The organism is Pseudomonas sp. PDM01 (assembly GCF_014852325.1).
Lineage (GTDB): Bacteria > Pseudomonadota > Gammaproteobacteria > Pseudomonadales > Pseudomonadaceae > Aquipseudomonas > Aquipseudomonas migulae.
Map to the genome: position 1 here is coordinate 115153 of NZ_JACVBK010000010.1, position 56608 is coordinate 171760.

Genomic DNA, 56608 nt, shown 5'->3' on the forward strand with positions numbered 1-56608 from the left:
CGACGTAGTTGTCGTAGTCGGGCATGCCGACCATCAGGCGCGCGGCCTGACCGAGGTATTTACCGAGGCGACTCAGGTCATTGAACATGCTGCAATCCTCGATTACGCGTCCGGCAAGGCCTGGAATGGCGATTCTTTATCCGTACGCTCTTTTTTACCCCAGGCGGCAATGCCGACCTTGAGTGCATAGAACAGGATACTGAACACCACGAACAGGAACAGCGCGGTCAGCGTTGCGTTGGTGTAGGCGTTGAAAATCACGTGTTGCATCTGGGTGATGTCCTTGGCCGGGGCGAGGATCTGACCGTTGGCCAGCGCATCGCTGTATTTTTTGGCCAGCGACAGGAAGCCGATCGCCGGGTTGGCGTCGAACAGCTTGATGAAGCCGGCAGTGGTGGTGCAGATCAGCAGCCAGACCGCTGGCACCATGGTCACCCAGACGTAGCGTTGGCGTTTCATTTTGATCAGCACGACGGTGCCGAGCATCAGCGCGATACCGGCCAGCATCTGGTTGGAGATACCGAACAGCGGCCACAAGGTGTTGATGCCACCCAGCGGATCGATCACGCCCTGATACAGCAACCAGCCCCACATCGCCACACAACCGGCGGTGGCGATCAGGTTGGCGGTCCAGGATTCGGTGCGTTTCAGCGCCGGCACGAAGGAGCCGAGCAAGTCCTGCAACATGAAGCGACCGGCACGGGTACCGGCATCGACTGCGGTCAGGATGAACAGCGCTTCGAACAGGATCGCGAAGTGGTACCAGAACGCCATGGTGTTTTCACCCGGCAGGACACTGTGCAGGATCTGCGCGATACCGACCGCCAGGGTCGGCGCACCGCCGGCGCGGGCCAGGATGGTGGTTTCACCGATGTCCTTGGCCACCGTTTGCAGCGCTTCCGGAGTAATTGCAAAACCCCAGCTGCTGACAGTTTGTGCAACCGCGACCACGTCACCACCGACGACGGCCGCCGGGCTGTTCATGGCGAAATACACGCCTGGCTCAATCACCGAAGCGGCAACCATCGCCATGATGGCCACGAACGATTCCATCAACATGCCGCCGTAACCGATGTAACGGGCGTTGACCTCGTTATCCAGCAGTTTTGGCGTGGTGCCGGAGGAGATCAGCGCGTGGAAACCCGAGACCGCGCCACAGGCGATGGTGATGAACAGGAACGGGAACAGGCCGCCCTTCCATACCGGACCGGTGCCATCGATGAACTGGGTCAGCGCCGGCATTTTCAGCTCGGGCATGGTCACCAGGATGCCGATCGCCAGTGCGATGATGGTGCCGATTTTGAGGAACGTCGACAGGTAGTCACGCGGGGCCAGAATCAGCCACACCGGCAAAGAGGCAGCGACGAAACCGTAACCGACCAGCATCCAGGTGATCTGCACGCCAGTGAAGGTGAAGGCTTTGGCCCAGACCGGGTCCGCGGCAATCTGCCCGCCCAGCCAGATCGAACCCAGCAGCAACAGCACGCCGACGATGGAGATCTCACCGATGCGGCCCGGGCGGATGTAGCGCATGTAGATGCCCATGAACATCGCGATCGGGATAGTCGCCATCACCGTGAAAATGCCCCACGGGCTCTCGGCCAGGGCTTTTACGACGATCAGCGCCAGCACCGCGAGGATGATGATCATGATCAGGAAGCAGCCGAACAGCGCGATGGTGCCGGGGATGCGGCCCATTTCTTCGCGGACCATGTCGCCCAGGGAGCGGCCGTTGCGGCGGGTGGACATGAACAGGACCATGAAGTCCTGAACCGCACCGGCCAGCACCACGCCGGCAATCAGCCACAGCGTGCCGGGCAAGTAGCCCATCTGCGCCGCCAACACCGGACCGACCAATGGCCCTGCGCCAGCGATGGCCGCGAAGTGGTGACCGAAGAGGATGTGTTTGTTGGTAGGGACGTAGTCCAGACCATCATTGTTGAGCACAGCGGGGGTGGCCCGTCGTGAATCGAGTTGCATCACGTTGTTAGCGATGAACAGACTGTAGTAACGGTACGCAACCAGATAAATGGCCACGGCAGCGACCACAATCCACAAGGCGTTGATTGCCTCGCCTCGGCGCAATGCCACTACGCCAAGGGCGCACGCTCCTACGATTGCCAGCAGCAGCCAGGGTAGGTGGCGTAGCGGGCTATTATTATTTTTCATTTTTTTATTCCAGCCAGGGTGGACAAGAAAGACAGCCACCCCGAGTTTAGCTCTCCTGACGGCAAAGGCCATACCCGACATTGGTCTAGACGCCCGTGTCAGCTGGCAGGCTTTGACAATGCGGGTCTATAGTCAGCGGACATTAAGAGGAAAAAGCCATGAGCGAACACCCTGCCAATCGCCGCCGCTTCAAACGTATTGCGTTCGATGCCCGAACCGAGCTTTGCCAAGGGGAATTCATCTGGCCAGTGAAGCTGATTGACTTGTCGCTCAAGGGAATACTGATCGAGCGACCCGAGCCGTGGCTGGGCGACCCGAAAAAGATGTTTTCTGTCGACATTCATCTCAGCAAGGACTTTGACATCAAGATGGATGTGCAACTGACGCACGACGATCCTCGCCATTTGGGATTCGTTTGCCGATATATCAGCCTGGAATCCATCGAGCGGCTGCGGCGATTGATCGAGCTCAATCTGGGGGATCCGCAGGAGCTGGAGCGCGAGTTGGGTGCCCTGATCGAAGTCTGAAAACCCGACACCAATCCAATGTGGGAGTGAGCCTGCTCGCGATAGCTGTTTAACATTCAACGATGATGTTGACTGACAGTCCGCTATCGCGAGCAGGCTCGCTCCCACAGGATCGGTGTCTATCTGGCAGGTTATTCGAACAGGGCGTCGAGGGCCTGTTCGAGGCGGGTCACGGCAATAATCTGCAATCCCGGCGGCGCCTCTTTAGGCGCATTGCCCTTGGGCACGATGGCCCGTTTGAAGCCGTGCTTGGCCGCTTCTTTCAAGCGTTCCTGCCCACTCGGCACCGGACGCACTTCGCCAGACAAACCGACTTCGCCGAACACCAGCAGGTCATGGGGCAATGGCCGGTTACGCAAACTGGACATTACGGCCGCCATCAGCGCCAGGTCGGAAGCGGTTTCCAACACCTTCACGCCGCCCACCACGTTGAGGAACACGTCCTGGTCGTGGGTCGGAATGCCGCCGTGTCGATGCAGAACCGCCAGCAACATCGCCAGTCGGTTCTGATCCAGCCCCAACGTGACCCGACGCGGGTTGGCCAGATGGCTGTCATCCACCAACGCCTGAACTTCCACCAGCATCGGTCGGGTGCCTTCCCACGTTGCCATGACCACACTGCCCGGGACTTCTTCCTGTGCACGAGTGAGAAAAATCGCCGAAGGGTTGGAGACTTCTTTCAAACCCTTGTCGGTCATGCCGAACACGCCCAGTTCGTTGACCGCGCCAAAACGGTTCTTCACCGCCCGCAGCAAGCGCAAGCGACCGTCGGATTCGCCCTCGAAATACAGCACGGTATCGACCATGTGCTCCAGCACACGCGGACCGGCCAGCGCACCTTCTTTCGTCACGTGGCCAACCAGGAAAATCGCTGTGCCACTCTGTTTGGCATAACGCACCAGCAAGGCTGCGCTCTCCCGCACCTGGGACACGCCGCCCGGTGCCGATTGCAGCTGTTCAGTGAAAATCGTCTGAATCGAGTCGATCACCATGACCTTGGGCTTTTCGACCCGGGCGGTGGCTATGATGGTTTCGATGCAGGTTTCGGTCATGACCCGCAGTTGATCCTGCGGTAATCCCAGGCGTCGGGCGCGCATGGCCACTTGCTGCTGGGACTCTTCGCCCGTGACGTACAACGCCGGCATGCTCTTGGCGAGGTTGCACAAGGTTTGCAGGAGGATGGTTGATTTGCCGATGCCCGGATCACCGCCGATCAAAACCACCGAACCGTCCACCAGCCCGCCACCCAGGACGCGATCGAGCTCACTGGAGGCAGTGGAAAAGCGCGGTATTTCTTCGACGCTGACTTCGGCCAGGGTCTTGATTTGTGCCTGCTGGCCGGTCCAGCCGGTGCGGCCGCTGGGGGCTGCGGCACCGCCGCTCTCGACCATGGTTTCGGTCAAGGTGTTCCAGGCCCCGCACTCGCCGCACTGGCCGGCCCACTTGGGGAAGGTTGAGCCGCACTCGGTGCAGCCGTACATGCGCTTGGCCTTGGCCATCTGAACTCCCGGCAAAAACCGCGATGATAGCTCAGCTGGGCTGGATCAGTGCGACGGAGTTGCCCAATGGAATTGTGCGGCAACTTGTTCGATTCTCGAGACAACGACAGCGCTGCAACTTTCATAACTTGTACAACGCGCTGCCAAAATAACTCGACCAACGTTAAATCCAAAACCCACAAAGCTGTACAACTCTTAACACTCTGCAAACTTAACGTACAACATCACCTAACAAACCAAGAGTTTAATACTGAAAATCAAATCGATGGCTTTACGGCATCACGCATTCTGTGTTTTTCCAGCCACTATTTTCCGAACCAGGAACTTATACTTGAAGTTAACCGCTGTAAAACTTATAGCACGCACTCTCCCATTACACTCAACAAGTCGCTCCTGTGACGCACGCACTTTTGATAAGGACCACCACCTCCATCGCTGATCAGCGCAAGCGACTGAATGACGAACAACACCCTTCAGATGGATAGCGGGCACACACCTGAAAAACGCAGATCAATGCACCAATGATGGCATTTTGAAAACTTTTTACCGTTGCCCCGGTCGATAGCAGGCAAGCGCTGTAAGCAGTTGTTTCGGGCAAGAACCATTTGGCTGATTTACACTGCGTTACCAACCTCATCTGTAACAAGGAAATAACCTATGGGCGTGCTAAATGAGTTCAAGGCCTTCGCGGTAAAAGGCAACGTGGTCGACATGGCCGTCGGTATCATCATCGGTGCCGCCTTCGGCAAGATCGTTTCGTCGTTTGTCGGCGACGTGGTCATGCCGCCAATCGGCCTGCTGATCGGTGGGGTGGATTTCAGTGATCTCGCCATTACGCTCAAGGCCGCCAGCGGCGACGCCCCCGCAGTGGTGCTGGCGTACGGTAAATTCATCCAGAGCATGATCGACTTCATCATCGTCGCGTTCGCGATTTTCATGGGCGTCAAAGCCATCAATCGCTTGAAGCGCGAAGAAGCCGTTGCGCCCACCCTGCCGCCGGTTCCGACGAAGGAAGAAGAGCTGTTGGGTGAGATTCGCGATCTGCTGAAGGCCCAGAATAATCGGCCTGAATGATCTGATGCAGATAAAAAACGGCGCCTTCGTGGCGCCGTTTTTTTTACCAGTAGTTTTCCACCGCCACGTGCCCGGGGCGTCGGCTGAGACTCAAGTGCATGTCACGCTGTTTCAGCAGTTTTCGCGTGTCATCGATCATCTGCGGGTTGCCACACAGCATGCCCCTTGAATGCTCGGCCGTCAGTGCCACGCCTGCCGCCCGCTCCAGTTCGCCACTCTCTATCAAGGTGGTGATCCGGCCATTCAAGGCACCTGGATGCTGTTCGCGGGTGACGGTGGCAATGTACTGAAACTTGTGCGCGTACTCGGCCAGATAGTCACGCTGCATCAATTCCGCGATCAGTTCCTGATACGCCAGCTCCCGGGCTTCGCGCACGCTGTAGACCAGGATGATTCGCTCGAACTTCTCCCAGACCTCGAAGTCCTGCAGGATCGACAGAAACGGCGCCACGCCCGTGCCTGTGGATAACAACCAGAGATCACGCCCATCGATGAAGCGGTCAAGCGTCAGGTATCCAAAGGCCTGGCGGTCGACCAGCAGCGTATCGCCGACGCCCAGCCGACTCAGCTCACTGGTGAACTCGCCCCCCGGCACCACGATGGAAAAGAATTCGAGGAACTCGTCATAAGGCGAAGAAACCATGGAATAGGCACGCCACACAACGCTGCCGTCTGCCTTGGTCACGCCCAGACGGGCGAATTGCCCCGCACGAAAACGAAAGCCCGGGTCCCGTGTCGTGCGCAGGGTGAACAGGCTCGGGGTCAACGGCTTGACGTCGAGCAGGGTCTGGCGCGTGAATTTTTCTGCACTGGCAGTCATGGGGCGCTCCATTCAACAGATAGCATCCAGTGTCCCGCAAAGCGGGGAAAACAAACACCGACGATTTGTAGTGCCTTTTATTATCAACCTGAACATTACAAAGAGTATTTGATCTTTTTTGACGTACCATTCAGTTAATAAAACGGTTAATGAAATTAAACTCAACATTCAAAACCCGCCGTATTTTTAAAAACTCCATTAGAACTTGATATTTATTTTTTAAAGCGCAGTAAAGCCAAAAAATCTCACTTTTATGTAGGATTCGTCCTACACTCGGCTCGTGCAGGATTTCGGATCCAATCAGCACCCCGGCAGATTGTAAAATGGAGATACATGATGGAGCGGTGGAAGGAATCACAACTCAACCAACTATCGAGCACGAAGCATATTGATGCCGCGTACCCGATCGCACTTGAATTCGCGAAAAACATCGGGTTTAAATTTTTCGCTTTTTCAACCACTTATCAAACAAAAAACAACCAGCTCAACACTATCCGACACAACAATTACCCAACCATCTGGAACAAGTATTATGAACAGAAAAACTTAAGCTCGGTGGACCCGGTAGTAGCTCATTGCAATCACTCAATGCTGCCCATTATGTGGAGCGAAACTCTTTTCTCCAAGGTTCCTTCCCTGTGGGAGGCCTTGGAAACGCATGGTTTGCAGCACGGCTGGTCACAATCGCTGCATGACGAAGACAGCGGCCTGTGCAGCATTCTGAGCCTGGCAAGGAGCCATTGCCCGATCACGGCCCTGGAGCTGTATGAAAACCTCGGTTTCTCGGTATTCATGTGCCGTCATCTTCATGCGCTGATCGCGCAATCGCTGCCCAAGAAAATGCTGAAACCACCCGCTGCGCATTTATCTCCACGGGAAATCGACGTATTGGAACTGGCGGCAGCCGGCAAGACGGCTGAAGAAAGCGCGCGAATTCTCAACCTGAGCGCACGGACCATCCATTTCCACATTCAAAGCGTGATTTTGAAACTCGGAGTCAGCAACAAGATTGCCGCGATCATCGCCGCGATCAAGGCCGGTCACCTCAAAAGCACCTCGACACGTTGATCGATTAAAACCTGCGAGTAACGTACCATTTGCGATTCCTCCTGAGTGTTGACGTGTGAACCTTCACGACGCAGTGCACTCGGACGGCCTCGCCCGCTACAACGCCCCTGGGCCGCGGGATACCCGTTGATTTACCCAGAGCCCCGCCCCATGCCTTTGCTCGAAACACCCTTCGCCCGCCTCGACCTGATCCGCCAGCCAGAACAGCAGAACGAACCGCTGCAAGCGTTCGATGCCGCCGACGAATACCTGCTCAATCACCTGGCCGAACAACAACCGACTCCGGATACGCGTGTTTTGGTGCTCAACGACAGCTTTGGCGCATTGGCTGCCAGCCTCGCTGGCAAGGTTCAGGTGACCAGCAGCGGCGACTCGTTCCTGGCCTTTCAGGGCCTGGAAAAAAATCTGATCCGTAACGCTCAGGCATTTGATGCCGTGCCTCGCGTGCCTGCCAGCGAAGCGTTTAGTGGCCCGTTTGATCGGGTCCTGATCCGCGTGCCGAAAACCCTGGCCTTGCTGGAGGAACAACTGATCCGTCTGCAAAGCCAACTGGCGCCCGGCGCCCAAGTGATTGCCGGCGCGATGATCAAGCATCTGCCACGCGCCGCCGGGGATTTGCTGGAGCGCTACATCGGCCCGGTTCAAGCCTCGCTGGCGGTGAAAAAGGCTCGGCTGTTGATGACCACCGCTGAAGCCAAAGCCCCCGCGACGTCGCCCTACCCGACTCGCTATCAGCTCGATGCGCCGGCGATTGAACTGCTCAACCACGCCAATGTGTTCTGCCGCGAAGGGCTGGATATCGGTACCCGAGCCTTTTTGCCGCACTTGCCGACAAACCTCGGCGCGGCACGGGTCGCGGATCTGGGCTGCGGTAACGGCGTTTTGGCCATTGCCAGCGCTCTGCAAAACCCGCAGGCGCACTACACGCTGGTGGACGAATCCTTCATGGCCGTGCAATCGGCCGCCGAAAACTGGCGCGCGGCGCTGGGTGACCGGGACGTGATCGTGCGTGCCGGGGATGGTCTGGCCGGGCAGGAGCCGCAGTCACTGGACGTGGTGCTGTGCAACCCCCCGTTTCACCAACAACAAGTCGTGGGCGATTTCCTCGCCTGGCGGATGTTCCAGCAAGCGCGCGAAGCGCTGGTGGTGGGCGGCGCGCTGTACATCGTCGGCAACCGTCATCTGGGTTATCACAGCAAACTGGCGCGGTTGTTCCGTGGCGTCGAACAAGTGGCGGCCACACCGAAGTTCGTGATCCTCAAAGCCCGAAAATAATCCCGGACAAAAAAAAACCCTCCAGCGCAGGAGGGTTGTAAATCCGTGCCGCAAGGCATCGGGATGGGATTTTGCGAATTCAGTGGGTCGACAGGCCTGCGGCATTCATGAACATGCGCATCAGGCTCGCAACGATGAACAGCGCCAGCACGCTGCCGGCCCAGATCATTGCCAGCCAGCCAAGTCGCTGCCAGAGCGGCTTTTTCTCTGCCGCCTGGATTTCTTCCAAAGTGTGTTTACCAGTCATGGCGTTCCAACCCTCCTCTTCAAGGTTGATGGCGTCAGTGATGACGCCATCGCGAGCAAGCTTGCTCCTACAGGATTAGTGGTAACCATCTTCATGGGTGACCTTGCCGCGGAACACGTAGTAGCTCCAGAAGGTGTAACCCAGGATGAACGGGATGATGAACAAGGTGCCGACCAGCATGAAGCCCTGGCTTTGCGGCGGTGCGGCGGCGTCCCAGATCGAGATCGACGGCGGCACGATGTTCGGCCACAGGCTGATGCCCAGACCGCTGTAGCCGAGGAAGATCAGCACCAGCGTCAGCAGGAACGGCGTGTAGTGCGCATTGCGAGCCACAGCGCGGATCAGGCCGTACATGGTCACCAACACCAGAATCGGCACCGGCAGGAACCAGAACAGATTCGGCAACGTGAACCAGCGTGCGGCGATTTCCGCGTGAGCCAGCGGCGTCCAGATGCTGACGATACCAATCACCGCCAGCACCACGAACGCCAGCGGCCGCGCCAGGTTGTGCATCTGCTCCTGCAACTTGCCTTCGGTTTTCATGATCAGCCAAGTGCAACCGAGCAGCGCATAAGCCACCACCAACGCCACGCCGCAGAACATCGTGAACGGTGTCAGCCAATCCAGTGACCCGCCGGCGAACTGACGGTTGACCACCGGCAGCCCATCGATGAACGCACCCAACGCGACACCCTGGAAAAAGGTCGCGGCGATGGAGCCGCCAATGAATGCCTTGTCCCAGAGGTGGCGCTTGTCGTCCTTGGCCTTGAAGCGGAACTCGAACGCCACGCCGCGAAAGATCAGCCCGATCAGCATGAAAATCAGCGGCAGGTACAGCGCCGAGAGCACCACCGAATACGCCAGCGGGAAGGCGCCGAACAACGCCGCACCGCCCAGCACCAGCCAGGTCTCATTGCCGTCCCAGACCGGTGCGACGGTGTTCATCATCACGTCACGGTCGGTCTTGCCCGGGATGAACGGGAAGAGAATCCCGATCCCCAGGTCGAAGCCGTCCATGACCACGTACATCATGATGCCGAAGATGATGATCACGGCCCAGATCAGCGGAAGATCAATACCCATGACTCAAATCTCCTTGGTCAGGCTGGGGCTGTGGTCGTTTTCGGCGCCATCATCGTCAGCCGCAGACAGGGGACGCGCCGGTGTGCGTTTCTGGCCGGGACCACCGTCGTTGGTTTCCTTGCCTTCGTCGATCTTCGGCCCTTTGCGCACCAGGCGCATCATGTAGCCCAGACCGGCACCGAACAGCGCGAAATAGACCACGACGAACAGGATCAGCGTGATGCTCATCTGCATGAAGCTGTGATTGGAGGACGCATCCGCCGTGCGCATCAGGCCGTAGACGACCCAAGGCTGACGACCGATTTCAGTGGTAAACCAACCGGCGAGGATCGCGATCAGGCCGGACGGCCCCATCCACAATGCCAGGTACAGGAACGGTCGCGAGGTGTACAGCTTGTCGCTTTTGCGCAGCCACAGGCTCCACAGACCGGTAAAGATCATCAGCATGCCCAAGCCGACCATGATCCGGAACGACCAGAACACGATGGTCGAATTCGGCCGGTCTTCCGGCGGGAACTCCTTGAGCGCCGGCACCTGTTTGTCCAGCGAGTGCGTGAGGATCAGGCTGCCCAGGTACGGAATCTCGACGGCGAACTTGGTCCTCTCTTCTTTCATGTCCGGCCAGCCGAACAGGATCAGCGGGGTCGGTTCATCACCGTGGTTTTCCCAGTGGCCTTCGATCGCGGCGATTTTCGCCGGTTGATGCTTCAACGTATTGAGACCGTGGAAGTCACCGATGACCGCCTGAATCGGCGCGACGATCAAGGCCATCCACATGGCCATCGAGAGCATGGTACGGATCGCCGGGTTGTCCTTGCCGCGCAGTAAATGCCAGGCCGCCGAGGAACCGACGAAGAATGCGGTCGCGACAAACGCGGCCGTCGCCATGTGCATCAGGCGGTACGGGAACGACGGGTTGAAGATCACCGCCAGCCAGTCGGTTGGAATGACCTGGCCGTTGACGATTTCGAAGCCCTGCGGGGTCTGCATCCAGCTGTTGGAAGCGAGAATCCAGAAAGTCGAGATCAGCGTGCCGATGGCGACCATGACCGTGGCGAAGAAGTGCAGATTGCGCCCGACCTTGTTCCAGCCGAACAGCATGACCCCAAGGAAACCGGCTTCAAGGAAGAACGCGGTCAGTACTTCGTACGTCAGCAACGGCCCGGTGACGGAACCGGCGAAGTCCGAAAAACGGCTCCAGTTGGTGCCGAACTGATAGGCCATGACCAGCCCGGAGACCACGCCCATGCCAAAGTTGACGGCAAAGATCTTCGACCAGAAGTGGTACAGATCGCGGTAGGTGTCGTTATTGGTTTTCAGCCACAGGCCTTCGAGTACCGCCAGGTAACTCGCCAGACCAATGGTGATGGCCGGGAACAGGATGTGGAACGAGATGGTGAACGCGAACTGAATTCGGGCGAGATCAAGCGCCTCCAAACCGAACATAAGTCTTCCTCTGTCAGGTAATACCGGCTGAAGGCTTGCGGCCTACACCCACGGCCCCCACGAATAGGAGTGTGGCGAATTTGAATTCGTTCTTCTTTTTACAAACATCACACGTAGGGAATTCGGCCATCTGGCCACCAGATCAATTCCGCAAAGGCCTTGATCTGGATCAAGCATGGGTAAAAGAGTAGTCCGGTTTTTGGCGATGGACGGTGTGGTCTTTTGCCGCGTGACAGGTTGCCTCATAGCCACAGTCATAGCTGGCAACACATTCCTGTGGGAGCGAGCCTGCTCGCGAAAGCGGTCTGTCTGTCCCTTATAGGTTGTATGTACCGACGCCTTCGCGAGCAGGCTCGCTCCCACAGGGGATTTCAGGGATTTCGGGATCGGTGTCTAGCTAACTAAATTTCCCGCCTCTGCAACTTTTGGTTACAGGTTGGTGATAATCTCGGGCCTCCCCTCGCTCAAGATCTGCCTCCGATGCCCAGCCAAGCGCCTTTGCTGTTACGTCATCACCGCCCTTTCATCGCGTTCTGGCTGGCCCGGGTGTTTACCGCCAGCGGCTTTCAGATGCTCACCGTGGCCATCGGCTGGAACCTCTATCAACTGACCGGCAACGTGCTGGATCTGGGCCTGGTCGGTCTGGTGGAGTTCGCCCCGCGCGTGCTGTTCATGTTGCACACCGGGCATGTCGCCGACCGCTACGACCGGCGTAAAGTCGCGGCGATCTGTCAGTCGCTGCAAGCCTTGATTGCCTTGACGCTGGCGATTGGCGGCGCCACCGGCCATGTCACCCGGGAAATGATCTTCATCCTCGCGTTTCTGCTCGGCGCCGCGCGCTCCTTCGAGATGCCGACCACCCAGGCGCTGCTGCCAAGTATCGTTCCCTCCGCGCTGTTCCCCCGCGCCGTCGCCGCTGCACAGTCCGCCCAACAATCGGCGACCATCGTCGCGCCGGCCCTCGGCGGCTTGCTGTATGCCTTTGGCAGCGTCTGGGTCTACGGCCCGACCGTGATTCTCTATGTGATCGCCTGCCTGCTGATGCTCAACCTGCCTGCGCGGCAAACGCCATTGAACAAAGGCAAGGCCACCCTGGACTCGCTGCTGGCGGGTATCCGCTTCATTCGCAGCCGACCGGATATTCTCGGGGCGATTTCTCTGGATCTGTTTGCCGTGCTGCTCGGCGGCGCGACGGCCTTGCTGCCGGTGTTTGCCAAGGACATTCTGCTGACCGGGCCATGGGGCCTGGGCTTGTTGCGTTCGGCTCCGGCAGTGGGCGCGTTGCTGATGTCGCTATGGCTGGCGCGGTTCTCCGTGGATCGCAAGGTCGGTCGGGTGATGTTTACCGCCGTCGGTGTATTCGGCGTCGCGACCATTGCGTTCGGCCTGTCCACTTCATTCTGGTTCTCGCTGGCGGTGCTGGTCGTGTTGGGCGCAGCAGACATGATCAGCATGGTGATCCGCGCGTCCTTCGTGCAACTGGAAACCCCGGATGAAATGCGTGGCCGGGTCAGCGCCGTCAACGGCCTGTTTATCGGCGCTTCGAACCAGTTGGGCGAATTCGAATCCGGTCTCACCGCCCATTGGTTCGGCACCGTGCCGGCGGTGGTCATGGGGGGTATCGGCACGCTGGTGGTGACCGGGGTCTGGATCAAACTGTTTCCGACCCTGGCCAACCGGGATCGCATGCATGTGCCAGTGGAAGAAACGACGGCCTGACACTCGTTAAACCACCAATTCCCCCGCCACCGTCGCACGCATGGCCTTGCCGCAAAGTTGTTCCACCAGTGTCAGGGCAAACTCCAAAGCGCCGCCTGAACCTTGAGCGGTCACGCAGTTGCCGTCGACCACCACCGGTTGGTCGACGAAGTTGCAACCCGACAGTTGATGACTGGCGGTCGGCAGGCACGTCATCCGCCGTTGACGCAGGACGCCAAAGGCCTGAAGTGCCAGGGCCGGGGCTTCGGCGATGCCGGCGAACAGACGGCCGGCTGCCGCCTGATCCTTGATCAATTGCTGCAAGGGTTGATGGCCTGCCAGATGTTGCGCGCCGACGGCACCGCCAGGCAGCGCGACCAGGTCGAACGGCTGGGCCAGCAAATCCACCAGCATTGCATCGGCCGTCACGCGGGTGCCGCGGGCACAGGTGAGCATGCGCCGGCCCTCGATGCTGGCCACCACCACTTCAACCTTGGCGCGGCGCAGCACATCGATCAGCGTCACGGTTTGCAGGTCATCGATGCCCTCGGCGAGGGTAATCAGGGCTCTAAAGGTCATGGGCGCAATCCACAGAATGATCTTTAAAGCGTAGTCAGCTTTCCTGACCCTTGTTCGAGCCGGCCGTTACTTGATGTAAAGCTGCGTCGACAGCGTGTTGCCCGGCGCATTGATGGACGTGTTGCTGAAGGTGAACGTGCCTTCTTGCTTGCCGGCCAGATCGAAGACATACAGATAGCCCACGGTTTTTCTGCCGACGGTGCAATCGGTAAGGTTGCCGTTATCAAAGGCGCAGATCGGGGTCCGGGTGCCGTCCACATCAAAACCGTCCAGCCCGACTTGCGCCTTGCGGCCATAGCCGACTTCCAGCACGTAGATCTTGATGTTCGGCCCGCTGTGATCGCAGCGTGTGGTCTCCTGCCCCTCGCCAATGTCCTCAAACCCACAAGCCGGCGACTCGACCTTGAGCACCTTGACCTGGCTCAACGGTGCCGCCGAGGCAGCCGAAGCGGTTTGCGCCCCCAGCATCAAGGCAATCAATACTCCAAATACGTTAACCAGACGCTTTTTCATGCAATCCCCATGTCCCCCAAAACCAGCGCGCAGTATGGCGCACTTGGCTTTAACGCAAAACATCGACGACGATCACCACCATAAGCAGCCACAACCCCACGCGGCTGGTATGATGCGCGGCTTTTTCCGACCCACAGAAAATTACCAGGCGCCTGCAGCGGTCTGTGCTTTGCTGTTGAGGTCGATACATTCACGGCGCCGGGCGCGCCACGGGGAGCAGACATGCTGGAAAGGCTGTTTCAACTCAAGGCACACAACACCAACGTGCGGACCGAGATTCTTGCGGGCGTCACGACCTTCCTGGCCATGGCCTACATTCTGTTCGTCAACCCGAGCATCCTCGGCGAGACCGGCATGGACAAAGGTGCGGTGTTTGTCGCCACCTGTCTGGCAGCCGCCATCGGCTCCACGACCATGGGCCTGATCGCCAACTACCCGATCGCCCTCGCACCGGGCATGGGCCTGAACGCCTTCTTTACCTACACCGTGGTCCTGCACATGGGCCACACCTGGCAAGTGGCGCTGGGCGCGGTATTCATCTCGGCAGTGTGCTTCTTCCTGCTGTCGATCTTCCGCATCCGGGAATGGATCATCAACAGCATCCCGCTGCCGCTGCGTTCGGCGATTGCTGCCGGTATCGGCCTGTTCCTGGCGCTGATCGCCCTGCACAACGCCGGCATCGTGGTCAGCAATCCGGCGACCATGGTCGGCCTCGGTGACCTGAAACAACCGGCACCGATCCTCGCCACCCTGGGTTTTGCCCTGATCGTTGCCCTTGAAGCCCTCGCCGTGCGCGGTGCGGTGCTGATCGGGATTCTGGTCGTGACCATTGCGTCGATTGCCCTCGGTTTCACCCCGTTCGGAGGCGTGATGTCGATGCCGCCATCGCTGGCGCCGACCTTCCTGCAACTGGACATCAAGGGTGCACTGGACATCGGTCTGGTCAGCGTGATCTTCGCCTTCCTGTTCGTCGACCTGTTCGACAACTCCGGCACTCTGATCGGCGTCGCCAAGCGCGCCGGCCTGATGGGCAAGGACGGCCACATGCCGAAAATGGGCCGCGCGCTGATCGCGGACAGCACCGCGGCCATGGCCGGTTCGTTGCTGGGTACGTCGACCACCACCAGCTACATCGAATCCGCAGCGGGCGTGAGCGCCGGTGGCCGCACCGGTCTGACGGCCATTGTGGTGGCGATCCTGTTCCTGCTGGCGCTGTTCTTCTCGCCACTGGCCGCCAGTGTTCCGGCATTTGCCACGGCGCCGGCACTGCTGTTCGTCGCAGTCCTGATGACTTCCGGCCTGGCCGAAATAGACTGGGACGACATCACCGTTGCCGCACCGGTCGTGGTCACTGCGCTGGCCATGCCATTCACTTACTCCATCGCCAACGGCATCGCCTTCGGTTTCATTTCCTGGACCGCCATCAAGCTGCTGTCCGGTCGCGGCCGTGAGCTGAACCCGGCGCTGGTGATTCTGTCGATTCTGTTTGTGATCAAGTTGGGTTGGTTCAACGCATGACTTTTGATTCCCAGGCTTACACCGTTCAGCTCGAAGAAAAGGTCACGCGCCTGCGCGACCTGCTGGCCCCGTTCGATGCGCCTGAGCCAGCCGTATTTGACTCGCCGCTGAAGAACTTCCGCCTGCGTGCCGAATTCCGCCTGTGGCGTGAAGCCGGCGAGCGTCACTACGCGATGTTTTCCCAGGAAGACAAACGCACGCCGATCCTGATCGAAGAGTTCCCGATTGCCAGCCTGCGCATCAATCAACTGATGCCGCAGCTCAAGGCCGCGTGGAAAGCCAGTGCGGCCCTGAGCCACAAGCTGTTTCAGGTGGAGTTCCTGACCACCCTGGCCGGCGATGCAATGATCACGTTGTGCTACCACCGTCCACTGGACGAACACTGGCACGCGGCGGCATCGAAGCTGGCAGCCGACTTGAACGTCAGCGTGATTGGTCGCTCGAAAGGCAAACGCGAAGTCATCGGCCACGATTACGTCGTCGAAAAACTTGAAGTCGGTGGCCGCACGTTCAGCTACCGCCAGCCGGAAGGCGCGTTCACTCAGCCCAACGGCACCGTGAACCAGAAGATGTTGAACTGGGCTTTTGACGCACTCGGCGATCGTCCCGACGATCTGTTGGAGCTGTATTGCGGCAACGGCAACTTCACGCTGCCGCTCGCGACCCGCGTACGCAAAGTGCTGGCCACCGAGATCAGCAAGACCTCAGTCAACGCAGCGCTGAGCAACCTCAGCGAAAACGCGGTGGATAACGTCACGCTGGTGCGCCTGTCCGCTGAAGAGCTGACCGAAGCCCTGAACGAAGTTCGCCCGTTCCGTCGCCTGCACGGCATCGACCTCAAGAGCTACGAGTTCGGCAGCGTCTTCGTCGACCCGCCTCGCGCCGGCATGGACCCGGACACCTGCGAGTTGACCCGACGCTTCGACAATATCCTGTACATCTCCTGCAACCCGGAAACCCTCGCGGCCAACATTGCCCAGTTGCACGACACCCACCGCATTACCCAATGCGCAATGTTCGACCAGTTCCCGTGGACTCACCACATGGAATCCGGGGTGTTGTTGACCCGTCGTTGATTGCTGCTGAGCGATACAAAACAGCCGTCATTTCGACGGCTTTTTTGTGCGTGCTCATTCGGTGATTTCTGGTTTGCGCGGACGTCCGCCCTTGCGACCATTGGCTCGCGCCGCCTCCGCTTTGGCGGCGCTGCTTTGGCGACCATTGCGCGAAGCGATGACCGAGGCGGCCATGTTCATCAGCGGCTTGCTCGCCGAGATCATGCCAGCGATGGATACATGCAAATCCTTGCCCTCATGGCAGAGGGCGGTTCCGGAAAAACCGACTTTCAGGTCGGCGAAATCCTCGACCTCGAATCCATCGAACTCCGGATAGTGCTGCACCGGCAGCAGCACGCCACTGCCATCAACGAAACTGACCGCCAGACACGGCTCCACAAAGGTCACGGCCGTCACCTGAAAACCACCTTTGTGACGCGCTTGCCCACGACGGATGGCCGTATCCAGCGCGGCTTCTGTCACAGGCCGATCCGCCAGTGTTTTCGCCTCTATAGATTTCATAACTTGATCTCCACACCCTCCGATACGCCAAACAGCGCCAGCAAGGTCTTGTTCGCCTCGGGCTCATAGCAAGCCGAATAAATCATGTTGGTCGCACTGGAGGAACAATTTCATGCTAACCCATCCGTTAGGTTAATGAGCCCAATGACCCGTCATTCCCTTGAAAATCCGATAGCCGGTGCAAGCCTTCACGTTATCGCCCGAACTTGAGGCTAGCGTTCCAACTCGCATCGGGCGTGGCGATACGCTGCAAAAATGGTAAGCAATCCTTTCCGCAATTTGATAAACACTGCATCAAGTCCTTCATTTGATCCCCGGTGTAATCAATCATGCAGCGAACATTCGACGATCTTCAGCTCGGCAGCATCGAACTGTTTTGCCTCGCCGCCGAAGCGGGCAGCTTCACCGCCGCTGCGCTGGTCGCTGGCGTGACGCCGGCAGCGGTGAGTCGGTCCGTGTCGCGCATGGAGGAACGCCTGGGCGTGCGGCTGTTCGCGCGCACCACTCGCAGCGTCAAACTGACGGATAGCGGGCGCCGGTATTACGAAGAATGTCGTCAGGCGCTGGCGCAATTGGTCGAGGCCCAACGCGAGGTGATGGGCCAGCAGCAAGAGCCTTCCGGCACCTTGCGCATCAGTATTCCCACGACGTATGCACATCACCGGATCCTGCCGTTGCTGCCGGCGTTTCGGGAGCGTTTTCCGCAGGTGAAAGTCGAGTCGCACATCAGCAATCGCAACATCGATTTCGTCGGTGAAGGCTATGACCTGGCCATCCGCGTGCGGGCGATTCCGGATTCCGGGCTGATCGCCCGGCAACTGGAGGACGCGCAATTGGTGATGATCGCCAGCCCCGATTACCTGAAGCGCGCGGGCACGCCGCAAACCCTGGACGACCTGAAAAATCATGAATGCATCCAGTACGATTTGCCCAGCAACGGTCGGCGGATTGCCTGGCTGTTCAACGACGATGGCGTGCAGCGCGAAATCCTCGCCGAGGGCGATCTCAGTTGTTCCGACGACGTGCTGGGCGGCGTGACCCTGGCCAAACATGGGGCGGGTCTCTTCCAGACTTATCGTTTTATCGTCGAAAAGGAGTTGGCCGATGGCTCGCTGGTGGAAATCCTCAAACCTTACGGCGGACGGTCACGACCATTCACCCTGCTTTACCCGCAAAGCCGCCATGTGCCTCTGCGATTACGGGCGTTTATTGATTTTCTGATCGAGCATTTGCCGCGTTGAGATGCCGAAACCGTCCGATCACCGCACACAAACCTCCGTCTCGGCGCCTGTTCAATTGACCAAATTAACCATCTAGTACAATTTATCTCCACAGGCTGGAACAACAGCCCATGCCAAAAATAATATGTGGAGAGACCCTGATGAACCCTATCGTTCTGGTGCTCAACGGCCCGAACCTGAACCTGCTCGGCACCCGTGAACCGGCAACTTACGGCCACGAAACCCTGGCGGATATCGCAGCGTTGTGCGGCCGGGCCGCCGAAGAGTTCGGCCTGGCGGTGGAGTTTCGCCAGACCAACCATGAAGGCGAACTGCTCGACTGGATTCACGCCGCCCGCGGTCGTTGCGCCGGGATCGTCATAAACCCCGCCGCCTGGACCCACACCTCGGTCGCCATTCGTGACGCCCTGGTCGCCAGCGAATTGCCGGTGATCGAAGTCCACCTGTCCAACGTCCATGCTCGTGAACCTTTCCGCCACCACTCCTTTGTTTCAGCCATTGCCACCGCAGTAATGGCCGGTTTCGGCAGCCACGGCTATCGCCTGGCGCTGGAGCATTTCAGCCTGCGCTTGAAAGGGTGAACGCCGTGACTCAGAACAACGCGGTACTGGCCGGGCTGATCGGCGCCGGCATTCAGGCGTCCCGTACGCCCGCACTGCATGAACATGAAGGCGACGCCCAGGGTTTGCGTTACCTCTACCGCCTGATCGATCTCGATCAGCTGAAACTCGACAGCAGCGCCCTGCCCGACCTGTTGATGGCGGCGGAACGTATGAACTTCACCGGTCTGAACATCACCTTTCCGTGCAAGCAGTCGATCATCCCCCTGCTCGACGAATTGTCGCCGGAAGCCCGCGGTATCGGCGCGGTGAACACGGTGGTGTTGAAGGACGGTAAACGCATCGGCCATAACACCGATTGCCTGGGTTTTGCCGAAGGTTTTCGCCGTGGCTTGCAGGGCGTTGCCCTTGAGCGTGTCGTCCAGATGGGCGCCGGTGGTGCCGGTGCGGCGGTGGCCCACGCGCTATTGAGCGAAGGCGTACAGCGGTTGAGCATTTTCGATGTGGAAATCAGTCGCGCGCAGAGTCTGGCGGACAATCTCAATCAGCATTTCGGCGCTGGCCGAGCCGTGGCGGGTCATGATTTGCCGAACACGCTGGCTCAGGCTGACGGCCTGGTAAACACCACGCCCATGGGCATGAAAAAACTGCCTGGCATGCCGGTCCCGGTGGAGTTGCTAAGGCCACAGTTGTGGGTGGCAGAGATCGTGTACTTCCCGCTGGAAACCGAACTGCTGCGCAACGCCCGCGCCTTGGGGTGCCGCACGCTGGATGGCGGCAACATGGCGGTGTTTCAGGCGGTGAAGGCGTTTGAATTGTTCAGCGGCGTGGTGCCGGATGCACAGCGAATGCTGGCGCATTTTCAAAGCATGAATGGTTAACGCAAATTGTAGGAGCCGGCTTGCTGCGGGCGGCGTTCCGACGATGGCGCCCTTGAGTACGCCATCGCCGGCAAGCCGGCTCCTACAAATACGCGTCAGGCCTGCAGGTATCGCAACACCGACTCGCAAATCATCTCTCGATGACGCTGCTTGATGCTTTCGTCCGGCAGGTCGATCTGAAAAATCTCACCAAACGTATGGCGGTTCGACACGCGATAGAAGCAGAACGAACTGATCAACAGATGCACATCCAGCGGCTCAAGCCCCGCCCGGAACACACCCTCTTCAGCCCCGCGACGCAATATCACGCCCAGTGAATCAAGAATGGTGTTGTTCATCGCCTTGATCGCATCGGAGCGCTTCACGAATTCGGCATTGTGAATGTTCTCGATGCTGACGATGCGCACGAAATCGACATTGCGATCATGGTGATCGAAGGTGAATTCCACCAACCGCCGAATCGCCTCCACCGGCGCCAATTCGGCCAGGTGCAGGCGGTTTTCGGTGCTGCGGATATCGCCGTAGAGCTTCTCCAGCACCTCGATGTAGAGCTGTTCCTTACTGCCGAAGTAGTAATAGATCATGCGTTTTGAGGTGTGAATGCGCTCGGCGATCGCATCGACGCGAGCGCCGGAAAGCCCCTGCTGGACGAACTCTACAATGGCCTCTTGAAGAATGTTCTCGCGGGTCTTTTCCGGGTTGTTCTTGCGACTCTTGCGTGGCTCGGCCAAGGGTTCGTCGGGCGCTACGGAGAGTTCTGATGTCATTGTCATTGCGGGCTCACGGCCATCACTGCACAGGCTGGCGATTATGAGCCGCACGGCACAGTGAAGGAAGCCGCGCGGCAGCGGTTTAACCTCGCGTTTACGAAATTGCTACAACTTCGCCTGACGAACGGCGCCGCTGCGGGACTTGGCCATCGCCGCCAGCCGCACCGCCACATTCGCCGCACCGTAACCGGCATAGCCGTTTTTACGCTGGATGATTTCAAAGAAGAATCGCCCTTCGAACGGCTCGGTGTAAACGTGGAACAGCTCACCGCCCTGGGCATCACGGTCGTAGAGCACGTTGTAATAAGCCAGTTCGCTGAGGAATTCGTCGTCGAAATCGAACCGCGCCGCCAGGTCATCGTAATAGTTGAGCGGGATATCCAGCAGCGGTACGCCCGCCTCCTTGGCCCGACGGACTTCGGCAAAGATATCGTCGCAGTCAAACGCGATGTGATGCACACCGGAGCCGCGATAACTCGACAGCGCGTGTGAGATCGCGGTGTTGCGGTTCTCGGAAATGTTCAGCGGCAAGCGGATCGAACTGTCGCGGCTGCGCAGCGCCCGGCTCTTCACCAGACCATACGGATCGGGCAGCACCACTTCGTCATCGGCTTCGAAATCCAGCAGGCTTTTGTAGAACAGCACCCAACTGTCGAGGCTGTCGGCCGGCAACGCCATGGCCATGTGGTCGATGCGCTTGAGGCCACCGCTGGCCGTTTCCGTCGGTTGCAGATTGAAGTCGGTGCCGTAGACGTCGGCGTCCTGGTCCACCAGGTAAATCAGGCTGCCATCCGGCGCGCGCACCGCAGCCAGTTCCAGCTCATTGGGGCCGACCAGTCCGCGATAAGGCTGACCTTTGTAAGCCACGGCCCGGGCCAGCGCGCTGGCGCTGTCATTGACCCGCACCGCAGTGGCGCAAAGCGACGGGCCATGCGCTTCGAAAAAGCTGTGGGCAAACGAGTAGGGCTCGGAGTTGAGAATCAGGTTGATGTCGCCCTGACGCATCAGGCTCACGCTTTTTGAACGGTGTTGACCGGCCTTGACGAAGCCCAGCCGCTCCAGCCAATGAGAAAGCCTGGCGCCGAGGCTTTCGTCCACGGCGAACTCAAGAAATTCGATGCCGTTGTATTCACTGGCCTTCGGCGTCTCGAACAGAATGTCCGGGCTGGCCGCAGGTTTGGTTTCCTGCGCCAGCCGCTCGCGGGTCTTCTCTTCCAGGTACAGCAACGAACGTAAACCGTCGGCGGCGTTGGCCCGTGGCGGTGCGGCGCGGAAGCCGTCGTTGAAGATCTCGAGCGACAACGGCCCGGTGTAGCCACTTTTGATGATCGGTGCGAGGAACCCCGGCAAATCGAATTCGCCCTGGCCCGGGAAGCAGCGGAAATGCCGGCTCCATTCCAGCACGTCCATGGCCAGGATCGGCGCGTCGGCCATTTGCACGAAGAAGATTTTGTCGCCGGGAATGTCGGCGATGGCACTCGGATCGCCCTTGAGCGACAACGTGTGGAAACTGTCCAGCAACACGCCCAGACTTGGGTGGTCCGCCTGGCGAACGATGTTCCATACCTGTTGCCAGGTGTTGACGTGCCGGCCCCAGGCCAACGCCTCGTAACCGATTCGCAGGCCACGCGCACTGGCGTGTTCGGCCAACAGGCGCAGGTCGTCGATGAGGATTTGCTCATCACCCACGGAATCGGCGGAAGCGTTGCTGCACACCAGCACCAGGTCAGTGCCCAGTTCCTGCATCAGGTCGAACTTGCGCTCGGCCCGCTCCAGATTTCGCGGCAGGCGGTCGCGGCGGCAGCCTTCGAAATCGCGGAACGGTTGAAACAGCGTGATGGCAATCCCGAGATCGGCGCACATCTGTTTAATTTCCCGAGGACTGCCGTCGTAATAGAGCAGGTCGTTCTCGAAAATCTCCACCCCGTCGAAACCGGCGGCGGCAATGGCTTCGAGTTTTTCCGGCAGGGTACCGCTCAAGGACACGGTGGCAATGGAACGCTGCATGTTTCGACTCCCGGTGGTGGAGACTGTCTTGTTAGAGGTTTTGTAGGAGCCGGCTTGCTGCGGGCGGCGTTCCGACGATGGCGATTTCGCGGACGCCATCGCCGGCAAGCCGGCTCCTACAGGGACCGCGTTTTTCATGGAGTAAATTATTGGCTGTAGTATCGAGCACAGCGATTCAAAGTGTACTATCCGGTTAGTTTTCCGTGCGATTATCGAACACAATGGCCTTTGGCGAATTGACGATTTTTCGTCCACTGCCCACCATCCACTACACATTGAGTCCGGTCACAACCATCGGTCTCGGTGACCCAAGACTCAGAACACCACATAAAAATAATCGGTGGCCTACATGACTCCTTCTCAAAGCTCTCCCGTGGAGCGTTCCTCCACGACTCCTGCCGTCGGTGGCATCGGCGACAAGATCCGCGGCGCCATGGCCGTCGGCAAGACCCGTTGGGGCATGCTGGCGCTGGTGTTTTTCGCCACCACCCTGAACTACATCGACCGTGCCGCACTGGGCGTGATGCAGCCGATCCTGGCCAAGGAAATGAGCTGGACGGCGATGGATTACGCCAACATCAACTTCTGGTTCCAGGTCGGCTACGCCATCGGTTTCGTGCTGCAAGGCCGCTTGATCGACCGGGTCGGCGTGAAGCGCGTGTTCTTCTGCGCGGTGCTGCTCTGGAGCCTGGCGACCGGCGCCCACGGCCTGGCCACGTCAGCGGTCGGCTTCATGGTTTGCCGCTTTATCCTCGGGCTGACCGAAGCCGCCAACTACCCGGCTTGCGTGAAAACCACGCGGTTGTGGTTCCCGGCCGGCGAACGCGCCGTGGCCACCGGCATCTTCAACGCCGGCACCAACGTCGGTGCGATGTTCACCCCGATGCTGCTGCCACTGATCCTGCACGTGTGGGGCTGGCAAGCCGCGTTCCTGTGCATGGCGTCGCTGGGCGGTATCTGGCTGCTGTTCTGGGGCCTGAAGTACTTCAACCCGGAAGATCACCCAAGCGTTAAACAATCGGAACTGGACTACATCCAGAAGGAAGTCGAACCGGAACAATCCCGCGTACCGTTCTCCAAAATCCTGCGCATGCGTGGCACCTGGGCCTTCGCCCTCGCCTACTCGATCACCGCGCCGGTGTTCTGGTTCTACCTGTACTGGCTGCCACCGTTCCTCAATCAGCAATACAACCTGGGGATCAACGTGACCCAGATGGGTATCCCGCTGATCATCATCTACCTCACCGCTGACTTCGGCAGCGTTGGCGGCGGCATCCTGTCCTCGTTCCTGATCGGCCGCGGGATCAACCCGATCAAGGCGCGCCTGATGTCGATGTTCCTGTTCGCCTGCTGCATCATCGGCGTGGTCATGGCCGCCGGTTCGAGCAGCCTGTGGGTGGCGGTGTTTGCGATCTCCCTGGCCATCGGTGCACACCAGGCCTGGACCGCGAACATCTGGAGCCTGGTGATGGACTACACGCCTAAACACATGATGAGTACGGTGTTCGGCTTCGGCGGCATGTGCGCCGCGATCGGCGGGATGTTCATGACCCAGTTGGTCGGCCACATCCTGACCATCACCAACAACAACTACACCGTGCTGTTCACCATCATTCCGGCGATGTACTTCATCGCGCTGACCTGGATGTACTTCATGGCGCCGCGCAAGATTCCTACAGTCGAAAACTGATACACCCCAAACGCAGGCCTGATCCCGGGCCTGCGTTTTTTTATGCGCAGGATTTATGAATGCCCCTTTTTTTCTCAACACCACAGAGACCCACCATGTCGCCAGGTCACTTGAGCATTGCCAAACGCGCCGTGATCAGCTTCGGCGTTATCGCCCTGCTGGTTCTGTTGCAGGGTTTGTTCGCCCTCAAACAGGTTGCGCAGGTCCGCGCCACCGGCCAGCACACGGAAAACATCTCCCTACCGAGCGTTCGCTACCTGGGTGAAATCCGCGACTACGTCCTGAGCATTCGCGTACTCAGCCTGCGCATGGCCCTCAACCGCGACCCCAAAGTGCTCGATGCTACCGTCACACGCCTGCATCAAGTACAAGGCTGGCTGGGCGAGACGCTGGAAAAATTCACCCCGCTGGTCGGTGATTACAACCGGGAGCCGTACGAAAAGTTCGTCGCCACCGTCACCCGTTACCGTCAGGCGTTGGCGCAATACGAAGCACTGTCGCGGGAGAACCGCAGCGAAGACATGACCGCGCTGCTCAACGGCAAAATCCAGGAGTACTCGACCCAGACCGGTGACCAGTTCGCCGAATTGATGGCCCTTGCCGCCAATGAAGTCAGCCTGTCGGCCAACCAGGCCGACTCGCTTTCCAACCAGGTGAAGTTCACCGTGATCGGTGCGCTGATCGCCGTTGCGCTCCTGACCTTGTGCCTGGCCTGGCTGCTGATTCGCAGCATCGTCGTTCCGATCCGTCAGGCTGTCGCCGTGGCCGAGCAAGTCGCCGCCGGGGACTTGAGTAAACCGATCCACAGCCACGGCAGCGATGAAACCGCACGTTTGCTCAAGGCCTTGTCGGCCATGCAAACCAGCCTGCGCGAAACCCTGCAACTGATCAGCGGCACCTCGACGCAATTGGCGGCGGCTGCGCTGCAGATGAATCAGAACACTCGGCAGGATTCCGCTCGACTGCAACAGCAACACAATGAAATCGAACAAGCCGCCACGGCCGTCAACGAGATGACGGTCGCGGTGGAAGAAGTCGCACGTAACGCGGTGTCGACTTCCGACAGCACTCGCCTGTCCACGCAGCAAGCCAACCAGGGCCAGACGCGGGTCATTGAGACACTGGATTCGATTCAGGCGATGAGCAGCAATGCCGGCCTCGCTCTGCAACAGGTGCAGACGCTGGCCGAGCAATCCCGGGAAATCGGCAAGGTGCTGGACGTGATCCGCGCCATCGCCGAACAGACCAACCTGCTCGCGCTCAATGCCGCCATCGAGGCCGCCCGCGCCGGGGAAGCCGGGCGTGGGTTTGCAGTGGTGGCCGATGAAGTACGGGCGCTGGCTCATCGCACCCAGCAATCGACCCGCGAAATCGAACAGATGATTGGCCGGGTGCGGGGCGATACCGACAGCGTGGTGCTGTCGATGCACGACAACAGTCAGCGCGTCGCCGACACCTTGTCGATTGCCGAACAGGCGGGTCTGGCACTGGCAGAAATCACCCGGGCCATGGAGCAGATCCATGAACGTAATCTGGTGATCGCCAGCGCGTCAGAGGAACAGGCGCAAGTGGCCCGCGAGGTGGATCGCAATTTGCTGAACATCCGCGACCTGTCGCTGGAAAGTGCCGACGCCTCGACCCGGACCAGCGCCACCAGCCAGGAATTGTCGCAACTGGCGACCGGCCTGCAAAACCTGGTGGTGCGTTTCAGATTCTGACCCTGTTCAGCGACGGCTTTGCTGCCAGGCCGCCGCCAAACCGCTGCAGCAAATCACCGCGATCCCGACCACCGTGGTCAGGGTCGGCGTGTGGGAAAACAGCAACCAGCCGAGCAAACCGGCGAAGACAATCTGGCAATAGCCGAACGGCGCCAACAGCGCAGGGGCGGCGTAGCGGAATGCCTGAGTCAGAAACAAATGCGCCGTCATCCCGCACGCACCCAGCGCCACCATCATCAATCCATGCCCAAGGCTCGGCACTTGCCAGAAGAACGGCACCAGCGCGCTCATTACCAGGGTGTTGCACAACCCGGCGAAAAAGTTGCTGGTGGTCGGGCTGTCGACGCTGCTGAGCTTGCGGGTGAGCAATTGATAGAAGCAGAAAAACAGCGCCGAACAGAGCGGCAGCAGCACCGCTGGCGTGAACAGATCGCCGCCGGGGTGGACGATGATCAATACGCCGATAAATCCGCAAATCACCGCGATCCATTGGCCACGGGTGACGCGCTCACGCAGCAGCGGCACCGACAGCGCAGTCACCAGGACCGGTGCAAGAAAGTTGACCGCGGTGGCTTCGGCCAACGGGATGTACTGCAAGCCTGTGGTGAAAAACAGACTGGTGCCCAGCAGGCACAACGCTCTCAGCAACTGCAGCAACGGCCGTTTGGTGCGTAGGACTCGCAGCCCGGATTGCGGCAGAAAAATCCCGGCCATCAACAAGGTGTGAACCACATACCGGGCCCAGACCACCATGACAATCGGGTAGAACCCCGAAAGGTATTTCGACAAGGCGTCATGGCTGGAGAAGAGAAAGGTGGCGAAGACGATCAGCAAAATCCCTTTGAAGGGTTGGTTTACGCCGGAGAGCGGGGTGCTGACGGTCATTGGGGATCCTTTTTTACTTCGAAAGTCAAAAGCTTCGCGGGCGAGCCTCGCTCCTACAAAAGCAATGGAAAACCCTGTAGGAGCGTGGCTTGCCCGCGAACAGGTGCGCAGCACCTTCTAGATTCTTGCCAACAATTCCCGGGCCTTATCCATCGCCATCTGTGCCCGTTGCAACCCGCTCACGCCCTGCTCCAACAACTTCACCGTTGGAATCTCCAGGCTTAGCGGAATATCGGCCGGCAAACACTGCAACAACCCCGCCAGATCACAATCGCCATCACCTGGAAAACGTCGCTCGTTGCGGGCCTGACGCAAAATCTCCGCCATGTCCGTCGGCCGCGGCCCCGCTACATCGCACAACTGCGCATACCGTAACCGTGACGGGGCGACTTTGGCCAGATCTTCCAGCCGAGAACCCGAGCGGTCGAAATGGAAAGCATCAACCAATACCGCGCCGTTTTCACGATCAGCGTTTTCGACAATGCGCACCGCTTGCTCAAGATTGCGCGCATCGGTCCAGGGCATGAACTCCAGGTGCGGGTGCAGTCCGTAAGGCGCCGCCAGATCACAGAGCCGGGCGAAGTTTTCCGTCAGCCGCTGCTCGTCAGAATCATTACCCGCCACCAGCAATTCACTGGCACCAAACTCCGCACCGACTGCCAGAATTTTCTCGAAATCGGCGACGACGGTGTCCGGTTTAAGACGCAGGATTTCAACATCCAGCACACGAATACCGGTGTCGCGCAGCCGCGCCAGCGTCTCACGCCGCAAACCGACATCGGCTACCAGCGCAAAGTGATGTTCTTCGGGTGTCGCCGGCTCAAGGCGTAGTCCCACGTGGCTGTACCCGGCACGTGCCGCGACGTCCACCATCTGCGGTGGTGACAATTCCAGTACCGTCAGGCTGGCCAGGGAAAAGATCCGTTCATTCATGTTCATTCCTCGATCACCACGGGGGTGCAGGCGCGACCGGTTTCGGCGGCTTCGCGGATGGCTTCAATCAACGCCAGTGTGCGTGCCGCATCGGCAGCGCTGACCAACGGTTCAACTTCCCGACGCACCACGCGCACGAAATGCTGCAACTGCAAACCCAGGGCTTCATCGGCGCTGACGCTTTCCTGCATCGACAACAAGGGTTGATGCCATCCCCCATCAGCGTCGGCGTAATGCCAGCGCTTGAGTTGCGGAATGCTCAACGCGCCGCCGGTACCGGCCAGCAAGTAACACGGCTGATCCGCCTGACGCGGATACACCGGGTTCTCCCCGGAATCCAGCTCCCAACTCCAGGGTGCCGCCACCGCGTCGGAACCGGTCAGGCTGCCCAGAGCGCCGTTGTCGAATTGCAGCAACACCGCCGCACAATCCTCGTTGGCAAACCCGCGCACGGCATTACTGGTGATCGCTTGAACCTGCCGCACTTCGCCGCACAGATGGCGCAGCAGATCGAGGTCATGGATCAGGTTGGTCAGCAACATTCCCGCGCCTGGTTCGCGGCGCCACGGCGTTTCGAAATAACTGTCGGGTTTGCGCAATTGCCAGAGCGCGGTCACCATCGTCAGCCGTCCCAAAGCACCGCTTTGCACCAGTTCGCGGGCGCGGACGATCAGTGGATTGTGCCGACGATGATGGCCGACCAGCACCGGGACGCCGGTGGCTTTCGAGGCGGCTACCAACTCGCGCGCCTCATCCAGGTGCACGCCGACCGGTTTTTCCAGCAGGACCGGCACGCCGGCAGCCAGGCAATCGAGCGCGGTGCTGACGTGCAGCGTGTTCGGGTTGGCCACGATGACCGCGTCCGGCTTCACCTGCTCCAACATCTGACGGTGATCGGCGAAATACCCCACGCCCCATTCGGCGGCGAGGCCTGCCGCTTGCGGGCCAGGGTCGGCTACCGCGCACAGGGTCGCGTCCTTCAGGATGTGCAGATGCCGGTAATGCTGCTGGCCCATGTTGCCGGCACCGATCAGGGCGATGCGAACGGGCGAAGTCATGGTGCGGTCCTCTTGTGATTATTGTTGATTGACCCTCAACAATTTAGAACCTGGTTCCAGATTCTTACACAAGCGATTCACGAAAGCGTGCGAACAACGCACAACTTTCCGGCGAACAAAGATCCATGTGGGAGCGGGCTTGCTCGCGAATGCGGAGTGTCAGTCGCAGCATTTATGCGCTGATAGACCGCATTCGCGAGCAAGCCCGCTCCCACAGGGTTTCCTGTGCGGCGGTGGTTAACTGAAGAATTCTGACGCGAGACTCGCCGCCGACAACTCTTCGGCAAATCTCAACAACAGCGGCGCCAACTCATGCAGCCGCACCCCCGGCATCCGCGCGCTCGGCCCGGCAATGCTCAGCACCCCGATCACTCGCCCATCACTCGGGTGACGCACCACCGCCGCAATCGCCGAAGTGCCCACCGCCGAGCTCTCTTCGACCCAGGCGTAGCCCTGCTCCCGCGCCAGACGCAGGCGCTCGAGCAATTCAATGTTGGAGCGCGGCGCGTTCGGCCCGAGGTCTTTTGGCCGCTCGCCGCCCTGGCGTTCCACCAGCGACAACGCTTCGGCATCGCTCATGCACGCCAGCCACGCATGGCCCGACGCCGTGTAAAACAGCGGCGCATCACGGCCCATGTCCGGGTCGTAACGCAGACCGGAGCGGGCGCCCTGGGACTTGGCGATCCAGGTTTGACGCTCGCCCTCGATGACCCCGAGGCGCACCAGTTCGCCGGTTTCCTGGGCGAGGCGATCAAGCACTGGCTGCACGATATCGGCGCCGCTTCCCGACAGATAACGGAACCCCATGGCCACCAGTTTGGTCGACAGGTGATAGCGCAGGTTATCCGGATTCTGCCGCACGTAACCCAGCCGAATCAGCTCGGCGAGCAAGCGATGAGTCGCGCTTTTAGGGATGTCCAGTTGCTCTGCCAGCGTCTGCATCGGCAGGCCGCGAGGGTCACTGGTGAGGCTTTCCAGCACGCTGAAAACACGTTCGATCTGACTGCCGGCCATGGAAGGTTCCGCCTGAAATTTGCCCGATTCTAGAAGACAAACCGCCTAATGCGAAATCTGGAACTGCTTGTTCGGTAACCGCCCGTTTTATCGGCTGAGTGGTTGCCGAGCGGATTCACGTCGCTATATTTTCTGGAATCCAATTCTAAAAATATGCACTGGAGTTTTAAACAATGCCTGCCGAATCCCACAGCTCACCAGACATCGACTGCGATGTATTGGTCGTCGGCTCCGGTGCAGCCGGGTTATCGGCAGCGGTCACCGCTGCATGGCACGGATTGAAAGTCATCGTGGTGGAGAAAGACCCGGTATTCGGCGGAGCCACGGCGTGGTCCGGCGGCTGGGCCTGGGTGCCGTGCAATCCTCTGGCCCGCCGCGCCGGCATCGTCGAAGACGTCGAGTTGCCGCGCACCTATCTCAAGCATGAACTCGGTGAGCGCTACGAACCGGCAATGATCGATGCGTTCCTTGAGGCGGGCCCACGGATGGTCGCCTTTTTCGAACAGCACACCTCGCTGCAATTCGCCGATGGCAATGCCATCGCCGACATACATGGCGATACGCCCGGTGCCGGAACGGGCGGACGTTCGGTGATCGCTGCACCCTATGACGGGCGAAAAGTCGGCAAGCTGCTGAGGCGTCTTCGCAAAACCATGCGGGAAACTTCGTTCATGGGCATGCCAATCATGGCAGGGGCGGACCTGGCCGCGTTTCTCAACCTGACCCGTTCGGTGCCCGCCGCGTGGCACGTCACCCGGCGCTTCACCCGGCACCTGCTCGACCTGATTGTGCATGGCCGGGCGATGCAGCTGGTCAACGGCGTGGCGCTGGTCGCACGCCTGGCAAAATCTGCCGAAGACCTTGGCGTGCTGCTCTGGGAATCGGCGCCTGTCAGCGAGTTGCTTCGCGAAGGCGATCAGGTCCGGGGCGCGCTGGTGAGCACCGCCAAGGGCAAGGTCCGCATCCATGCGCGCAAGGCTGTGGTGCTTGCGGCCGGTGGGTTTGCCAATGACATCGAGCGGCGCAAGGCACTGTTCCCGCGCACACCGACCGGCAACGAACACTGGGCGCTGCCCCCCCTCGGCGTGGCCGGTGACGGTTTGCGCCTGGGCGAAAGCGCCGGGGCCCGGGTCAACACCAACATGGCCTCTCCCGTAGCGTGGGCACCGGTCTCGCAAGTGCCACACAGGGATGGCAGCATCGGTCACTTCCCGCACATCATCGAACGGGGCAAACCGGGGATCATCGGCGTACTGAGCAACGGCCAGCGCTTCGTCAATGAAGCGAACGGCTACTACGACTATGTAACGGCCATGGTTGCCGCTGCGCCTGCCGGCGAAGAGGTTGCCTCCTGGCTGATTTGCACCCATGGTTTTCAACGCCGATATGGACTGGGCATCTCTCGGCCGTTTCCGGTTCCGTTGTCATCCTTTATCCGCAGCGGCTATCTGAAAACCGGCAACACGATCGAGGAATTGGCCCACGCCTGCGGCATCGACCCGAACGGGTTGCGCAGCACTGTGGCGGACTACAACCAGCATGCGCGCAACGGTGAAGACCCCTTGTTTGGCCGCGGTTCGACGCCTTACAACCGCAAACAGGGTGACGCCTTGCAGCAACCCAACCCGTGCGTCGCCCCCATCGAGCAAGGGCCGTTTTACGCGGTGAAGGTCCAGCCCGGCTGCTTCGGCACCTTCGCCGGGCTCAAGGTCAATCAACACGCCCAGGTCCTCGGCGAATCCGGCCAGGCCATCACCGGGCTGTACGCTGCGGGCGGCGACATGGCCAGCATCATGGGCGGGCATTACCCCGCCGGCGGCATTAATCTCGGCCCGGCGCTGACGTTCGGCTACATCGCCGCGCGACATATCGCCGGCATCACTGCTTACGAACAGGAGATCGACCATGCAGCGCATCGTTAATGCACAGGGCTTGAACATGCCCAAACTCGGCCTCGGCACCTGGCCGATGCTCGGCGAAGAATGCACACGCGCCGTTGAACAGGCGTTGAAGTTGGGTTATCGGCATATCGACACTGCTGCCGCCTACAACAACGAAGAGGCCGTCGGTCAGGCGCTGGTGAACAGTCCTACGCCTCGCAAGCAGATCCACGTCACCACCAAAGTCTGGTGGGATCAACTGCAACCCGATGCCATGCGCCATTCCATGGACCGCAGCCTCAAGGCCTTGCGCAGCGATTACGTTGACCTGTTCATGATCCACTGGCCGACCACCGATTGGGACCTGCCACGCACGATCGAAACCCTGGTGTCATTCAAGGAGCAAGGCCTGGCGCGCAATATCGGCGTGGCGAATTTTCCGCTGCCGCTGCTGCGCAAAGTCGTCGAAGAACTGGGCGCGCCGCTGTCAGCCATTCAGGTCGAATACCACGTGTTGCTCGGACAAAACGCGCTGCTGGACTACGCCCGTCAACATGACCTGGCACTGACGGCCTACTCGCCGCTGGCCCGCAACAAGGTCTCGGACATCCCGCAAATCCAGCAGATCGCCGCCAGACACGGGGTTCTGCCAACACAAGTGGCGCTCAAATGGCTGCTTGATCAACCGAACGTTGCGGCGATCCCCAAGGCCAGCAGCGAGGCTAATCAACTGGCCAACCTGGCCTCGCTCGAAGTCCAGCTCAATGACGAAGACCGGGCGTTGATTGCCGGATTGTCGAAACGCGAACGACTGGTCAGCCCTGACTTCGCGCCGGTGTGGGATGCGTTCGACCGGTAAGCACCGGACTGCTTTTCGTAGGAGCCGGCTTGCCGGCGATAGCGTCCATAAGATCGCCATCGCCGGCAAGCCGGCTCCTACAAGTCATAGGGCGTTCGCCCTGACGTCATAAAAAACCCATCACCTGACGGAATTCGATGGGCTATCCACGTTCAATACACTCAGTAATGTTCCCGCCCGCATAAAAGCCGGACGACCGGACTGGCGCCGCTCCCACTCACCAGCAACACTCATCCCCACGATAATCAGAGGATTCCCACATGCTATGGAAAAAAGGCCGACGCAGCGACAACGTGGTCGATGCCCGTGGTGATGATGTCGGCGGTGGTGGCGGCGGGATGCGTTTTGGTGGCGGCAAGGGCCTGAGCCTGACCGCGATCATTCTGATTGTCGGGATCGGCTGGATCACCGGCCAGGACCCGTTGCAGATCCTCGGCCAACTCACCGGGCAGATGACCGAGCAATCGGCACCGGCACCGACGCAAACCCGCAAGGCACCGCCAGCCAATGATGAAGGGGCGGAATTCGTCCGTTCGATCCTCGGTGACACCGAAGACACCTGGGGCCAGATTTTCCAGCAGGCCGGCCGGCAGTATAAAGATCCTACGCTGGTGCTGTTCAGCAACCGGGTGAACTCGGCGTGCGGCCTGGCCACCTCGGCGACCGGGCCGTTCTATTGCCCAGCAGACCAGAAGGTTTACCTGGACATGAGTTTCTTCCAGGAAATGTCGCAACGCTTTGCCGCTGCGGGTGATTTCGCTCAGGCCTACGTGATCGCTCACGAAGTCGGACACCATGTTCAGACCTTGCTCGGCGTTTCCGCGAAAATTCAGGCCGCCCGTCAGCAAGGCCGGCAAATGGAAGGTGACGGTGGTTTGTTGGTGCGTCAGGAACTGCAAGCGGATTGCCTCGCGGGTGTCTGGGCCAACAATGCACAGCAACGCCTGAACTGGCTGGAGCCGGGCGACATCGAAGAAGCCTTGAATGCCGCCAACGCCATCGGCGACGACCGCTTGCAGCAGCAAGGCCAGGGTCGCGTGGTGCCGGACTCGTTTACCCATGGCACGTCGGCGCAAAGGGTGCGCTGGTTCAAAACCGGATTTGCGCAAGGCCAGGTGGGCCAGTGCGATACCTTTGCGGCGAAAAATCTGTAAATGAAAAAGTGGTTGTTGATGTTGTTGTTTACTTGCACCTGCACCCAGGCTGACGAGCATGGGGTCAAGGAGATCAGCCCCGGCCGACTCTTGTTGAAAGAAGGTGAGATGGCGGTGGGCATCGGCCCGGCGCCGGCGAAAATCGAGCGCGTGCTGATCATCATCCATGGTCGGTTGCGCAATGCTGAAACCTACCGCCAGAGTGCCGAGCGGGCGGCAGAGCAAGCCGGGCAAAGCGCCAATACGTTGGTGATCGCTCCGCAATTTCTCAATGAAACTGACGTAGCACTCCATCCAGTCGCCGACACCGTGTTGCGTTGGCAGGGCAATGACTGGATGGCTGGCGGTTTATCCACCGCTCCGTTTGCCCTGAGTTCCTACGCGGCGCTCGACCAGATCATCGCCCGGCTCGGCGATCGTCGACAGTTTCCGGATGTGAAGGATGTCGTCATCGCGGGCCACTCCGGCGGCGCTCAGGTGGTTCAGCGTTATGCGTTGTTGAGTCACGATCAACCGGAGCTCAAGGCGGCTGGCGTGCACGTGCGCTACGTCATTGCCAACCCGTCTTCCTACGCGTATTTCGATGAACGGCGGCCAGTGGCGTTCAGTCACGCCGGTTGCCCGGCGTTCAATCGCTGGAAGTACGGCTTGTCAGATTTGCCCGCTTACGCCGAAGGACAAACGCCCGCGCAACTGGAGGAAAACTACGTTCAGCGTGACATCGTTTATCTACTGGGGCAGCAGGACATTGATCCGAACCATCCGGCACTGGATAAAAGTTGTGAGGCGAAAGCCCAGGGCGCTAATCGATTGATTCGCGGGCGCAGTTATTTTGAGTTTTTGAAGCGTAGCCATCCGCAAGGATTGAATCAGCAATTGATCGAAGTGCCCGGGGTTGGGCATAACGGGGATGGGATGTTTACGTCGCCGGAGGGGCAGAAAGTGTTGTTCGGGCAGTGATGACGCCTTCGCGGGCAAGTCGGGTCGCCGCACCGCTCGCTCCTACAGGCGCATGCAAAACCTCGTAGGAGCGAGGCTTGCCCGCGAAGGGTCCCTCAAGCCAACAACATTTCCCGCAACGCCACGCAATCCGCCGCATGCCAATCAGTCAGCTCAGGCCACGGGTTATCCGGCAAATTCACCAACACCGTCCGCGCCCCCGCCGCTCTTCCGCAATCCAGATCAAACCGGTAATCACCGACCATCACCATCTCGCTCGCCGGCACGTTCCAGGCCTCGGCCAATTTCAACAAACCACCGGGGTGCGGCTTGGGCGGCGCTTCGTCACGCCCCAGCACATCCTCCACCGCGAAGCAGTCCGCCAGGCCAATGGCCTCCAGCGTCACATGCGCCAGTTCCCGAGCATTGCGCGTAAGGATGCCCAGGCGATAACCGCGCCCCGCCAACTCGCGCACCAGTTCCACAGCACCCGGCGCCGGTTTCGAACCCAGCGCCAGATCCCGTTCATGCTCCAGCAACCATGCATGTTTGGCCGCGGCTTCAGCAGCCGGCAGCGCGGCGAGGTGGGTCAGGATGTCGTCTTCGGCCGGGATCGCCAGCGCCACGCGAATCGCCGCGAAGTCATGCACGGCCACCGTCAGGGTGCCGTCCATGTCGAACACCCAGTGCCGCACCTCGGCCAGGCTCATGCCCAATCCTTGCGGTGACGGATCAGGCCTTCCTGAGTGACCGACGCCACCAGTTGCCCGGCGCGATTGAACACGCTGCCACGGCTGAACCCACGGGAATTGCCGGCCCACGGGCTGTCCATCGCGTACAGCAACCAGTCATCGGCACGCAGATCCGCATGGAACCACAGCGCGTGATCGAGGCTGGCGACCTGCATGTCTTTCTGCCAGACCGACTTGCCATGGGGCAACATCGAGGTGGTCAGCAGATTGAAGTCCGACGCGTAGGCCAGCAGGTATTTGTGCAGCGCCGGGGAGTCGGCCAACGCGCCGTCGGCGCGAAACCAGACGTACTTGACCGGGTCGGATGGCTGCGGGTTGTAGGGATCTTTCTCGGTGACCGGACGGAATTCGATCGGCTTCGGGCACAGCAGTTTTTCACGCATGTGCTCGGGGATCAGGTGCGCGCGCTGATGGGTCAGCTCCAGTTCCGAGGGCAGGTTTTCCGGCCCGACCACCGTCGGCATCTGGCCCTGATGCTCGAAGCCTTTTTCGTCATATTGGAACGATGCGCTGCACGTGAAGATCGGGTTGCCCTTCTGGATCGCCGTGACCCGACGTGTGCTGAAACTGCCGCCGTCGCGAACCCGATCAACCTGATACACCACGGGCAACGTGGAATCGCCCGGACGCAGGAAATAACCGTGCATCGAATGCACATGACGCGCGACTTCGACCGTCTGGCTGGCCGCCGACAGGGACTGACCGATCACCTGGCCGCCGAACAACTGACGAAAGCCCAGGTCCTGGCTGCGGCCACGGAACAGGTTTTCTTCGATCGGTTCCAGGGTCAGCAAATCGACCAGATCATCCAACACTTGGCTCATTCAGACTCTCCTCACACATCGCAATGCCGCGCAGTCTTGGCTGCGGCGGTCGATTCAGTTTCCGGCCAGGGCCATCATTGGCGCCATTGTAAACGTCCGGGCCGTCTTATCCATGCAAGGTTTGCAGCCATTGTTCACGGGTGATGCGGTACAGCACATGGTGACGCAGAGGATGATCGACCGCGAGTTTCGGGTGGTCGAAGTCACCGGCTGAATCATGGTGCATACCGATGGCCTGCATGACTTTCTGCGATGGCGTGTTGGTTTCCGTGGTGAAGGACACGACTTCTTGCAGCGCCACCCGGTCAAACCCGCAGCGCAGAGCGGTCCACGCCGCCTCACTGGCGTAACCCAAGCCCCAGTGTTCGCGGGCCAGGCGCCAGCCAATCTCGATGGCCGGCGTGAAAGGCGCGTCGAAACCGACCACGCCGAGCCCGGTAAAACCGATGAATGCACCGGTGTCCTTGCGCTCCAGCGCCCAGAGACCAAAACCATGCTCGGCGAAATGCCCACGAATCCGTCCGATCAGCGAAGCACTTTCCAGTCGACTCAAGGGCGCCGGGAAATAACGCATCACCTGTGGATCGGCGCACATCGCCGCAAACGCCGGCAAATCCTCGTCACGCCACTGCCGCAACAGCAGTCGCGCGCTCTCGAGTTCCAGTATCGGCTCCATCGTGCCCCTCCGTTTCCATGCCGCAAGTCTACATCGCTGGTAGGATCGTTCACTCATTCCTACACGCCGTACTCATAAAAGCCCGTCATGCCGCTGCCACTGATCTACCACGAAGACTACAGCCCCGAGTTCCCGGCGGAACACCGCTTCCCCATGGACAAGTTTCGCCTGCTGCGCGATCACCTGGTGGACAGCGGGCTGACCCGGGACGCCGACCTGCTGCGCCCGGAACTCTGCCCGCCGGAAATTCTCGCCCTCGCACATGACGCTGCCTATATCGAACGCTACATGAGCGGCGAGTTGTCCCGCGAAGACCAGCGGCGTCTTGGCCTGCCGTGGAACGAAGCCCTGGCCCGGCGCACGGTGCGGGCGGTCGGCGGTTCGCTACTGGCGGCGGAACAGGCGCTGGAACATGGATTGGCCTGTCACTTGGCCGGCGGCACGCATCACGCGCATTACGACTACCCGGCGGGGTTCTGCATCTTTAACGACCTGGCGGTGATCAGCCATTACCTGCTGGAAAGCGGTCGTGTGAATCGGGTGCTGATCTTCGATTGCGACGTGCATCAGGGCGACGGGACTGCGCGGATTCTGCACAACACCCCGGACGCGGTGACCGTTTCCCTGCACTGCGAGAAGAACTTTCCTGCACGCAAGGCCGAAAGTGACTGGGACATCCCGCTGCCCAAGGGCATGGGCGATGCCGACTACCTCAAGGTCGTCGACGACGCGCTGAATTATTTGCTGCCGCTCTACCAGCCGGACCTGGTGCTATACGACGCCGGTGTCGATGTGCATAAGGACGACGCGCTCGGTTACCTGAAGCTGACAGACGAAGGCGTGGCCGCTCGGGATGAAAGCGTGATGCGCCATTGCCTCGGGCGGGATATTCCGGTGGTCGGGGTGATCGGCGGCGGCTACAGCAAGGACCGCAAGGCGTTGGCGCGGCGGCACGGCATCCTGCATCACAGCGCACAGCGGGTGTGGGCGTCATCAGGTTGTCATTGAGGTGTGCGCCTTTACCCACAATGCCTGTGGAACTGCCTGTGGATAACCTGAGCGAAAGGGCCTACAGGCCATGCTGCATATGGCATGCAGAGCGCTGGTTGTTTTTTGATCACTATTTTATGAACACCCCGGAACCAATGTGGGAGCGAGCCTGCTCGCGATGAGGCCCTCACATCCAACATCGATTTTGACTGACCCACCGCCATCGCGAGCAGGCTCGCTCCTACAGTTAACCGTGCTGGTAGAATGCCCGGCTTATTCCGCCGAACCGCAGCGCACACCATGACCCAATCTTCCGCCGCCCTCCCCCCTAAAGTCGCCATCATCGGCGGCGGCCCCGCCGGCCTGATGGCGGCCGAAGTGTTGAGCCAGGCAGGGATCAAGGTCGATCTGTACGACGGCATGCCTTCGGTCGGCAGGAAATTTCTCCTCGCTGGCGTGGGCGGCATGAACATCACCCATTCCGAAGCGTACCCGGCGTTCCTCTCACGCTACGCCGAGCGTGCACCGCAGATTGCACCGCTGCTGCGAGCCTTTGGTGCCGAGGCGCTGTGCCAGTGGATTCATGACCTGGGCATCGAAACCTTTGTCGGCAGCTCCGGCCGGGTGTTTCCGACCGACATGAAAGCCGCGCCGCTGTTGCGCGCCTGGCTCAAACGGTTGCGAGAGGCCGGCGTAGTTATCCACACCCGCCATCGTTGGCTCGGCTGGGATAACAACGGTGGTTTGCGTGTTGAAAGTCCTGAGGGTGAAAAAACCCTGAAGCCCGAAGCAACGCTGCTCGCCCTCGGTGGCGGCAGTTGGTCGCGCCTGGGTTCGGACGGCACGTGGATGCTGCCACTGGAGCAGCACGGCGTAGGACTGGCGCCGCTGCAGCCGAGTAATTGCGGCTTCGAGGTGCAGGCCTGGAGCGAATTGATGGTCAGCAAATTCGCCGGCGCGCCGCTGAAAAATATCGCGATCGGTCTCAATGACGACATCCCTCGGCTTGGGGAATGTGTGATCACGGCCACCGGGATTGAAGGCAGTTTGATCTACGCCCTGTCGGCGCCCATCCGCGAAGCGATCAATCAGCAGGGCTCGGCGACCATTCATCTCGACCTGTTGCCGGGCCGGCCTGTGGATAAAGTTCAGGCGGCGCTGAGCAAACCGCGCAGGTCTCGTTCAATGTCCAAACATCTGCACAGTCAGCTCGGGATAGATGGCGTGAAAGCGGCACTGCTGCGCGAATTGACGCCGGCAGAATGCTTCGCCGATCCGGCGTTGTTGGCTAAAGCGATCAAGGCGTTGCCGCTGACATTGGTGAAAACCCGTCCACTGGACGAAGCCATCAGCACTGCCGGTGGCGTGATGTTCGAGGCAATGGATGAACGTTTGATGCTCAAGCAGTTGCCTGGCGTGTTCTGCGCGGGGGAAATGCTGGATTGGGAAGCGCCGACGGGCGGTTATCTGCTGACTGCGTGTTTCGCCAGTGGGCGAGCGGCGGGGTTGGGGATGGTGGAGTGGCTCAAGCGCAAGGCTTGAGACCGAGTTGCGCCCTTCGCGGGCAAGTCGGGTCGCCGCACCGCTCGCTCCTACAGGACACCACTAATCTGTAGGAGCGAGGCTTGCCCGCGAAGGCGGCCTAACAGTCGCCGCAATCAATCAAGGCTTACGCTTACGCGGCCCAGTATTAAACACCGGCACCTTACGCACAGGCTTGATCGAAGGCTCCGGCGCCGAAGCATCCCCGCTCTCAACCCATTTACCCAGATTGCGTTTACCGCCGCTGGACGTCTTCGGCTTCTTCGGTTTTTTCGGCTTCTTCACCACCTGACCGCTGGCATCGGTGTCCGGCACACGGTGCTCAGGTTCGAAATCGTGTTCCATCTGCCGAGGCAACGTCTGACGCGTCAACGTCTCAATGGCCGACAGCAAATTCACTTCATCGGCGCAGACCAACGAAATGGCCTGCCCGGTGGCACCCGCACGGCCGGTACGACCGATGCGGTGGATGTAGTCCTCTGCCACGATCGGCAGGTCGAAATTGACCACCAATGGCAAATCTTCAATGTCCAGACCACGGGCCGCGACATCGGTGGCCACCAGGATCTGTACTTCGCTGGCCTTGAAACGGTCCAGCGCACGTTGACGCGTAGCCTGAGGTTTGTCGCCATGGATGCCGTCGGCGTTGATGCCCAGGCCCTGGAGTTTTTCCACCAGCGCGTCCACGCCATTACGGGTCTTGGCGAATACCAGCACCTGCTTCCACTTGCCCTTGCGCAGCAGGTGGATGAACAGCTCCGGCTTGCGCTTCTTGTCCACCGTCACCACCCACTGTTTAACGGTGTTGGCGGCAACGTTGCGCGGGCTGACTTCGATGCTCAGCGGATCATTGAGCATTTGCCCGGCCAGCAGGCGAATCGCATCGGAGAAGGTCGCGGAGAACAGCAGTGTCTGACGTTTCTTCGGCAGCACGCGGTAAATGTTCCCCAGCTCCTCGGAAAAGCCCAGGTCGAGCATGCGGTCGGCTTCGTCCAGCACCAGGGTTTGCAACTGGTTGAACTTCAGCGCGTTCTGGCGGAACAGATCGAGCAGACGGCCCGGCGTCGCCACCAACAGGTCGACGCCTTTGCGCAACTTCATCATTTGCGGGTTGATGCTGACGCCGCCATACACCGCATAAGTGCTCAGCGGCAGGTTCTCGGCGTACTGACGCACGGCTTCGTGAACCTGCTCGGCCAGTTCGCGGGTCGGCACCAGAATCAATGCGCGCACCGAGTTGGCGGTGACTTTCGGCCCTTCCATGGCCAGCAATTGCAGCAGCGGCAGCGCGAAACCGGCGGTCTTGCCGGTGCCGGTCTGGGCGGCGGCCATCAGGTCGCGACCGGCCAGCACCGCCGGAATGGCTTGCGCCTGAACCGGCGTCGGGGTCTGGTAGCCGAGCGTCTCGAGAGAGCGCAGCAAGGGTTCGATCAGGCCAAGGGTGGCGAAAGTCATGGGATTACCGTAGGAAAATTCAGCGCGGTTGTGCGAAACAAGTGTGCAATGGCGCGCAGTTTACCCTAATTCACACTCGATTCTGTCTGCACCACCGCAGCAGGTCGTTCCGGCGCCCGGCGCCACTGCGGCAAACCGATCAACACCACGGCACTGATGATCACCAGCATGGCCAGGGCTTCTTCGATGCCGATGGTCTCGCCGACAAACACGATCCCCAGCAACACCGCCACCGCCGGGTTGACGTAGGCATAACTGGTGGCCGCTGCCGGACGCACGTTTTTCAACAGGTACATGTAGGCATTGAAGGCGATGATCGAACCGAAGAAGGTCAGGTAGGCCAACGCCGCCCACCCTTCAATCGGTGGCATGGCTTCCATGTGTTCGCCGCTCAGCGCACTGCCGATCAGCAACGCCACGCCGCCCACCAGCATTTCCACGGCACTGGCCATCGCGCCCTGGGGCAACGGCAAGTGTTTGCTCCAGACTGAACCGAACGCCCAGGCCGCCGCCGCAAAGATCAGCAACATCGCACCCAGCGGGCTCGATTGCAGGTTGGAACCGAGGTTGAGCATGGCGATGCCGATCAACCCGAGCACAATCCCCGCCCATTCGAGACGGGTATTACGCGCACCCCAGAAATATCCGCAGAGCAAGGTAAACAACGGCACCGTCGCCACCGCCAATGCCGCGACGCCGGAAGCGACGCCCATGTGCTCCGCCACACTGACCCCGCCGTTACCGCACGCCAGCAGCAAAATCCCGATGATCCCCGCCGCTTTCCACTGCGCCCAGGTCGGTGCAGGTGCCCCGCGCCAGCGCAGGAACGCGTACATCAACGTGCCAGCAATGACGAAGCGAATACCGGCGAGCAACAAGGGCGGCCAATACTCCACGCCAATGCGGATCACCAGGTAAGTCGAGCCCCAAATCACGTACAAGGCGAAAAAGGCAGCGATCAACGGCAAGGGAAAACGACGGAGGCCAGGCATGGGGGGCAGCTCGCAGGCAAGGACAAATGAACAGCTATTCTAGAAAGGCGAACAGCAGAAAATAAGTTACAAAACCTGTTTATAGCGCCGGTACACTTTTCAAATCACGGAGATCAGCGCTATAAACCGTGCTTTCGAAAGTCAGCCATTTTTCAGGAATTCGCTCATGGACAAATACGACCGCATGCTCCTCAGCGCCCTACTGGAAAACGGTCGTGCGTCCTACGCCGACCTCGCACGCAAAGTGAACCTGTCCGCCCCGGCCGTGGCCGAGCGCGTGGCCAAACTTGAGGCCAGCGGGGTGATTACCGGTTATCAGGCGAAAGTCGACATGGCCAAGCTGGGCTTGCCGATCCAGTGCGTGATCGAACTGCGCCTGAATCAGCACGGCAACCAGAAAGCCTACGACGACCTGATCAAAATCCCACAGCTGACCGAATGTCACCGGGTGACGGGTGATCCGTGCGTGATCATGCAAGCGGCGGTGGGTTCGATGCCGGAGCTGGAAGAGCTGATCAACCGGATTGCCACATTCGGGTTCAGCAAGACGTCGATTGTGTTGTCGAGCGCGATAGAGAAGCGCGTGCCGTTGGGGCAGTTGGAGGGGAACGGTAAGTAGTGATGCGGATGACGTTTCGCGGGCAAGCCTCGCTCCTACAGGATTTCATCGTACCCGTAGGAGCGAGGCTTGCCCGCGAAGAGGCCCGTCCGAACACCGCTGAACTTAAAACCCGCGATGGCGCTTGAGGTGTTCGTTGATTTTGGCCGCCGGGACTTTCTGCAGGCTGACCAGCAGATCATGGGACAACTCGCGCAACCCATGCTTCTGCCGCAATTCCTGCGCCAGATGCGCCGTCAGGTTGGCCGCCATCTCGGCGTCAGCCATCGCCCGGTGAGCTTTACCGGTGTCAGGCAGTTGGGCGAAGGTGGTGAGGGTGCCGAGCTTGTGATTCGGTGCAGCCGGCATCAACCGACGGGCCAGTAGCAGCGAGCAGGCAAAATTCTGCAACCGCGTACGCTTGATCCGCCCCAGTTCAAAGTCCCAGAACTTCTGGTCGAACGCGGCGTTGTGCGCCAGCAGCGGCGTGGTGCCAACAAATTCGTTGACCTCGTTCATCACCTGTTCCGCCGATGGCGCGGTGCGCAGCATGGCGTTGCTGATGCCGGTCAGTTGTTCGATGAAGGCCGGGACGCGTACGCCGGCGTTCATCAGGCTTTGGTAACGCTCGACGATGCGCCCCTGTTCAAGGATCACCACGGCAATTTCCGTGGCCCGGCAGCTGCTGCTCGGGGAGATCCCGGTGGTTTCAAAGTCGATGACTGCTATGCGTTCCAAACCTGTTTCAACTCCGTAAAAATCAATTCTTGAGCAGCAACGCGCCTTCGATCGGCACGTAGCGGCTGGCGGCGCGGATCAGCGAGTTGGCCGTCAGGCCCGGTACGCCGTAGGCCACCGCTTGCACGCCATGCTTGGCGATGATGCGCTCCAGCAACATGTCGAAATCACCGTCGCCGGAGGCCAGCACCACTTCGTCGACGTGATCGGCGGCGTCCATGATGTCGAGGGTGATGCCCACGTCCCAGTCGCCCTTGGCCGAGCCGTCGCTGCGCTGGATGTAGGGTTTGAGCTTCACGGTGAAACCGAGGTTGCGCAGGATCTGCTGGAACTGCTGCTGTTTGCTGTCGCCGCGATCGATCGCGTAGGCATAGGCTTCGACGATATCGCCCTGCTTGCTGATGTCAGCCCACAGCGCGGCGTAGTTGAAGTGGCAACCATAGGCCTGACGCACGGTGTAGTAGAGGTTCTGGACATCGGCGAACACTGCAATTTTTTTCACCGTGCATCCTCTTTCGCGCAGGCGGGATCAGGCACCGGGCCCGAAAAGTTGCCCAGTATGCCAGCCCGGAGGATTGTTCCGCGAATAATCGGCCCGGAGCGCCGCAGCGCTCCGGACGAATGGCGTGTCAGACGAAGGAATCGTCGTCGCCGCCGAAGAACGATGAACTGTCATCGTTGTAGTCGGTGTCGGCATAGTCTTGGGAGTTGTCAGCCACGCGCTGGTCATCGTCCCAGCCGTTGTCACCGCTGTGATCGTTGACCTGAGCCGGCTCTTCCTTGATCACTTCCACCACTTCCGGCTGCTGGTTGTGATGGAACAGGCTGCTGATGCCTTGTGCCAGCATCACGCCACCCGCCACACCCGCTGCAGTTTTCAGTGCGCCGCCGAGGAAACCGCTGCCAACCGCCGGCGCCTGCTGTTGCGGCGCGTAGTTCTGCTGCGGTGGCGGCGCAGCGAAATTCTGCTGTGGCGGCTGCGCGTTGAACGAAGGCCGTCCCGGCTCACGCCAGCCGCCGCTGGAGGGCGGTGCACTTGGCGCAGGCGTTTCACGGGAACTGCCACCGAAAATGCTCGACAGGAACCCACCGCTGCTCGGCGCCGGAGCAGGTGCCTGGGACTTGGCCGATTGCAGTTCGGCCTGCAATTGCTGGATTTGCTCGGTGAGTTGCTTGTTCTGTGCGTCGAGGCTCTTGATCGCTGCCTCTTGCACCAGAATCGCCTGGGTCATGAAGTAGCCCGCCGCGGGTTGGCGAGCCAGATGTTCCTTGATCCGCGCCTCGGCCAGGGCATCGCGCGGGGCTGCGTCCGTTTCGGCCTGTTGCAGCCGGGAAAACAGTCCATCGATCAGGGTTTGCTCTTCGGTGTTCATGGCGACCTCGTAGATTGCCGGGGAAATCGTTGACCTTCTCCAGGGAGGATACGGCGCTCGACCTTAATGGAGGCTGAAACAAGTTGTTTCAATGACCTTTACCGAACGTTTACGTTTGCGCCCCGACGCGCTGCATCGGTTAAAGTGGGCCACTGCTTTCAACCTGCGATACCGACTGATGAATCCGTTCGATGTACTGCGTGACTCGCTGTATTTCTTCAAGCGCAATCTGAGCCAGATCGTGCGGCTGTGCCTGCCGCTGGTGATTTTCGAAGCGCTGCTGCAACAAGTGGTCGACCACAACACCGTGCCGGACAGCTTTCCCGGCGTGAGCGTGATCGTCGGCCTGCTGGTATACCCGCTGTACACCGCCGCCCTGATCCTGTTTCTCGACGCGCGCAGCCGTGGCGAATCGCCGCGCAACCGTGACCTGCTGGCGAGGTCCGCGTACCTGTGGCCGCGCTTCGCCCTGCTCACGGCGCTCAATACATTGATGATCCTGCTCGGCCTGTCGTTGTACTTCCTGCCGGGCATCTGGCTGATGGTGACGTTGGCGTTCAGCGAATACCTGCTGGTGCTGCGCGGCCTGGCGCCGCTGGCGGCAATGAAGGAAAGCCTGCGCCTGACCCGCGGTCATTTCCTGCGCATTCTGGTGTGCATCCTGTGTGTGATGGGCCCGTTGTGGGTGCTCAAGGGTGTGACGCTCAACGTGTATCCGGAACCGCAGAACCCGGTGATTTCCCTGCTGATCGACAGCGCCCACAGCTTCCTGCAACTGTTCACCAGCGTGGTGTTGTTCCGTTTGTTCATGCTGATCAGCGACGTTCCCGAGAAAATCGACCGGCCGCTCTGATCGTGGGCTTCGGCCCGGCTCTCGGTTATGCTCGGGTCCATCTTTTGTAACGCTATAAGCCGAGCCATGACCCGACTACTGCGCTACACCCTGCTGGGCCTGTTGATAGCAATCGGCCTGATTGCCTTGCTGATCTACAGCCTGACCTGGCGCCCCGAAGCCAAGGAAGTTTTGCCCGTCAGTTGCAACGCTCAAGCACCGACACTGGTGCCCGGCCAGGCGTTGAAAGTGATGACCTGGAACGTTCAGTACCTGGCGGGTAAGCGCTATGTGTTCTGGAATGACCTGGCCGCCGGCGACGACGAAAAACCGACGCCTGAAGACATGGCCTTCAGCCTCGATGAAGTGGCGCGGGTGATTCGCGACGAACAACCGGACCTCGTGTTGCTGCAAGAGCTCGATGACGGCGCCAAGGCCAGCGATTACCAGAACCAGTTCAAACTGCTTCAGGAACGCCTCGCCGATCTCTATCCGTGCAGCGCCCATGCCTTCGACTGGAAAGCCGACTTCGTCCCGCAACCGCACATCTTCGGCAGTGTCGGCCGGCAACTGGCAACCCTCAGCCGCTACCGGATCGAACACGCCGAACGCCTGCAACTGCCGGTCGCGCCGACTAACTTCATCAGCCGTCAGTTCCAGCCGAAAAATGCCTTGCTGGTCACTTACCTGCCGTTGAGTGACGGCGGGCAATTGGCCGTCCTCAACACCCATCTGGACCGCGCCACCCAACCTGACGAAACGTTACAGACTCAGGTGACGGCGGTGGCCAAAGTCCTCGACAAATACGAAAGCCATAGCACCCCGTGGCTGATCGGCGGCGACTTCAACCTGTTGCCGCTGGGGCAATATCGACGCCTGCCCACCGAACAACGCACGCCCTACTCCGCCGACAGCGCGCTGCACCTGTTGTGGGACAAGTACCCGATGATCCCGACCAACAATGAAGCCAGCGGCATCGATCGGGCACGTTGGCTGACGCACTACCCGAATGATCCAGGCCTGAACGGCCCGGACCGCACCGTCGACTACCTGTTTTACAGCCCTCGGATCAAACGGGTCGAGGCGACGGTGCGACAGGACGATACCTTGCGGATCTCCGATCACCTGCCGGTGATTGCGCGGTTCCTCCTGCCGGCTGCGCCGTAACCCCTGCCAAACACAATCCCCTGTAGGAGCCAGCTTGCTGGCGATAGCGGTGGGTCAGTCAACGAAGATGTTGGATGTTATGGCCTCATCGCCGGCAAGCCGGCTCCTACAGGGGATTGCGTGACACTCAATGCACCTCCTCCAGGTCATCATGCAGCAGCCCGAAAATATCGCGTTTCATCTCGATGAATGAGCGCTCCATGACCATGTCCAGGGTCCGTGGGCGTTCAATCGGCACGTCCAGAATCTGCTTGATCCGCCCAGGCCTGGCGCCCATCACGTAGACGCGGTCACCCAGCAGAATCGCCTCGTCGATGTCGTGGGTCACGAACAGCACGGTCTTCTTGCTGTTACCCCAAACGCGCAACAACAGCTGCTGCATTTGCAGGCGCGTCTGGCTGTCGAGGGCGCCGAAGGGTTCGTCCATCAGCAGGATCTGCGGGTCATTGGCCAAAGCGCGGGCAATCGCCACACGCTGCATCATGCCGCCGGACAGTTGCTTGGCGTAGTTGTCAGCGAACCCGCTGAGGCCGACTTCGTTGACGTAGTAATCGACGATGTCCTTGCGCTGCGCCGCCGCCATGCCGCGACGCTTGAGGCCGAACTCGACGTTCTGTCGCACGGTCAGCCACGGGAACAGCGTGTAGCTCTGGAACACCATGCCGCGGTCCGCGCCAGGCCCTTGAACTTGCTGGCCGCCGACGTAGATCTCGCCTTCCGTGGGCTCGTTCAAACCGGCGGTGAGGTACAGCAAACTCGACTTGCCACAGCCCGACGGCCCGACCAGCACGGCGAATTGCTGATCCGGAACTTCGAACGAAACCTGATCCAGCGCGGTGAACACGCCGCCGTCGGGCTTCTGGTAACGCAGGCTGACTTTGTCCACTTGCAAACGAGGCGCGGCGTAGGCCGGGGCAGCCATCGGTGTGACGATACGCGGGTTGACGGCGGTTACTGAGCCCATGCGGCAATCCTCAGACGAAGGAAACGGAACAGTTGATCGGTGACCAGGCCCAACAGGCCGATGATCGCGATGGCGAGGAAAATCACATCCACCTGAAAGCCGCGCATGGCCTTAAGGCTCAAGTAACCCAGGCCACTGGAAGCGGCGACCAGTTCGGCGACCACCAGGTACGTCCAGGCCCAGCCCATGGTCACGCGCAAGGTGTCGAGTACACCCGGCAACGAGGCCGGCGCGATCACATGCAACACCGCATCGCGGCGGTTCGAACCGAGTGTGTAAGAGGCGTTGATCAAGTCCTTGGAGATGCCTTTGGACACGTCCGCGATCATCACCAGTTGCTGGAAAAACACACCAAAGATGATTACCGAGACACGCTGCTCCAGACCGATACCGATCCACAGAATGAACAACGGCACGAACGAGGTCACCGGCAGGTAGCGGATGAAATTGACCATCGGTTCGAGGAACGCCTGAACGATGCGGAAGCTGCCCATCAGTAACCCCAGCGGCACCGCCACCAGCGACGAAACGACGAAACCGACCACCACCACTTCAAGACTGGCCCACACGTGCAAACCGAGCGTGCCGTCGCGGCTCAGGCGCACGGCGGCTTCGACCACCGCGCCCGGCGTCGGCAAGAACATGCCCGGCACCACGCCGCCGTAAGACAACCCGGCCCACAGGCCAACCAACAACACCCAGGCCAGGCCGCTCGCGCTCCAGATCACCGAAACCGGCAAGCCGGTCTTGGGCGTGATGCAACGGCTCAGCCATGAATTGCGCTTGAACATGCGAACCTCCTACAGCGGGCTGACGAAACGGTTGTCGATCAGGTCGTCATTGCTGACGTTGTAGGGTTTGCCCTGCAATTCACTGGCGGTTTCGTTGGCCAGTTTGATCAACGGTTCGCTGTCGCCCGGATTGCCCGGCGAGCCCAGGAGTTTTTCGCTCATGGCCTGATCGTAGAAGCGCACGCCTTGCGCGGCGGCTTCCAGTTCCTTCGGATCGGCGAGGTAGCCGCCAACACCCTTGGCCATGATTTTGTAGGCTTCCTGCGGATGGTCCTTGGTGTACTGCACTGCTTTGTACAGACCGGCGACCAACGCCTTGACGTCTTCCGGCTGTTTCTCGATGACCGTGCAGTTGAGCGCGACCACATCGACAATCACGCCAGGCGTGCTGCTGCTGTCGATCAGCACTTTGCCTTGTTTCTTGTCACGCACCATCGACAGGTGCGGTTCCCAGGTCACGGCGGCAGGCACACGACCGGCGATGAACGCGGTGGCGGCGTCGTCGGCCGTCATGTTCTGCACGGTGATGTCGCTCATGCTCATGCCGTGTTTTTTCAGCAAGTACGACAGCCAGAACTGCGAAGTCGAACCTTCGTTCACCGCCACGGCTTTGCCTTTCAGCTCCTGCAGGCTCTTGATGTCCTTGCCCACCAGAACACCGTCGCCGCCATGGCTGTCATCGAGTGCGGCTACGGCCTTGAAGCAGAATTGCGGACGGTATTTCAGTACTTCGTCGATGGTCGACGCCGAGCCGGACAATTCGCCCGAGGCTTGCGCAGCCATGTACATCGAAGCCTCTTCGACGACGGGCAACTCGACGGTCAAACCGCCTTCCTTGAAGTAGCCCAGGTCCTGGGCGAGGTAGAGCGTGCCGTAACCGACCCATGTGGTATGGCCGATGGACAGGGTGCCGGCCTGGGCGCTGGTGGCGACCGTGGCGGCGATGGCGGTGATCGCCAGTGGATGAGCGACGCGGGTTAGCAAGGACTTGATCATGGAGCACTCCCAAAGCTGTTGATTTAGTTTTGTCATGGGCAGTACGGCCAGCAGCCTTTGGAGAAGAGCTGCCACGGGTGGTCTCTGATGGACCTTTGGGTGGGCAGTGTTCGGCTGACTGGCGAGGTCGATGTTGGACCAAGGTGGGGAGAAGGAAAATTAGGAAATATGTCGGTGGGAGTGATGAAAAAACTGGGTAGCGTGCGCGGTAAAAGGGCGGGGTTGGCGGGGGTGCACGGGCTTTGTGCAAAAGGTGAGAGGTGGGGTGAATCGGCAAAAGCTTTCGCGGGCAAGCCTCGCTCCTACAGGTTATGTGTCAGGCCTAAAATCCGAGGTCGACAATAAACCTGTAGGAGCGAGGCTTGCCCGCGAAAAGGTCCGCAGGACCTTCGGCTACATCAGAGCCGGCCGTATTCCTGAGCCGTACGATCGACCGCTTTCAGCGTCTTGCCAACCAACTCATCAACCTCTTCCCGACTGGCAATCAACGCCGGCGCCATGATCATCCGCCCCAGCGTCGAACGAATAATCACCCCTTCCTCAAACCCAATCGTGCGGCAGCGCCAGGCAATATCATTCTCGTTGGCAAAGCGCTTGCGACTGGTTTTGTCTTCGGCCAACTGCAACGCCGCCACCATCCCGACACCCTGGATATCCCCCACCAACGGGTGATTGCCGAACACTTCGCGCAGGCACTGTTGCAGGTACGGCCCGATGTCGTCCTTGACCCGCGTCACCACCCCCTCATCGCGCAACGCCTTGAGGTTGGCGATGGCCACCGCTGCCGCCACCGGGTGTCCGGAATAGGTCAGGCCGTGGGCAAACACGCCGCCCTGCTCCACCAACACTTGCGCCATTTTCTTCGACAGGATCAGCCCGCCCATGGGGATGTAACCAGAGGTCAGCCCCTTGGCAATCGACAGGGTGTCCGGCTCGAAACCGAAGTGCTCATGGGCGAACCATTCGCCAGTGCGACCGAAGCCGCCGATCACTTCGTCGGCGCACAACAGCACGTCGTACTTGCGGCAAATCCGCTGAATTTCCGGCCAGTAACTCTCTGGCGGGAAGATCATCCCGCCCGCGCCCTGGAACGGCTCGGCGATAAACCCGGCGACTTTGTCCGCGCCCAGTTCGAGAATCTTCGCTTCCAGTTGTTGCGCCGCCCGCAGGCCGAATTCAGCCGGGGTCAGGTTGCCTTCATGGGCGAAGAAGTACGGCTCGTCGATGTGTTCGATGTCCGGCAGCATGCCGCCCATTTCGTGCATGAACTTCATGCCACCGAGCGCCGTCGCTGCCAGCGTCGAACCGTGGTAACCGTTCCAGCGACCGATCATGACTTTCTTCTCGGGCTTGCCGAGGATGGTCCAGTAACGGCGCACGGTGCGGATCAGCACCTCGTTCGCTTCGGAGCCGGAGTTGGTGTAGATCGCGTGGCTGTAGTGCCCCGGCAGCAGGCTGAACAGCAGCTCCGAGAGCTCGATCACCTGCGGGTGAGTGGTGTGGAAAAACATGTTGTAGTACGGCAATTGCTCAAGCTGCTGAGCCGCTGCCGCCGCCAGGTCCTTGCGGCCGTAACCGAGGTTGGTGCACCACAGCCCGGACATGCCGTCGAGGTAGCGCCGACCATCGTTGTCCCACAGGTGCAGGCGCTCGCCACGGACCATCACCCGCGGTCCTTCATCGTTGAGCGCTTTCTGATCGACGAATGCGTGGATGTGGTGCGCAGCGTCGGCGGCCTGGTAGTCGCGGGTTTCACGTGGTGTGGTCATCGCCAGTTCTCCGTTTTGTTATTAGCGCAGTTGAAACCAGGTGGTCTTCAACTGGGTGTATTTATCGAATGAGTGCAGCGACAGGTCACGGCCGAAACCGGACTGCTTGCCGCCGCCGAACGGCACCGTCACGTCGAGCGCATCGACGCTGTTCACCGACACCGTACCGGCGCGCAATTGCCGCGCCACACGGTGGGCACGATTGAGGTCGTCGGTCCACAGCGAAGCGGCCAGGCCGTAGACGCTGTCGTTGGCCAGCTGCAAGGCGTGTGCCTCGTCATCGAACGCCGTGACGGCCAGCACCGGGCCGAACACCTCGTCGCGAAACAGCGGCATGTCCGGGCTCACGTTAGTGAAAATCGTCGGCTGGATGAAGTTGTCGGAGCCGTTGAAAATCGACTGCCGACCACCGCACACCTTGGTCGCACCCTGGCGCTGGGCTTGCTCTATGAACTTCATGATGCGCGCGGTCTGACGGCTGTCGACGATCGCCCCGGCGCTGCTCGACGGGTCCAGCGGATCGCCCGGCAGCCAGCGTTCGGCCTGCGCCTTGAGACGCTCGACGAACTCGTCATGGATCGAACGCTGCACCAGCAACCGCGAGTTGGCGGAGCACACTTCGCCCTGATTGAAGAAGATGCCGAACGCGGCTTTCTCGGCCGCCAGATCCAGGTCCTGACAATCGGCGAACACCAGGTTGGCGCTCTTGCCGCCGCACTCCAGCCACACCTGTTTCAGGTTCGATTGCGCGGAATACTGCATGAAAAATTTGCCGACTTCGGTGGAGCCGGTGAACACCAGGCAATCGACGTCCGGGTGCAAACCGAGGGCTTTGCCGGTCTGCTCGCCGAGACCGGGCAGCACGTTGAGCACGCCTGCTGGCAAGCCGGCTTCAAGCGCCAACTCGGCCAGACGCAGGGCAGAAAACGGTGATTGCTCGGCGGGTTTGAGGATCACCGAGTTGCCTGCCGCCAGCGCGGGCGCGAGTTTCCATGCAGCCATGTCCAGCGGGAAATTCCATGGCACCACGGCGGCGACCACGCCCAGCGCTTCGCGGGTGATGGTCGCCAGTACGTTCTGCGCGCTCGGAGCGATCTGGTCGTAGAGTTTGTCGAGGCTTTCGGCGTACCAGCGAAACACCCCGGCGGCGCCCGGCACGTCGATGTTGTAGGCGTCCATCACTGGCTTGCCCATGTTCAGCGAATCCAGCAGCGCCAGTTCTTCGCGGTGGGTCATGATCAGATCAGCCAGACGCAGCAGCACTTGCTTGCGCTCGTTTGGCGAACGCGCCGACCAGGTGCCGGCCTCGAACACCTGCCGCGCATTTTTGACGGCGACATTCACTTCTTCATCACCGCACGCTGTCACGTTGGCCAGGCGCTGGCCGGTGGCCGGGTTGATCGCGGCGAAGGTTTGCCCCGACTGCGCCGAACGGGGTTTGCCATCAATCAGGGCCTGGTCGGGAAACGCCAGCGCAGCGGCCTTGTTTTGCCAGTAGGTAAGCTCGAACACGTTCAGATGCTCCATGGGCTTTTCTTGTGAATTGGATGGTGGCCCAGGCCCGTGTCGAGGAAAAATAGTAAAAATGTCTTCGCAGACCATGAAAAAACTGGGCAGCCCATCTCCCCGGTCGTGCGGTATGTGGTTATTGTTCAGGCACAACAACACCGTCGTCAGAACGGACGCAGTCGGCGCAAAAATTGCTGGATGTCGAGTCCATCCACCCCGAGGTTTGCCGTGGCTGCCTACAACCTGCGTCAATTGAAGTACTTCATCACCACCGTCGAATGCGGCAGCGTTGCCGAGGCGTCGCGCAAGCTGTACATCGCCCAGCCGGCCATTTCCACGGCGATCAAAGGCCTGGAAGACAGCTTCGGCGTGCAATTGCTGATCCGTCATCACGCACAAGGCGTGTCCCTGACGCCCAGCGGCGCACGCTTCTACCGCAAAGCCCAGGAACTGTTGCGCATGGCCAAGGAGTTCGAACAGAACGCCCTGGCCGACAATGACGTGGTGGCCGGACAAATCGACATCGGCTGCTTCGAAACCGTCGCGCCGCTGTACCTGCCGCAATTGATTGCCGGGTTCTCGGCGCTGTATCCCGGCGTGAAAATCCGCATCCGTGACGGCGAACAGCAGGAGTTGGTGCAAGGCCTGACCTCGGGCACCTTCGACCTGGCGATCCTCTATGAACACGACCTCGACGCCACCATCGAAACTGAACCCCTGATGCCGGCGCAGCGGCCTTATGCATTGCTGCCGGCGGATCATCGCTTTGCCCAACTCAAGCAAGTGTCCCTGCGCGATCTGTGCCTGGAGCCGATGATTCTGCTGGACGTGCAACCGAGCCGGACCTACTTCGTCAGCCTGTTCGAAGAACTGGGCCTGTCGCCGAACATTGCGTTCAGCTCACCGTCGATCGAGATGGTTCGGGGCATGGTCGGCCAAGGGTTCGGCTTCTCGATCCTGGTCACCCGCCCGCACTCGGAGTGCACCTACGACGGGCAGAAAGTGGTGTGCGTGGACATCGTCGAAGACGTCACCGGCTCGGGGTTGGTGGCGGCGTGGCTGAAGCGCGGGCAGTTGACCAAACCGGCGCAGTTGTTTGCCGATTACTGCCGCGAACAGCTCACCGCCAAGGCCGAAAGATCACACCCGACCTTGTAGGAGTCCGGCTTGCCGGCGATGGCGTCCGAAAGACCGATGCAACATCCAAGGGCCCCATCGCCGGCAAGCCGGCTCCTACAAGGTGCGTGGATGTATGAGGGATCAAGGCAAACGCAAACCTGTAGGAGCCGGCTTGCTGGCGATAGCGGTGGGTCAGCCGCTGATTTATTGACTGGACGGACGCCATCGCCAGCAAGCCGGCTCCTACAGCGGGGGGCACCTCACTTCCGGGGTTTGATTCGTGCGGTCGCTTCAGCCACCAACGGATCATCCGGCCAGTAATGCTTCGGATACCGCCCCTTCAGATCCTTTTTCACCTCGGCATACGTGCTGCGCCAGAAGTTCGCCAGGTCCTGTGTCACCTGCACCGGCCGCCGCGCCGGGGACAACAGATGCAACTTCACCACCTGCCGCCCGCCAGCGATGCGCGGGGTTTCGGCCAAACCGAACAACTCCTGCAACCGCACCGCCAGAATCGGCGGCTGCTCGCTGTAATCCAGACGAATCGACGACCCCGACGGCACGCTCAAATGATGCGGTGCCAGCTCATCGAGCCGTTGCGGCAGCGGCCACGGCAATAGGTTATGAACAATGCTTGAGAGATCCAGATTGGCAAAATGACTGAGCCGCGAAACCTTCCCCAGATACGGCATCAACCAGTGTTCAAGGCTTCTGAGCAGCGCAGCATCACTGACATCCGGCCACTCACTCTGATCCTTGCTGGCCATGTCCAACTGCCGCAACAACGCCACCCGCGCCTGCCACTGACGCAACTCCGGCGTCCACGGCAACAGCTCCAGCCCCTTGCGCCGCACCAGATTCACCAGCGCCTGACTGCGCGCGGTTTCATCGAGCCCGGTCAACGGTTCACGGCTGAGGATCAACTCGCCAACCTTGCGCTGACGCTCGGCGCGTAACACGCCTTCGCGCTCGTCCCAATCCAGCTGATCGACCACCCGCACCTGTTCGGCGAGCACCGAATCGAACAACGCCGGATCGAAATCCGCCGCCAGATAAATCCGTTCCTCGCGCTGCCCCTGACGGCTGCCGAGATCGGCGATTACCAGCCACGGTTGTTTCATCAAACTGTCGGCTTCGGCGAACAACGCCGCACGACCGTTGGCCAGGCGATATTCCGCGCCACCCGCTCGACGTTGTTGCGCAACACGGTCGGGATAGGCCAGCGCCAGCAAGGCGCCGAGCCAGCGCGGATGCTCCGGATCGCTGACCGGTTCCGACGCCTTGCCACGCAGATAACCACGGTATTGACGCGCCAGTTGCCGCGCTCGCTGAACACCGCCCTGAGCGCCGCGTGCAGCACGCTCTTCGCCGGACAACAGCACCTGTCGACTGTGCAGATCGGCGCCGGCACCGCGCAAGATATCCCGCTCGCCGAGCAACGCCGCGACATCGCACGCCATGTCAGCCAAGCCCAGCGCCTGACCGCGCAGAAGCAAATGAGCGATGCGCGGATGCGCCGGCAGTTCGGCCATGGCCTGACCGTGTCGGGTCAGCGCTTCGCCATCCAGTGCGCCGAGGCGATCAAGCAAGTCCTGAGCCTGGGCATACGCGGCGGCGGGCGGCACGTCGAGCCACACCAATTGCGTCGGTGTCACGCCCCAGCGACCGAGTTGCAACGCCAGACCGGCAAGGTCCGCCGAAAGAATTTCCGCACTGGCAAACGCCGCCAGTTGCTCGTGTTGATCCTGCGACCACAAGCGATAACACACGCCCGGCTCCAGCCGCCCTGCCCGCCCCGCACGTTGCGTGGCACTGGCGCGAGAGATGCGCTGCGTGTCGAGGCGGGTCATGCCGCTGCCCGGATCGAAACGCGGCACCCGCGCCAACCCGGCATCGATCACCACACGCACGCCGTCGATGGTCAGGCTGGTCTCGGCGATGTTGGTCGCGAGCACCACTTTGCGCTTGCCCGCCGGGGCTGGATCAATCGCGGCGCGTTGCGCGGCGAGGTCCAGTTCACCGTGCAACGGGCAGAGCAACACCTGTGTGTTTTCGCCCAGCGCATCGGCCAGTTGTTGATGCACCCGGCGGATTTCCGCTTGCCCCGGCAGGAACACCAGGAGGCTGCCGGTTTCATCGTTCAAGGCTTCGAGGATGGTTTGCACCAGGCGCGGTTCGATGAACTCACCGGGCTGGAACGGTCGGCCCCAGCGCATCGCCACCGGGTACATGCGCCCTTCACTGCGCAGGATCGGCGCGTCATCGAGCAACCCGGCCAGGCGTTCGCCTTCAAGGGTGGCCGACATCAAAAGAATTTTCAGCGGTTGATCATCGCGGAACAGTTCCCGGCCATTCAGGCTGAGGGCCAAGGCCAGATCGGCATCAAGACTGCGTTCATGAAATTCGTCGAAGATCAGCAAGCCCACGCCTTCCAGCGCCGGATCATCCTGCAAGCGCCGGGTGAGAATGCCTTCGGTGACCACTTCAATCCGCGTCCTGGGCCCGACTTTGCTGTCCAGCCGAATGCGATAACCGACGGTTTCACCGACCTTCTCGCCCAGCTCACTGGCCAAGCGCTCAGCCGCCGCACGTGCAGCCAACCGACGCGGTTCAAGCATCAGAATGGTCTGCCCGGCCAGCCACGGCTCGTTGAGCAGGGCCAATGGAACACGGGTGGTTTTACCGGCGCCGGGCGGTGCTTCGAGCACGGCTTCGTGGCGTGTCGCCAAGGCTTCACGCAGGGCGGGTAAAACTTCATCAATCGGCAAAGAAATCATGCTGGCTCCAAAACAGAGGGCCGAGTATAACGGCGAACTGCTCGGCGTTTATCAGGGTCCTA

52 protein-coding genes (1 of these 52 cut by a window edge) are annotated in these 56608 nt (G+C 60.4%); 22 read left to right on the top strand and 30 right to left on the bottom strand.

What is annotated here, in order from left to right:
- Together IB246_RS23965 and IB246_RS23970 are read right to left on the bottom strand one after the other, a co-directional pair.
- A protein-coding gene (locus tag IB246_RS23965; RefSeq protein ID WP_007895266.1) for a YbdD/YjiX family protein crosses the window boundary here: on the bottom strand, positions 1 to 88 show its start. 110 nt of this gene lie to the left of the window's left edge; 88 of the gene's 198 nt are visible here — the first part of the coding sequence; it begins with the start codon at positions 86 to 88; its stop codon lies off the left edge, out of view.
- Positions 89 to 102: 14 nt separating this feature from the next.
- Positions 103 to 2169 (bottom strand): carbon starvation CstA family protein, encoded by a 2067-nt coding sequence (locus IB246_RS23970; RefSeq protein ID WP_008040323.1) that lies wholly within the window; start codon positions 2167 to 2169, stop codon positions 103 to 105.
- Positions 2170 to 2327: 158 nt separating this feature from the next.
- On the opposite strand from IB246_RS23970, the gene IB246_RS23975 reads away from it, so the two are divergent.
- On the top strand, positions 2328 to 2696 hold the full coding sequence (locus tag IB246_RS23975) for a PilZ domain-containing protein (RefSeq protein ID WP_008040322.1): 369 nt from the start codon (positions 2328 to 2330) through the stop codon (positions 2694 to 2696).
- A 131-nt stretch (positions 2697 to 2827) separates the two neighbouring features.
- Here the strand turns inward: IB246_RS23975 and radA are convergent, their stop codons facing one another.
- On the bottom strand, positions 2828 to 4195 hold the full coding sequence (gene radA, locus IB246_RS23980) for a DNA repair protein RadA (RefSeq protein ID WP_008040321.1): 1368 nt from the start codon (positions 4193 to 4195) through the stop codon (positions 2828 to 2830).
- Positions 4196 to 4852: 657 nt separating this feature from the next.
- On the opposite strand from radA, the gene mscL reads away from it, so the two are divergent.
- Complete coding sequence (mscL, locus tag IB246_RS23985) at positions 4853 to 5269, top strand: large-conductance mechanosensitive channel protein MscL (protein WP_008040320.1); 417 nt, start codon at positions 4853 to 4855, stop codon at positions 5267 to 5269.
- A gap of 43 nt (positions 5270 to 5312) precedes the next feature.
- On the opposite strand, the gene IB246_RS23990 is transcribed toward mscL, so the two are convergent.
- Positions 5313 to 6089 (bottom strand): ferredoxin--NADP reductase, encoded by a 777-nt coding sequence (locus IB246_RS23990; RefSeq protein ID WP_008040319.1) that lies wholly within the window; start codon positions 6087 to 6089, stop codon positions 5313 to 5315.
- Positions 6090 to 6425: 336 nt separating this feature from the next.
- Here IB246_RS23990 and IB246_RS23995 point away from each other — a divergent pair, with 336 nt between their 5' ends.
- Entirely contained in the window at positions 6426 to 7157 is a 732-nt protein-coding gene (locus IB246_RS23995; RefSeq protein WP_008040318.1) for a helix-turn-helix transcriptional regulator, read from the top strand.
- Between the two features lie 150 nt (positions 7158 to 7307).
- Positions 7308 to 8432 carry a methyltransferase gene (locus IB246_RS24000; protein WP_008040317.1) on the top strand — a complete coding sequence of 375 codons (1125 nt, stop codon included), beginning with the start codon at positions 7308 to 7310 and terminating at the stop codon, positions 8430 to 8432.
- 79 nt (positions 8433 to 8511) lie between these two features.
- Here the strand turns inward: IB246_RS24000 and IB246_RS24005 are convergent, their stop codons facing one another.
- The 3 genes from IB246_RS24005 to IB246_RS24015 form a co-directional block, all read right to left on the bottom strand.
- Entirely contained in the window at positions 8512 to 8679 is a 168-nt protein-coding gene (locus tag IB246_RS24005) for a DUF2474 domain-containing protein (protein WP_008040316.1), read from the bottom strand.
- A gap of 75 nt (positions 8680 to 8754) precedes the next feature.
- Positions 8755 to 9762, bottom strand: a complete 1008-nt coding sequence (gene cydB / locus IB246_RS24010; RefSeq protein ID WP_008028900.1) for a cytochrome d ubiquinol oxidase subunit II — start codon at positions 9760 to 9762, stop codon at positions 8755 to 8757.
- Between the two features lie 3 nt (positions 9763 to 9765).
- A complete protein-coding gene (locus tag IB246_RS24015; protein WP_008040295.1) occupies positions 9766 to 11208 on the bottom strand; it encodes a cytochrome ubiquinol oxidase subunit I in 1443 nt (480 codons plus the stop codon).
- Positions 11209 to 11688: 480 nt separating this feature from the next.
- On the opposite strand from IB246_RS24015, the gene IB246_RS24020 reads away from it, so the two are divergent.
- Positions 11689 to 12927 carry an MFS transporter gene (locus tag IB246_RS24020; RefSeq protein ID WP_008040294.1) on the top strand — a complete coding sequence of 413 codons (1239 nt, stop codon included), beginning with the start codon at positions 11689 to 11691 and terminating at the stop codon, positions 12925 to 12927.
- A gap of 6 nt (positions 12928 to 12933) precedes the next feature.
- On the opposite strand, the gene IB246_RS24025 is transcribed toward IB246_RS24020, so the two are convergent.
- Both IB246_RS24025 and IB246_RS24030 read right to left on the bottom strand, forming a co-directional pair.
- Entirely contained in the window at positions 12934 to 13485 is a 552-nt protein-coding gene (locus tag IB246_RS24025; protein WP_008028906.1) for a DJ-1 family glyoxalase III, read from the bottom strand.
- Between the two features lie 66 nt (positions 13486 to 13551).
- The gene (locus IB246_RS24030) at positions 13552 to 13998 is read right to left on the bottom strand and encodes a DUF4879 domain-containing protein (protein ID WP_008040293.1); all 447 of its coding nucleotides are present in this window, start codon (positions 13996 to 13998) and stop codon (positions 13552 to 13554) included.
- A gap of 222 nt (positions 13999 to 14220) precedes the next feature.
- Here IB246_RS24030 and IB246_RS24035 point away from each other — a divergent pair, with 222 nt between their 5' ends.
- Together IB246_RS24035 and trmA are read left to right on the top strand one after the other, a co-directional pair.
- A complete protein-coding gene (locus tag IB246_RS24035) occupies positions 14221 to 15516 on the top strand; it encodes an NCS2 family permease (RefSeq protein ID WP_008028910.1) in 1296 nt (431 codons plus the stop codon).
- Positions 15513 to 16592, top strand: a complete 1080-nt coding sequence (gene trmA / locus IB246_RS24040) for a tRNA (uridine(54)-C5)-methyltransferase TrmA (protein ID WP_008040292.1) — start codon at positions 15513 to 15515, stop codon at positions 16590 to 16592. Before IB246_RS24035 ends, trmA begins: the two co-directional genes overlap by 4 nt.
- Positions 16593 to 16646: 54 nt before the next feature.
- Here trmA and IB246_RS24045 read toward each other — a convergent pair whose 3' ends face one another.
- Entirely contained in the window at positions 16647 to 17093 is a 447-nt protein-coding gene (locus IB246_RS24045) for a DUF2442 domain-containing protein (protein ID WP_008040291.1), read from the bottom strand.
- Between the two features lie 329 nt (positions 17094 to 17422).
- On the opposite strand from IB246_RS24045, the gene IB246_RS24050 reads away from it, so the two are divergent.
- From IB246_RS24050 to IB246_RS24060, 3 genes are all read left to right on the top strand, one after another.
- Complete coding sequence (locus IB246_RS24050) at positions 17423 to 18334, top strand: LysR family transcriptional regulator (RefSeq protein ID WP_008040290.1); 912 nt, start codon at positions 17423 to 17425, stop codon at positions 18332 to 18334.
- Between the two features lie 140 nt (positions 18335 to 18474).
- Positions 18475 to 18915, top strand: coding sequence for a type II 3-dehydroquinate dehydratase (gene aroQ, locus IB246_RS24055; protein ID WP_008028918.1), 441 nt, complete (start codon positions 18475 to 18477; stop codon positions 18913 to 18915).
- 5 nt (positions 18916 to 18920) lie between these two features.
- Positions 18921 to 19775, top strand: a complete 855-nt coding sequence (locus IB246_RS24060) for a shikimate dehydrogenase (protein WP_008040289.1) — start codon at positions 18921 to 18923, stop codon at positions 19773 to 19775.
- A gap of 95 nt (positions 19776 to 19870) precedes the next feature.
- Here IB246_RS24060 and IB246_RS24065 read toward each other — a convergent pair whose 3' ends face one another.
- Together IB246_RS24065 and quiC are read right to left on the bottom strand one after the other, a co-directional pair.
- Entirely contained in the window at positions 19871 to 20548 is a 678-nt protein-coding gene (locus IB246_RS24065) for a TetR family transcriptional regulator (protein ID WP_008028922.1), read from the bottom strand.
- A 102-nt stretch (positions 20549 to 20650) separates the two neighbouring features.
- The gene (gene quiC, locus IB246_RS24070; protein ID WP_008040288.1) at positions 20651 to 22552 is read right to left on the bottom strand and encodes a 3-dehydroshikimate dehydratase QuiC; all 1902 of its coding nucleotides are present in this window, start codon (positions 22550 to 22552) and stop codon (positions 20651 to 20653) included.
- 433 nt (positions 22553 to 22985) lie between these two features.
- Here quiC and IB246_RS24075 point away from each other — a divergent pair, with 433 nt between their 5' ends.
- Both IB246_RS24075 and IB246_RS24080 read left to right on the top strand, forming a co-directional pair.
- Positions 22986 to 24242 (top strand): MFS transporter, encoded by a 1257-nt coding sequence (locus IB246_RS24075; RefSeq protein WP_223414472.1) that lies wholly within the window; start codon positions 22986 to 22988, stop codon positions 24240 to 24242.
- A gap of 95 nt (positions 24243 to 24337) precedes the next feature.
- Positions 24338 to 25960 (top strand): methyl-accepting chemotaxis protein, encoded by a 1623-nt coding sequence (locus tag IB246_RS24080; protein ID WP_192230189.1) that lies wholly within the window; start codon positions 24338 to 24340, stop codon positions 25958 to 25960.
- Positions 25961 to 25966: 6 nt separating this feature from the next.
- Here the strand turns inward: IB246_RS24080 and IB246_RS24085 are convergent, their stop codons facing one another.
- The 4 genes from IB246_RS24085 to IB246_RS24100 all read right to left on the bottom strand — a co-directional run bounded on the left by IB246_RS24085 (position 25967) and on the right by IB246_RS24100 (position 29850).
- Positions 25967 to 26845 (bottom strand): DMT family transporter, encoded by an 879-nt coding sequence (locus IB246_RS24085; RefSeq protein ID WP_008028930.1) that lies wholly within the window; start codon positions 26843 to 26845, stop codon positions 25967 to 25969.
- 117 nt (positions 26846 to 26962) lie between these two features.
- Positions 26963 to 27778 carry a sugar phosphate isomerase/epimerase family protein gene (locus IB246_RS24090; protein WP_008041926.1) on the bottom strand — a complete coding sequence of 272 codons (816 nt, stop codon included), beginning with the start codon at positions 27776 to 27778 and terminating at the stop codon, positions 26963 to 26965.
- A 2-nt stretch (positions 27779 to 27780) separates the two neighbouring features.
- Positions 27781 to 28836, bottom strand: a complete 1056-nt coding sequence (locus tag IB246_RS24095; RefSeq protein WP_008041924.1) for a Gfo/Idh/MocA family protein — start codon at positions 28834 to 28836, stop codon at positions 27781 to 27783.
- Between the two features lie 237 nt (positions 28837 to 29073).
- A complete protein-coding gene (locus tag IB246_RS24100; protein WP_008041922.1) occupies positions 29074 to 29850 on the bottom strand; it encodes an IclR family transcriptional regulator in 777 nt (258 codons plus the stop codon).
- Between the two features lie 173 nt (positions 29851 to 30023).
- Between IB246_RS24100 and IB246_RS24105 the strand changes: the two genes are divergently transcribed.
- From IB246_RS24105 to IB246_RS24120, 4 genes are all read left to right on the top strand, one after another.
- On the top strand, positions 30024 to 31772 hold the full coding sequence (locus IB246_RS24105) for an FAD-dependent oxidoreductase (protein WP_008041920.1): 1749 nt from the start codon (positions 30024 to 30026) through the stop codon (positions 31770 to 31772).
- Positions 31756 to 32589 (top strand): aldo/keto reductase, encoded by an 834-nt coding sequence (locus IB246_RS24110; protein ID WP_008041917.1) that lies wholly within the window; start codon positions 31756 to 31758, stop codon positions 32587 to 32589. Before IB246_RS24105 ends, IB246_RS24110 begins: the two co-directional genes overlap by 17 nt.
- A gap of 260 nt (positions 32590 to 32849) precedes the next feature.
- Positions 32850 to 33743 carry a neutral zinc metallopeptidase gene (locus tag IB246_RS24115; protein WP_008028943.1) on the top strand — a complete coding sequence of 298 codons (894 nt, stop codon included), beginning with the start codon at positions 32850 to 32852 and terminating at the stop codon, positions 33741 to 33743.
- The gene (locus tag IB246_RS24120) at positions 33744 to 34703 is read left to right on the top strand and encodes an alpha/beta hydrolase (protein WP_008041915.1); all 960 of its coding nucleotides are present in this window, start codon (positions 33744 to 33746) and stop codon (positions 34701 to 34703) included.
- Positions 34704 to 34798: 95 nt separating this feature from the next.
- Here IB246_RS24120 and IB246_RS24125 read toward each other — a convergent pair whose 3' ends face one another.
- The 3 genes from IB246_RS24125 to IB246_RS24135 all read right to left on the bottom strand — a co-directional run bounded on the left by IB246_RS24125 (position 34799) and on the right by IB246_RS24135 (position 36934).
- Positions 34799 to 35392: an HAD family hydrolase gene (locus IB246_RS24125; protein WP_008041913.1), complete on the bottom strand. Its 594-nt coding sequence runs from the start codon at positions 35390 to 35392 to the stop codon at positions 34799 to 34801.
- Positions 35389 to 36258: an acyl-CoA thioesterase II gene (gene tesB / locus IB246_RS24130; RefSeq protein WP_008031730.1), complete on the bottom strand. Its 870-nt coding sequence runs from the start codon at positions 36256 to 36258 to the stop codon at positions 35389 to 35391. Before tesB ends, IB246_RS24125 begins: the two co-directional genes overlap by 4 nt.
- Before the next feature lie 106 nt (positions 36259 to 36364).
- The gene (locus tag IB246_RS24135) at positions 36365 to 36934 is read right to left on the bottom strand and encodes a GNAT family N-acetyltransferase (protein ID WP_008041912.1); all 570 of its coding nucleotides are present in this window, start codon (positions 36932 to 36934) and stop codon (positions 36365 to 36367) included.
- 87 nt (positions 36935 to 37021) lie between these two features.
- Here IB246_RS24135 and IB246_RS24140 point away from each other — a divergent pair, with 87 nt between their 5' ends.
- Both IB246_RS24140 and IB246_RS24145 read left to right on the top strand, forming a co-directional pair.
- The gene (locus IB246_RS24140) at positions 37022 to 37942 is read left to right on the top strand and encodes a histone deacetylase (protein ID WP_008041909.1); all 921 of its coding nucleotides are present in this window, start codon (positions 37022 to 37024) and stop codon (positions 37940 to 37942) included.
- Positions 37943 to 38224: 282 nt separating this feature from the next.
- Positions 38225 to 39466, top strand: coding sequence for a TIGR03862 family flavoprotein (locus tag IB246_RS24145; protein WP_008041907.1), 1242 nt, complete (start codon positions 38225 to 38227; stop codon positions 39464 to 39466).
- Positions 39467 to 39586: 120 nt separating this feature from the next.
- On the opposite strand, the gene IB246_RS24150 is transcribed toward IB246_RS24145, so the two are convergent.
- Both IB246_RS24150 and yedA read right to left on the bottom strand, forming a co-directional pair.
- Positions 39587 to 40921, bottom strand: coding sequence for a DEAD/DEAH box helicase (locus IB246_RS24150; protein ID WP_008031738.1), 1335 nt, complete (start codon positions 40919 to 40921; stop codon positions 39587 to 39589).
- 65 nt (positions 40922 to 40986) lie between these two features.
- Entirely contained in the window at positions 40987 to 41913 is a 927-nt protein-coding gene (yedA, locus tag IB246_RS24155; protein WP_008041275.1) for a drug/metabolite exporter YedA, read from the bottom strand.
- A gap of 166 nt (positions 41914 to 42079) precedes the next feature.
- Between yedA and IB246_RS24160 the strand changes: the two genes are divergently transcribed.
- Positions 42080 to 42532 (top strand): Lrp/AsnC family transcriptional regulator, encoded by a 453-nt coding sequence (locus IB246_RS24160; protein ID WP_008041273.1) that lies wholly within the window; start codon positions 42080 to 42082, stop codon positions 42530 to 42532.
- Positions 42533 to 42637: 105 nt separating this feature from the next.
- Here the strand turns inward: IB246_RS24160 and IB246_RS24165 are convergent, their stop codons facing one another.
- From IB246_RS24165 to IB246_RS24175, 3 genes are all read right to left on the bottom strand, one after another.
- Positions 42638 to 43249, bottom strand: coding sequence for a PolC-type DNA polymerase III (locus tag IB246_RS24165; protein WP_008041272.1), 612 nt, complete (start codon positions 43247 to 43249; stop codon positions 42638 to 42640).
- Positions 43250 to 43271: 22 nt separating this feature from the next.
- Complete coding sequence (locus tag IB246_RS24170; RefSeq protein WP_008031749.1) at positions 43272 to 43751, bottom strand: NYN domain-containing protein; 480 nt, start codon at positions 43749 to 43751, stop codon at positions 43272 to 43274.
- Positions 43752 to 43878: 127 nt separating this feature from the next.
- Entirely contained in the window at positions 43879 to 44622 is a 744-nt protein-coding gene (locus IB246_RS24175) for a DUF2076 domain-containing protein (protein ID WP_008041270.1), read from the bottom strand.
- Positions 44623 to 44800: 178 nt separating this feature from the next.
- Between IB246_RS24175 and IB246_RS24180 the strand changes: the two genes are divergently transcribed.
- Positions 44801 to 45475: a YciC family protein gene (locus IB246_RS24180; RefSeq protein WP_032828940.1), complete on the top strand. Its 675-nt coding sequence runs from the start codon at positions 44801 to 44803 to the stop codon at positions 45473 to 45475.
- 66 nt (positions 45476 to 45541) lie between these two features.
- The gene (locus IB246_RS24185; RefSeq protein WP_008041268.1) at positions 45542 to 46621 is read left to right on the top strand and encodes an endonuclease/exonuclease/phosphatase family protein; all 1080 of its coding nucleotides are present in this window, start codon (positions 45542 to 45544) and stop codon (positions 46619 to 46621) included.
- A 127-nt stretch (positions 46622 to 46748) separates the two neighbouring features.
- Here the strand turns inward: IB246_RS24185 and IB246_RS24190 are convergent, their stop codons facing one another.
- From IB246_RS24190 to IB246_RS24210, 5 genes are all read right to left on the bottom strand, one after another.
- The gene (locus tag IB246_RS24190) at positions 46749 to 47585 is read right to left on the bottom strand and encodes an ABC transporter ATP-binding protein (protein WP_008031755.1); all 837 of its coding nucleotides are present in this window, start codon (positions 47583 to 47585) and stop codon (positions 46749 to 46751) included.
- Positions 47573 to 48376: an ABC transporter permease gene (locus IB246_RS24195; protein ID WP_008031757.1), complete on the bottom strand. Its 804-nt coding sequence runs from the start codon at positions 48374 to 48376 to the stop codon at positions 47573 to 47575. Before IB246_RS24195 ends, IB246_RS24190 begins: the two co-directional genes overlap by 13 nt.
- A 9-nt stretch (positions 48377 to 48385) precedes the next feature.
- Positions 48386 to 49372: an ABC transporter substrate-binding protein gene (locus tag IB246_RS24200; RefSeq protein ID WP_008041266.1), complete on the bottom strand. Its 987-nt coding sequence runs from the start codon at positions 49370 to 49372 to the stop codon at positions 48386 to 48388.
- A gap of 398 nt (positions 49373 to 49770) precedes the next feature.
- On the bottom strand, positions 49771 to 51141 hold the full coding sequence (locus tag IB246_RS24205; protein ID WP_008041264.1) for an aspartate aminotransferase family protein: 1371 nt from the start codon (positions 51139 to 51141) through the stop codon (positions 49771 to 49773).
- Between the two features lie 21 nt (positions 51142 to 51162).
- Complete coding sequence (locus IB246_RS24210) at positions 51163 to 52653, bottom strand: aldehyde dehydrogenase (RefSeq protein ID WP_008041258.1); 1491 nt, start codon at positions 52651 to 52653, stop codon at positions 51163 to 51165.
- 225 nt (positions 52654 to 52878) lie between these two features.
- On the opposite strand from IB246_RS24210, the gene IB246_RS24215 reads away from it, so the two are divergent.
- Positions 52879 to 53808 (top strand): LysR substrate-binding domain-containing protein, encoded by a 930-nt coding sequence (locus IB246_RS24215; protein ID WP_008041256.1) that lies wholly within the window; start codon positions 52879 to 52881, stop codon positions 53806 to 53808.
- A gap of 221 nt (positions 53809 to 54029) precedes the next feature.
- Here the strand turns inward: IB246_RS24215 and hrpB are convergent, their stop codons facing one another.
- The gene (hrpB, locus tag IB246_RS24220; RefSeq protein ID WP_008044576.1) at positions 54030 to 56546 is read right to left on the bottom strand and encodes an ATP-dependent helicase HrpB; all 2517 of its coding nucleotides are present in this window, start codon (positions 56544 to 56546) and stop codon (positions 54030 to 54032) included.
- Positions 56547 to 56608: the final 62 nt, after the last annotated feature.

What these genes read in the sequence shown, in the direction of transcription:
- IB246_RS24125 (WP_008041913.1), bottom strand. Translation starts at nt 35,392, where the DNA reads ATGAGCCTGGCCGAGGTGCGGCACTGGGTGTTCGACATGGACGGCACC.
- IB246_RS24145 (WP_008041907.1), top strand. Translation starts at nt 38,225, where the DNA reads ATGACCCAATCTTCCGCCGCCCTCCCCCCTAAAGTCGCCATCATCGGC.
- IB246_RS24160 (WP_008041273.1), top strand. Translation starts at nt 42,080, where the DNA reads ATGGACAAATACGACCGCATGCTCCTCAGCGCCCTACTGGAAAACGGT.
- IB246_RS24045 (WP_008040291.1), bottom strand. Translation starts at nt 17,093, where the DNA reads ATGAAATCTATAGAGGCGAAAACACTGGCGGATCGGCCTGTGACAGAA.
- IB246_RS24120 (WP_008041915.1), top strand. Translation starts at nt 33,744, where the DNA reads ATGAAAAAGTGGTTGTTGATGTTGTTGTTTACTTGCACCTGCACCCAG.
- IB246_RS24015 (WP_008040295.1), bottom strand. Translation starts at nt 11,208, where the DNA reads ATGTTCGGTTTGGAGGCGCTTGATCTCGCCCGAATTCAGTTCGCGTTC.
- IB246_RS24175 (WP_008041270.1), bottom strand. Translation starts at nt 44,622, where the DNA reads ATGAACACCGAAGAGCAAACCCTGATCGATGGACTGTTTTCCCGGCTG.
- IB246_RS24205 (WP_008041264.1), bottom strand. Translation starts at nt 51,141, where the DNA reads ATGACCACACCACGTGAAACCCGCGACTACCAGGCCGCCGACGCTGCG.
- IB246_RS24035 (WP_008028910.1), top strand. Translation starts at nt 14,221, where the DNA reads ATGCTGGAAAGGCTGTTTCAACTCAAGGCACACAACACCAACGTGCGG.
- IB246_RS24005 (WP_008040316.1), bottom strand. Translation starts at nt 8,679, where the DNA reads ATGACTGGTAAACACACTTTGGAAGAAATCCAGGCGGCAGAGAAAAAG.
- IB246_RS24180 (WP_032828940.1), top strand. Translation starts at nt 44,801, where the DNA reads ATGAATCCGTTCGATGTACTGCGTGACTCGCTGTATTTCTTCAAGCGC.
- IB246_RS24110 (WP_008041917.1), top strand. Translation starts at nt 31,756, where the DNA reads ATGCAGCGCATCGTTAATGCACAGGGCTTGAACATGCCCAAACTCGGC.
- IB246_RS24000 (WP_008040317.1), top strand. Translation starts at nt 7,308, where the DNA reads ATGCCTTTGCTCGAAACACCCTTCGCCCGCCTCGACCTGATCCGCCAG.
- IB246_RS24195 (WP_008031757.1), bottom strand. Translation starts at nt 48,376, where the DNA reads ATGTTCAAGCGCAATTCATGGCTGAGCCGTTGCATCACGCCCAAGACC.
- trmA (WP_008040292.1), top strand. Translation starts at nt 15,513, where the DNA reads ATGACTTTTGATTCCCAGGCTTACACCGTTCAGCTCGAAGAAAAGGTC.
- IB246_RS24100 (WP_008041922.1), bottom strand. Translation starts at nt 29,850, where the DNA reads ATGGCCGGCAGTCAGATCGAACGTGTTTTCAGCGTGCTGGAAAGCCTC.
- IB246_RS24140 (WP_008041909.1), top strand. Translation starts at nt 37,022, where the DNA reads ATGCCGCTGCCACTGATCTACCACGAAGACTACAGCCCCGAGTTCCCG.
- tesB (WP_008031730.1), bottom strand. Translation starts at nt 36,258, where the DNA reads ATGAGCCAAGTGTTGGATGATCTGGTCGATTTGCTGACCCTGGAACCG.
- IB246_RS24190 (WP_008031755.1), bottom strand. Translation starts at nt 47,585, where the DNA reads ATGGGCTCAGTAACCGCCGTCAACCCGCGTATCGTCACACCGATGGCT.
- IB246_RS24050 (WP_008040290.1), top strand. Translation starts at nt 17,423, where the DNA reads ATGCAGCGAACATTCGACGATCTTCAGCTCGGCAGCATCGAACTGTTT.
- hrpB (WP_008044576.1), bottom strand. Translation starts at nt 56,546, where the DNA reads ATGATTTCTTTGCCGATTGATGAAGTTTTACCCGCCCTGCGTGAAGCC.
- IB246_RS24025 (WP_008028906.1), bottom strand. Translation starts at nt 13,485, where the DNA reads ATGACCTTTAGAGCCCTGATTACCCTCGCCGAGGGCATCGATGACCTG.
- IB246_RS23995 (WP_008040318.1), top strand. Translation starts at nt 6,426, where the DNA reads ATGGAGCGGTGGAAGGAATCACAACTCAACCAACTATCGAGCACGAAG.
- IB246_RS24085 (WP_008028930.1), bottom strand. Translation starts at nt 26,845, where the DNA reads ATGACCGTCAGCACCCCGCTCTCCGGCGTAAACCAACCCTTCAAAGGG.
- yedA (WP_008041275.1), bottom strand. Translation starts at nt 41,913, where the DNA reads ATGCCTGGCCTCCGTCGTTTTCCCTTGCCGTTGATCGCTGCCTTTTTC.
- IB246_RS24095 (WP_008041924.1), bottom strand. Translation starts at nt 28,836, where the DNA reads ATGACTTCGCCCGTTCGCATCGCCCTGATCGGTGCCGGCAACATGGGC.
- mscL (WP_008040320.1), top strand. Translation starts at nt 4,853, where the DNA reads ATGGGCGTGCTAAATGAGTTCAAGGCCTTCGCGGTAAAAGGCAACGTG.
- cydB (WP_008028900.1), bottom strand. Translation starts at nt 9,762, where the DNA reads ATGGGTATTGATCTTCCGCTGATCTGGGCCGTGATCATCATCTTCGGC.
- IB246_RS24105 (WP_008041920.1), top strand. Translation starts at nt 30,024, where the DNA reads ATGCCTGCCGAATCCCACAGCTCACCAGACATCGACTGCGATGTATTG.
- IB246_RS23990 (WP_008040319.1), bottom strand. Translation starts at nt 6,089, where the DNA reads ATGACTGCCAGTGCAGAAAAATTCACGCGCCAGACCCTGCTCGACGTC.
- IB246_RS24090 (WP_008041926.1), bottom strand. Translation starts at nt 27,778, where the DNA reads ATGAATGAACGGATCTTTTCCCTGGCCAGCCTGACGGTACTGGAATTG.
- quiC (WP_008040288.1), bottom strand. Translation starts at nt 22,552, where the DNA reads ATGCAGCGTTCCATTGCCACCGTGTCCTTGAGCGGTACCCTGCCGGAA.
- IB246_RS24185 (WP_008041268.1), top strand. Translation starts at nt 45,542, where the DNA reads ATGACCCGACTACTGCGCTACACCCTGCTGGGCCTGTTGATAGCAATC.
- IB246_RS24075 (WP_223414472.1), top strand. Translation starts at nt 22,986, where the DNA reads ATGGCCGTCGGCAAGACCCGTTGGGGCATGCTGGCGCTGGTGTTTTTC.
- IB246_RS24080 (WP_192230189.1), top strand. Translation starts at nt 24,338, where the DNA reads ATGTCGCCAGGTCACTTGAGCATTGCCAAACGCGCCGTGATCAGCTTC.
- radA (WP_008040321.1), bottom strand. Translation starts at nt 4,195, where the DNA reads ATGGCCAAGGCCAAGCGCATGTACGGCTGCACCGAGTGCGGCTCAACC.
- IB246_RS24200 (WP_008041266.1), bottom strand. Translation starts at nt 49,372, where the DNA reads ATGATCAAGTCCTTGCTAACCCGCGTCGCTCATCCACTGGCGATCACC.
- IB246_RS24150 (WP_008031738.1), bottom strand. Translation starts at nt 40,921, where the DNA reads ATGACTTTCGCCACCCTTGGCCTGATCGAACCCTTGCTGCGCTCTCTC.
- IB246_RS23975 (WP_008040322.1), top strand. Translation starts at nt 2,328, where the DNA reads ATGAGCGAACACCCTGCCAATCGCCGCCGCTTCAAACGTATTGCGTTC.
- IB246_RS24135 (WP_008041912.1), bottom strand. Translation starts at nt 36,934, where the DNA reads ATGGAGCCGATACTGGAACTCGAGAGCGCGCGACTGCTGTTGCGGCAG.
- IB246_RS24115 (WP_008028943.1), top strand. Translation starts at nt 32,850, where the DNA reads ATGCTATGGAAAAAAGGCCGACGCAGCGACAACGTGGTCGATGCCCGT.
- IB246_RS24020 (WP_008040294.1), top strand. Translation starts at nt 11,689, where the DNA reads ATGCCCAGCCAAGCGCCTTTGCTGTTACGTCATCACCGCCCTTTCATC.
- aroQ (WP_008028918.1), top strand. Translation starts at nt 18,475, where the DNA reads ATGAACCCTATCGTTCTGGTGCTCAACGGCCCGAACCTGAACCTGCTC.
- IB246_RS23970 (WP_008040323.1), bottom strand. Translation starts at nt 2,169, where the DNA reads ATGAAAAATAATAATAGCCCGCTACGCCACCTACCCTGGCTGCTGCTG.
- IB246_RS24030 (WP_008040293.1), bottom strand. Translation starts at nt 13,998, where the DNA reads ATGAAAAAGCGTCTGGTTAACGTATTTGGAGTATTGATTGCCTTGATG.
- IB246_RS24065 (WP_008028922.1), bottom strand. Translation starts at nt 20,548, where the DNA reads ATGACAATGACATCAGAACTCTCCGTAGCGCCCGACGAACCCTTGGCC.